The sequence below is a fragment of the Caulobacter sp. P4_E5 genome (assembly GCF_056401555.1).
Genome location: NZ_JBFUJD010000005.1, coordinates 1 through 57261, shown reverse-complemented (window position 1 = coordinate 57261; position 57261 = coordinate 1). Strand labels below are relative to the sequence as shown.

General features: G+C 67.0%; 54 protein-coding genes, 1 tRNA gene and 1 pseudogene (1 of these 56 only partly in view). 31 read left to right on the top strand and 25 right to left on the bottom strand.

Annotation, left to right across the window (positions count from 1 at the left end; translation table 11 throughout):
- Together AC1DSO_RS02715 and AC1DSO_RS02710 are read left to right on the top strand one after the other, a co-directional pair.
- On the top strand, nt 1–249 hold the 3' end of the coding sequence (locus tag AC1DSO_RS02715) for a universal stress protein (RefSeq protein ID WP_477067370.1). The gene continues 564 nt to the left of window position 1, outside the view; 249 of the gene's 813 nt are visible here — the last part of the coding sequence; its start codon lies beyond the left edge, outside the window; the stop codon is at nt 247–249.
- 33 nt (nt 250–282) lie between these two features.
- A complete protein-coding gene (locus tag AC1DSO_RS02710; protein WP_477067369.1) occupies nt 283–657 on the top strand; it encodes a hypothetical protein in 375 nt (124 codons plus the stop codon).
- Between the two features lie 115 nt (nt 658–772).
- On the opposite strand, the gene AC1DSO_RS02705 is transcribed toward AC1DSO_RS02710, so the two are convergent.
- The 5 genes from AC1DSO_RS02705 to AC1DSO_RS02685 form a co-directional block, all read right to left on the bottom strand.
- Complete coding sequence (locus tag AC1DSO_RS02705) at nt 773–1585, bottom strand: hypothetical protein (RefSeq protein ID WP_477067368.1); 813 nt, start codon at nt 1583–1585, stop codon at nt 773–775.
- Between the two features lie 96 nt (nt 1586–1681).
- Nucleotides 1682–2551: an AAA family ATPase gene (locus AC1DSO_RS02700; protein ID WP_477067367.1), complete on the bottom strand. Its 870-nt coding sequence runs from the start codon at nt 2549–2551 to the stop codon at nt 1682–1684.
- Nucleotides 2552–2647: 96 nt separating this feature from the next.
- A complete protein-coding gene (gene pseH / locus AC1DSO_RS02695; RefSeq protein ID WP_477067366.1) occupies nt 2648–3235 on the bottom strand; it encodes a UDP-4-amino-4,6-dideoxy-N-acetyl-beta-L-altrosamine N-acetyltransferase in 588 nt (195 codons plus the stop codon).
- The gene (locus tag AC1DSO_RS02690) at nt 3232–3951 is read right to left on the bottom strand and encodes a cytidylyltransferase domain-containing protein (protein ID WP_477067365.1); all 720 of its coding nucleotides are present in this window, start codon (nt 3949–3951) and stop codon (nt 3232–3234) included. The genes pseH (AC1DSO_RS02695) and AC1DSO_RS02690 overlap by 4 nt, the downstream gene beginning before the upstream one ends.
- A gap of 2 nt (nt 3952–3953) precedes the next feature.
- Nucleotides 3954–5744 carry a tetratricopeptide repeat protein gene (locus AC1DSO_RS02685; RefSeq protein ID WP_477067364.1) on the bottom strand — a complete coding sequence of 597 codons (1791 nt, stop codon included), beginning with the start codon at nt 5742–5744 and terminating at the stop codon, nt 3954–3956.
- 211 nt (nt 5745–5955) lie between these two features.
- Between AC1DSO_RS02685 and flbT the strand changes: the two genes are divergently transcribed.
- The 11 genes from flbT to ssb all read left to right on the top strand — a co-directional run bounded on the left by flbT (nt 5956) and on the right by ssb (nt 15788).
- Nucleotides 5956–6381: a flagellar biosynthesis repressor FlbT gene (gene flbT / locus AC1DSO_RS02680; RefSeq protein WP_477067363.1), complete on the top strand. Its 426-nt coding sequence runs from the start codon at nt 5956–5958 to the stop codon at nt 6379–6381.
- Nucleotides 6341–6703 carry a flagellar biosynthesis regulator FlaF gene (gene flaF / locus AC1DSO_RS02675; RefSeq protein WP_477067362.1) on the top strand — a complete coding sequence of 121 codons (363 nt, stop codon included), beginning with the start codon at nt 6341–6343 and terminating at the stop codon, nt 6701–6703. Before flbT ends, flaF begins: the two co-directional genes overlap by 41 nt.
- Before the next feature lie 285 nt (nt 6704–6988).
- A complete protein-coding gene (locus tag AC1DSO_RS02670) occupies nt 6989–7810 on the top strand; it encodes a flagellin (RefSeq protein WP_477067361.1) in 822 nt (273 codons plus the stop codon).
- Between the two features lie 276 nt (nt 7811–8086).
- Nucleotides 8087–8908, top strand: a complete 822-nt coding sequence (locus AC1DSO_RS02665; protein WP_477067360.1) for a flagellin — start codon at nt 8087–8089, stop codon at nt 8906–8908.
- Nucleotides 8909–9021: 113 nt separating this feature from the next.
- A complete protein-coding gene (locus AC1DSO_RS02660; RefSeq protein WP_477067359.1) occupies nt 9022–9348 on the top strand; it encodes a flagellar protein FlaG in 327 nt (108 codons plus the stop codon).
- Nucleotides 9349–9528: 180 nt separating this feature from the next.
- Complete coding sequence (locus AC1DSO_RS02655; RefSeq protein ID WP_477067358.1) at nt 9529–10365, top strand: flagellin N-terminal helical domain-containing protein; 837 nt, start codon at nt 9529–9531, stop codon at nt 10363–10365.
- An 83-nt stretch (nt 10366–10448) separates the two neighbouring features.
- Nucleotides 10449–11003: a UDP-4-amino-4,6-dideoxy-N-acetyl-beta-L-altrosamine N-acetyltransferase gene (gene pseH, locus AC1DSO_RS02650; protein ID WP_477067357.1), complete on the top strand. Its 555-nt coding sequence runs from the start codon at nt 10449–10451 to the stop codon at nt 11001–11003.
- Between the two features lie 79 nt (nt 11004–11082).
- Nucleotides 11083–13950 carry a hypothetical protein gene (locus AC1DSO_RS02645; RefSeq protein WP_477067356.1) on the top strand — a complete coding sequence of 956 codons (2868 nt, stop codon included), beginning with the start codon at nt 11083–11085 and terminating at the stop codon, nt 13948–13950.
- A 58-nt stretch (nt 13951–14008) separates the two neighbouring features.
- The gene (locus AC1DSO_RS02640; protein ID WP_477067355.1) at nt 14009–14698 is read left to right on the top strand and encodes a hypothetical protein; all 690 of its coding nucleotides are present in this window, start codon (nt 14009–14011) and stop codon (nt 14696–14698) included.
- A 17-nt stretch (nt 14699–14715) separates the two neighbouring features.
- Nucleotides 14716–15114, top strand: coding sequence for a hypothetical protein (locus AC1DSO_RS02635; RefSeq protein ID WP_477067354.1), 399 nt, complete (start codon nt 14716–14718; stop codon nt 15112–15114).
- A gap of 158 nt (nt 15115–15272) precedes the next feature.
- The gene (gene ssb / locus AC1DSO_RS02630; RefSeq protein ID WP_477067353.1) at nt 15273–15788 is read left to right on the top strand and encodes a single-stranded DNA-binding protein; all 516 of its coding nucleotides are present in this window, start codon (nt 15273–15275) and stop codon (nt 15786–15788) included.
- Nucleotides 15789–16021: 233 nt separating this feature from the next.
- On the opposite strand, the gene AC1DSO_RS02625 is transcribed toward ssb, so the two are convergent.
- Nucleotides 16022–16555, bottom strand: a complete 534-nt coding sequence (locus AC1DSO_RS02625) for a GNAT family N-acetyltransferase (protein ID WP_477067352.1) — start codon at nt 16553–16555, stop codon at nt 16022–16024.
- Nucleotides 16556–16878: 323 nt separating this feature from the next.
- On the opposite strand from AC1DSO_RS02625, the gene ppdK reads away from it, so the two are divergent.
- The 3 genes from ppdK (at nt 16879) to AC1DSO_RS02610 (ending at nt 21118) form a co-directional block, all read left to right on the top strand.
- Complete coding sequence (gene ppdK / locus AC1DSO_RS02620; RefSeq protein ID WP_477067351.1) at nt 16879–19566, top strand: pyruvate, phosphate dikinase; 2688 nt, start codon at nt 16879–16881, stop codon at nt 19564–19566.
- A 170-nt stretch (nt 19567–19736) separates the two neighbouring features.
- Nucleotides 19737–20189 carry a heme-binding protein gene (locus AC1DSO_RS02615; protein WP_477067350.1) on the top strand — a complete coding sequence of 151 codons (453 nt, stop codon included), beginning with the start codon at nt 19737–19739 and terminating at the stop codon, nt 20187–20189.
- Nucleotides 20190–20203: 14 nt separating this feature from the next.
- Nucleotides 20204–21118: a DUF4861 family protein gene (locus AC1DSO_RS02610; RefSeq protein ID WP_477067349.1), complete on the top strand. Its 915-nt coding sequence runs from the start codon at nt 20204–20206 to the stop codon at nt 21116–21118.
- 246 nt (nt 21119–21364) lie between these two features.
- On the opposite strand, the gene AC1DSO_RS02605 is transcribed toward AC1DSO_RS02610, so the two are convergent.
- Nucleotides 21365–22063, bottom strand: a complete 699-nt coding sequence (locus AC1DSO_RS02605; protein ID WP_477067348.1) for a pirin family protein — start codon at nt 22061–22063, stop codon at nt 21365–21367.
- A 143-nt stretch (nt 22064–22206) separates the two neighbouring features.
- On the opposite strand from AC1DSO_RS02605, the gene AC1DSO_RS02600 reads away from it, so the two are divergent.
- Nucleotides 22207–23106, top strand: a complete 900-nt coding sequence (locus tag AC1DSO_RS02600) for a LysR family transcriptional regulator (protein ID WP_477067347.1) — start codon at nt 22207–22209, stop codon at nt 23104–23106.
- A 175-nt stretch (nt 23107–23281) separates the two neighbouring features.
- On the opposite strand, the gene AC1DSO_RS02595 is transcribed toward AC1DSO_RS02600, so the two are convergent.
- From AC1DSO_RS02595 to AC1DSO_RS02585, 3 genes are all read right to left on the bottom strand, one after another.
- Nucleotides 23282–23773 carry a hypothetical protein gene (locus AC1DSO_RS02595; RefSeq protein ID WP_477067346.1) on the bottom strand — a complete coding sequence of 164 codons (492 nt, stop codon included), beginning with the start codon at nt 23771–23773 and terminating at the stop codon, nt 23282–23284.
- Nucleotides 23774–23841: 68 nt separating this feature from the next.
- Entirely contained in the window at nt 23842–25437 is a 1596-nt protein-coding gene (locus AC1DSO_RS02590) for an ice nucleation protein (RefSeq protein ID WP_477067345.1), read from the bottom strand.
- A gap of 169 nt (nt 25438–25606) precedes the next feature.
- Nucleotides 25607–26953: an Hsp70 family protein gene (locus AC1DSO_RS02585; RefSeq protein WP_477067344.1), complete on the bottom strand. Its 1347-nt coding sequence runs from the start codon at nt 26951–26953 to the stop codon at nt 25607–25609.
- 204 nt (nt 26954–27157) lie between these two features.
- Between AC1DSO_RS02585 and AC1DSO_RS02580 the strand changes: the two genes are divergently transcribed.
- Both AC1DSO_RS02580 and AC1DSO_RS02575 read left to right on the top strand, forming a co-directional pair.
- The gene (locus AC1DSO_RS02580) at nt 27158–29002 is read left to right on the top strand and encodes a methyl-accepting chemotaxis protein (protein ID WP_477067343.1); all 1845 of its coding nucleotides are present in this window, start codon (nt 27158–27160) and stop codon (nt 29000–29002) included.
- 53 nt (nt 29003–29055) lie between these two features.
- Nucleotides 29056–30237 (top strand): BaiN/RdsA family NAD(P)/FAD-dependent oxidoreductase, encoded by a 1182-nt coding sequence (locus AC1DSO_RS02575; RefSeq protein WP_477067342.1) that lies wholly within the window; start codon nt 29056–29058, stop codon nt 30235–30237.
- 126 nt (nt 30238–30363) lie between these two features.
- Here the strand turns inward: AC1DSO_RS02575 and AC1DSO_RS02570 are convergent, their stop codons facing one another.
- The 5 genes and pseudogenes from AC1DSO_RS02570 to AC1DSO_RS02550 all read right to left on the bottom strand — a co-directional run bounded on the left by AC1DSO_RS02570 (nt 30364) and on the right by AC1DSO_RS02550 (nt 36108).
- A complete protein-coding gene (locus AC1DSO_RS02570; protein WP_477067429.1) occupies nt 30364–32616 on the bottom strand; it encodes a DEAD/DEAH box helicase in 2253 nt (750 codons plus the stop codon).
- Nucleotides 32617–32851: 235 nt separating this feature from the next.
- On the bottom strand, nt 32852–33289 hold the full coding sequence (locus AC1DSO_RS02565; RefSeq protein ID WP_477067341.1) for a hypothetical protein: 438 nt from the start codon (nt 33287–33289) through the stop codon (nt 32852–32854).
- A 560-nt stretch (nt 33290–33849) separates the two neighbouring features.
- Nucleotides 33850–33983: pseudogene (locus AC1DSO_RS02560) on the bottom strand (hypothetical protein); the annotation flags it as partial.
- A 46-nt stretch (nt 33984–34029) separates the two neighbouring features.
- Nucleotides 34030–34686 (bottom strand): DsbA family oxidoreductase, encoded by a 657-nt coding sequence (locus AC1DSO_RS02555; protein ID WP_477067340.1) that lies wholly within the window; start codon nt 34684–34686, stop codon nt 34030–34032.
- 96 nt (nt 34687–34782) lie between these two features.
- Nucleotides 34783–36108 carry a diguanylate cyclase domain-containing protein gene (locus tag AC1DSO_RS02550; protein ID WP_477067339.1) on the bottom strand — a complete coding sequence of 442 codons (1326 nt, stop codon included), beginning with the start codon at nt 36106–36108 and terminating at the stop codon, nt 34783–34785.
- 240 nt (nt 36109–36348) lie between these two features.
- On the opposite strand from AC1DSO_RS02550, the gene AC1DSO_RS02545 reads away from it, so the two are divergent.
- Complete coding sequence (locus AC1DSO_RS02545) at nt 36349–37491, top strand: CaiB/BaiF CoA transferase family protein (RefSeq protein WP_477067428.1); 1143 nt, start codon at nt 36349–36351, stop codon at nt 37489–37491.
- Between the two features lie 225 nt (nt 37492–37716).
- The gene (locus tag AC1DSO_RS02540; RefSeq protein WP_477067427.1) at nt 37717–38682 is read left to right on the top strand and encodes a YihY/virulence factor BrkB family protein; all 966 of its coding nucleotides are present in this window, start codon (nt 37717–37719) and stop codon (nt 38680–38682) included.
- Here the strand turns inward: AC1DSO_RS02540 and AC1DSO_RS02535 are convergent.
- From AC1DSO_RS02535 to AC1DSO_RS02520, 4 genes are all read right to left on the bottom strand, one after another.
- A complete protein-coding gene (locus AC1DSO_RS02535) occupies nt 38651–38884 on the bottom strand; it encodes a sulfurtransferase TusA family protein (RefSeq protein ID WP_477067338.1) in 234 nt (77 codons plus the stop codon). The two genes, AC1DSO_RS02540 and AC1DSO_RS02535, sit on opposite strands and share 32 nt — an antisense overlap.
- On the bottom strand, nt 38877–39617 hold the full coding sequence (locus AC1DSO_RS02530; RefSeq protein WP_477067337.1) for a pseudouridine synthase: 741 nt from the start codon (nt 39615–39617) through the stop codon (nt 38877–38879). The genes AC1DSO_RS02535 and AC1DSO_RS02530 overlap by 8 nt, the downstream gene beginning before the upstream one ends.
- Nucleotides 39618–39627: 10 nt before the next feature.
- Complete coding sequence (locus AC1DSO_RS02525) at nt 39628–40536, bottom strand: class I SAM-dependent methyltransferase (RefSeq protein WP_477067336.1); 909 nt, start codon at nt 40534–40536, stop codon at nt 39628–39630.
- Between the two features lie 38 nt (nt 40537–40574).
- Nucleotides 40575–40664: transfer RNA gene (locus tag AC1DSO_RS02520), tRNA-Ser, on the bottom strand.
- Nucleotides 40665–40769: 105 nt separating this feature from the next.
- Between AC1DSO_RS02520 and AC1DSO_RS02515 the strand changes: the two genes are divergently transcribed.
- The 6 genes from AC1DSO_RS02515 to AC1DSO_RS02490 all read left to right on the top strand — a co-directional run bounded on the left by AC1DSO_RS02515 (nt 40770) and on the right by AC1DSO_RS02490 (nt 45485).
- Entirely contained in the window at nt 40770–41753 is a 984-nt protein-coding gene (locus tag AC1DSO_RS02515) for a septal ring lytic transglycosylase RlpA family protein (protein WP_477067335.1), read from the top strand.
- Between the two features lie 41 nt (nt 41754–41794).
- Nucleotides 41795–42421 carry a dTMP kinase gene (tmk, locus tag AC1DSO_RS02510; RefSeq protein ID WP_477067334.1) on the top strand — a complete coding sequence of 209 codons (627 nt, stop codon included), beginning with the start codon at nt 41795–41797 and terminating at the stop codon, nt 42419–42421.
- Nucleotides 42418–43428 carry a DNA polymerase III subunit delta' gene (locus AC1DSO_RS02505; protein ID WP_477067426.1) on the top strand — a complete coding sequence of 337 codons (1011 nt, stop codon included), beginning with the start codon at nt 42418–42420 and terminating at the stop codon, nt 43426–43428. Before tmk ends, AC1DSO_RS02505 begins: the two co-directional genes overlap by 4 nt.
- Entirely contained in the window at nt 43425–44213 is a 789-nt protein-coding gene (locus tag AC1DSO_RS02500; RefSeq protein WP_477067333.1) for a TatD family hydrolase, read from the top strand. Before AC1DSO_RS02505 ends, AC1DSO_RS02500 begins: the two co-directional genes overlap by 4 nt.
- Nucleotides 44210–45031, top strand: a complete 822-nt coding sequence (locus AC1DSO_RS02495; RefSeq protein WP_477067332.1) for an MBL fold metallo-hydrolase — start codon at nt 44210–44212, stop codon at nt 45029–45031. Before AC1DSO_RS02500 ends, AC1DSO_RS02495 begins: the two co-directional genes overlap by 4 nt.
- A gap of 247 nt (nt 45032–45278) precedes the next feature.
- Nucleotides 45279–45485 carry a hypothetical protein gene (locus tag AC1DSO_RS02490; RefSeq protein WP_047405400.1) on the top strand — a complete coding sequence of 69 codons (207 nt, stop codon included), beginning with the start codon at nt 45279–45281 and terminating at the stop codon, nt 45483–45485.
- A gap of 175 nt (nt 45486–45660) precedes the next feature.
- On the opposite strand, the gene AC1DSO_RS02485 is transcribed toward AC1DSO_RS02490, so the two are convergent.
- Both AC1DSO_RS02485 and AC1DSO_RS02480 read right to left on the bottom strand, forming a co-directional pair.
- Nucleotides 45661–46086 (bottom strand): hypothetical protein, encoded by a 426-nt coding sequence (locus tag AC1DSO_RS02485; protein WP_477067331.1) that lies wholly within the window; start codon nt 46084–46086, stop codon nt 45661–45663.
- 49 nt (nt 46087–46135) lie between these two features.
- On the bottom strand, nt 46136–46861 hold the full coding sequence (locus AC1DSO_RS02480) for an N-formylglutamate amidohydrolase (protein WP_477067330.1): 726 nt from the start codon (nt 46859–46861) through the stop codon (nt 46136–46138).
- Nucleotides 46862–46935: 74 nt separating this feature from the next.
- Between AC1DSO_RS02480 and AC1DSO_RS02475 the strand changes: the two genes are divergently transcribed.
- Together AC1DSO_RS02475 and AC1DSO_RS02470 are read left to right on the top strand one after the other, a co-directional pair.
- On the top strand, nt 46936–47865 hold the full coding sequence (locus AC1DSO_RS02475) for a transglutaminase family protein (RefSeq protein ID WP_477067329.1): 930 nt from the start codon (nt 46936–46938) through the stop codon (nt 47863–47865).
- Nucleotides 47866–47967: 102 nt separating this feature from the next.
- Nucleotides 47968–48846, top strand: coding sequence for a transglutaminase-like domain-containing protein (locus tag AC1DSO_RS02470; protein ID WP_477067328.1), 879 nt, complete (start codon nt 47968–47970; stop codon nt 48844–48846).
- 520 nt (nt 48847–49366) lie between these two features.
- On the opposite strand, the gene AC1DSO_RS02465 is transcribed toward AC1DSO_RS02470, so the two are convergent.
- Both AC1DSO_RS02465 and AC1DSO_RS02460 read right to left on the bottom strand, forming a co-directional pair.
- Entirely contained in the window at nt 49367–49582 is a 216-nt protein-coding gene (locus tag AC1DSO_RS02465; RefSeq protein ID WP_477067425.1) for a MerC family mercury resistance protein, read from the bottom strand.
- A 24-nt stretch (nt 49583–49606) separates the two neighbouring features.
- Nucleotides 49607–50500 (bottom strand): LysR family transcriptional regulator, encoded by an 894-nt coding sequence (locus tag AC1DSO_RS02460; protein ID WP_477067327.1) that lies wholly within the window; start codon nt 50498–50500, stop codon nt 49607–49609.
- 124 nt (nt 50501–50624) lie between these two features.
- Between AC1DSO_RS02460 and AC1DSO_RS02455 the strand changes: the two genes are divergently transcribed.
- Nucleotides 50625–51170 carry a hypothetical protein gene (locus AC1DSO_RS02455; RefSeq protein WP_477067326.1) on the top strand — a complete coding sequence of 182 codons (546 nt, stop codon included), beginning with the start codon at nt 50625–50627 and terminating at the stop codon, nt 51168–51170.
- Nucleotides 51167–52516 (top strand): MFS transporter, encoded by a 1350-nt coding sequence (locus AC1DSO_RS02450; protein ID WP_477067325.1) that lies wholly within the window; start codon nt 51167–51169, stop codon nt 52514–52516. Before AC1DSO_RS02455 ends, AC1DSO_RS02450 begins: the two co-directional genes overlap by 4 nt.
- Nucleotides 52517–52548: 32 nt before the next feature.
- Here the strand turns inward: AC1DSO_RS02450 and AC1DSO_RS02445 are convergent, their stop codons facing one another.
- Nucleotides 52549–55383, bottom strand: a complete 2835-nt coding sequence (locus tag AC1DSO_RS02445; protein ID WP_477067324.1) for a hypothetical protein — start codon at nt 55381–55383, stop codon at nt 52549–52551.
- 137 nt (nt 55384–55520) lie between these two features.
- Nucleotides 55521–57149 carry an ABC-F family ATP-binding cassette domain-containing protein gene (locus AC1DSO_RS02440; protein WP_477067323.1) on the bottom strand — a complete coding sequence of 543 codons (1629 nt, stop codon included), beginning with the start codon at nt 57147–57149 and terminating at the stop codon, nt 55521–55523.
- Nucleotides 57150–57261: the final 112 nt, after the last annotated feature.

Genomic DNA, 57261 nt, shown 5'->3' with positions numbered 1-57261 from the left:
TCGTCGCGAGCGTTCGAGCTGGAGCGTCTCGTGGAATTCCTGGCCGCGCGCGGCGTCCAGGCGACCGTGAAGGTCCTGGACGGCAATGGCGACGCCGCCGGCCTGCTGCTGGGCGCGGCCCGCGACACCAACGCGAACCTCCTGGTCGCCGGCGCGTTCGGTCATCCCAGGCTTCAGGAATTCATCTTCGGGGGCACCACCCGCACGCTGCTGAACAGCGACGGGCCTTCCCTGTTCCTGTCGCACTAAGGCACTGAAACTCTGCAAGAAAGGAGACCCTGAATGTCTCTGTCCCGCATCGTCATGCGCCTGGCGCGCAATCCCGGCACCGAGTTCGCCGGCGGCGACGACCATCGTGGCTACGYTCTGACCGCGCCCCTGACCGAGGACGGCCACATCGACGAGGGGGCCTACGCCAAGGTGAAGGGCGAGTGCAGCGTGCGCCGCTTCGCGCCCGACGAGGATGCGGTGGACGGTCGGCTGAACAAGCGCGGTGCGCGCTGGTTCTTCGACTACGACGACGAGGACGTCGCCGACGACGAGCCGCTGCATCGCTTGGGCGAGCATCGGTTCGCGCTGGGCGAATACGTCACGGTCACCGACGAGGACGGCCGGCCGCTGACCTACAAGGTGATGGAAGTCACGCCGGTACAGTAAAGACCTGTCATCCCGGCCAAGCGCGAAGCGCGCAGAGCCGGGACCGCCGGAAGCGCCGAGCCTATAGCGGTCCCGGGTCTTCGCTGCGCTTCGCCCGGGATGACAGTTTTTACAGTCAGCCGCCCACGTTGTGGCGGACCAGGGCCTTCATGTCCTTGAACAGGTCGTGGTCGTCGGTGTCGCGAGTCTTGGCCTTGACGACGGCGACGGCCAGCGGACCGCCCTTGGGGCCGCGCGCCTCGTAGCCGGCCAGACGATAGCCCTTGGGGGCCTTGTCGTTGGCCAGGATCAGGGTGGAGCGGACGGAGTCGCCGCCCTTCTTGGCGCGGATCTCGGCGGCGTGGTCGCTGGCCTTGATCGTCACGTCGCCCTCGTGCTCGTCGTTCGTGTGGACATTCACCGCGCCGTGGGTGTCGTCGCTCTTGAAGTTGACGTTCTTGTTGACCTTCACCTCGGCGGCCCCGCCGTCGCTGTTGATGGTCAGATGGCCGATGCGGATGTCGGCGCCGTCGTCGCTGGCGTCGATATTGACGCCGGGCAGGTGGATGCTGGTGCGGTTCTTGGCCGCCTTGCCGTCGTGGCGCTTCGGCTCGGACGGCGGCAAGGGCATGATTGTCTTCAGCTCGGTCTCGATCGGCGCCAGCGCGGCCTCGGCGTCGCCGCTGTTCAGCTTGACCAGCCGCAGGTCGACCGTGGCCTCGTCGGACGCATAGGCGCAGGACTGGCCGTCGGCGGCGACGCTGACCCGCTTCAGCTCGCCTTGGCGCTCCGGGCAATCGAGGCGGTCGATGACACGAAGGGGCTCGCGACGGCCCATTCGGCGCTCGGCGCGGTCGTGCTTTTCCGGTTCAACGCGATGGCAGGCGGTCAGGGCCGTCGCGCCGACCCCGATCGTCAGCGCCGCGGCCAGCCATTTCGAATGACGCATGGATTCCCCCGGGACCTCCCCGTATTTGCGCGGGAAAGTGGGCGCACGCCCCAGGCGCGTCCAGTGAAATCCAAGTAACGGCGCTTTCGCCGCGGCTTACTGGCCCGGCCGCGCGCCCGAACCCTCGCGCCGGGCCAGGAAGGCCAGGCGCTCGAACAGGTGGACGTCCTGTTCGTTCTTCAGCAGCGCGCCGTGCAGGGGCGGGATCAGCTTGGTCGGATCCTTCTCGCGCAGGACCTGATCGTCGATATCCTCGACCAGCAGCAGCTTCAGCCAGTCCAGCAGTTCGGACGTCGAGGGCTTCTTCTTCAGGCCCGGCACCTTGCGCATGTCGTAGAAGATGCGCAGCGCCTCGGCGACCAGCTTCTGCTTGATGCCGGGGAAGTGGACGTCGACGATGGCCTGCATCGTCGCCTCCTCGGGGAAGCGGATGTAGTGGAAGAAGCAGCGGCGCAGGAAGGCGTCCGRCAGCTCCTTTTCGTTGTTCGAGGTGATGATCATCACCGGCCGAACCTTGGCCTTGATGGTCTCACCGGTCTCGTAGACGAAGAATTCCATCCGATCGAGCTCCTGCAGGAGGTCGTTCGGGAACTCGATGTCGGCCTTGTCGATCTCGTCGATCAGCAGCACCGGGCGCTGCTCGCTCTCGAACGCCTCCCAGAGCTTGCCGCGTTTGATGTAGTTCTTGACGTCCTTGACCCGCTCGTCGCCCAACTGGCTGTCGCGCAGGCGGGTGACGGCATCGTACTCGTAGAGCCCCTGCTGGGCCTTGGTGGTCGACTTGATGTGCCAGGTGATCAGTGGCGCGTTCAGGGCCTTGGCCACTTCGTAGGCCAGAACCGTCTTGCCGGTGCCAGGCTCGCCCTTGATCAGCAGGGGGCGTTCCAGGGCCACGGCGGCGTTGACCGCGACCTTCAGGTCGTCGGTCGCCACATAGTCGGAAGTGCCTTCGAAGCGCTGGCTCATGCCCATCTCCGCCGGAATCAGGTCCGGTTCGAACAGTTGTTCAAAACAAGCTGATCAAACTACCGGCGCGAACGCGGTTGGCAAGAGCGCATCGCCTCAGACTAGGGGCGCGTCTAGGGCCTCGGCGGAGAAGCCCTTGTCGAGGAGCCGTGTCCGCGCCGCTGTCCGGCGGTCAGCCCATTCCTCGACCAGCAGGCCCAGGCCGATCACGTCGCGGGGCGCGCCGTCCTTGACGACATGGGCGCGAAGGAGCGCCTCGCGCTGGAAGCCGTGGGTCATGTGCAGCGTCCAGGCGACCTCGTTGGAGGCCAGGACTTCGGACCACAGCTTGCGCAGGCCCATGGGGCCGAAGGCATAGTCGATCATCTTGAATTCGGCGAAGCCGCCCAGGCCGGCCCCGCGCGGCGCGTTGGGGGCCAGATACCGCGCGACGGTCGCGCGGCCTTGCTCGCGATCGATGTCGACCAGGCTGTTGAGGCCGGCCGGCCGGCCATCGGCCTCGACGATCCAGTCGCGGCGGCGAGTATTGGCGGGCAGGGCGTCGAACCAGCGATCGTGCTCGGCGCGACCGATCAGATGGTCGGAATACATGAAGGCGGCGACGGTCGGGTCGTTGCGCCAGGCCAGCAGGCGCTCGCGGTCGGTCTCGTCGACAGGGCGCAGGGCCGCTTGGATCATCATCATACCCGCCGGTCGCCGCCCAGCGTCGCTAGATCTGGCCGGCCGCGCACGAAAGCGCGGACGTCGGCCGAGCTGAACGCGGGATTGGCGGCATGGAGGGCGTCGTAGACGGCGCGGACGAAAACCAGGTCGTCGGGTCGGTCGACGGTCCAGCGCACCTCGCCCTCGTCGACCGCCTGGGCGTTGGCCGTCAGCCGAAAGCGCTCTGGATGGCGGTAGAGATAGGGGGTCACATGTTCGCGGTCGTAGGGATCGGCCGTCTCGGACGCGGCGCGACGCAGGGCGCTCGCCTTCATGACCTCAACGTCAAGGCCCTTGGGAAAAGTGCGCGGCTCGGCCACGTTGGAGGCGTAGTCCGCGCCGGTCTCGTGGAAGCGGTCGATGGTGGCGTCGATCACTTCAGGATCGGCCAGCGGACAGTCGGCGGTCAGGCGCACCACGGTCTCGACCGGCCCGAACGCGTCCAGCGCGCCGATGAAGCGGCCTAGTACGTCGTCGAGGTCGCCCCGATGAACGGGGACACCGGCCGCCRTCACCGCTTGCGCCAGCGGATCGTCGTCGGTCCGGACCGAGGTCGCGACCACGATCCGCTGCAGCCGTTGCGCGCGACGCAGGCGCTCGATCTGACGCAGGATCATCGGCGCGCCGGCCAAGGGCGCCAGCACCTTGCCGGGAAGCCGGCTGGACGACATCCGGGCCTGCAGAACCGCCAGGGCCATGTTCAGCCGGCGACCTTTTCCGCCAGCGCGTCGGCGATCGCGCGCATGGCCGGCTCCCATTCGCTGAAGTTCGGCGGCGAGAAGACGCGGGCTTGCGGATACCAGGGGTAGTGATCGGTGCCCAGGCGGGTCCAGACGACGGGGGAGGTGATCATCCAGATCGGCGCGCCGCAGGCGCCGGCCAGGTTGATGGTGGCGTTCGAGAAGCCAATCGTCAGATCGACGGCGCAACACAGGGCCGCGACGTCGTCGAGGTCCTGCTTCAGGTCAAGGCCCGGCGGCTGCCAGATGTCGACGCCGAACTCCGCCTTGGCGAAGGCGATCTCGTCCTCGCAATCGCCGTACTGCAAGTTGACGAAGGTGACCCCGGGGGTCTCCAGCACGGGACGCCAGGCTTCGAACGGCGAGAACTGGCGCGCGCGCTCGGCGTTCAGCTTCAGGCTCTTCCACAGCAGACCGACCTTGGGCGTGGACCCCAGCTTGTCCAGCTCACCTTTCCAGTAAGCCACCCGTTCGGGGTCGGCGACGAGGTAGCGGTCGCGCTGGGGGAAGGCCGCGACGGAAGGTCGCAGGCTGAGCAGGAAGTCGCCGATGGCGGCCCAATAGTCGAAACGGTCCCAGTTCTCGAGTTCGGGCGCAGAGCGATAGACGCGCCCCTCCAGCGCCACCGTGCGGTGGAGGGTGACCTCGACCGTCGGAAACGAGCGCTGGAAAAGCGGGATGAGACGCCGCTCCACCGCAATAGCCAGCGAACCGTCGGGTCCCAGGGCCTCGAGGATGTCGGGGATCATGTTCGCGAACATGACCTCGTCGCCCAGGCCCTGTTCCGTGCTGATCATCAGCGACTTGCCCTTCAGATCCTGGCCCGACCAGCGGGTCCCGGGGATCCGGAAGCGCGGGGCGTCGCTTATGGACGGCGAGAAGCGCGCCTCGTAGGCCTCCCAGCCCTCGGAAACGCGGCCCAGCCCTAACAGAATGGAGGCGCGGGCGAATTGCATCATCGCCAGATCCTCGGTGGATTCGGGGCGCTTGATCGCTTCGTCGCAGTCGGCCAGGGACGCTTCGATCTCGCCCAAGTCCAGCTTGGCGAAAGCGCGGTTGTGGTAAGCCTTGCCGAATTCCGGTTGCAGTCGCAGAGCCTCGTCGAAGAACACGATCGAGCCGCCGGCGTCGCCGAGATTGCAGAGCACCGTGCCCAGAGTGTTCCAGAGCAGGGCGGTCTCGGGATGGGCGGCGAGCGCGGTCTTCAGGACCTCGATCGCGTCGTCTTCGCGGTTCAGATCGCGCAGGGCGCAGGCCAGGTTGTTGGCGCCTTCGACATCGCCGGGACGGGCCAGACAAAAGTGGGCGAAAAACTTGGCGGCGATCTCCGGCATGTTCATGCGGAAGGCCAGCCGGCCCAGGTCGCCCGCCACCGGCCCGTGATCGGCCAGCAACTGCAGTGCGGCCTCGTAGGCGCGTAGCGACGACGCGAAGTCGCCAGTCTTCTCGCGGGCGATGGCCAGGACGTGCCAGGCCACGCCCAGGCGCTCGTCCTTCTCCAGCAGCTTCATGGCCAGCTTGTCGGCCTTGGCGTAATCTYGCAGACGCACGGCCTGGATGGCGCGGGCCAGGGCCTTACCGTTCTCGGCGTTCTTGCTCTCCTGGGCGGCGCGGTTCAGGCGGTCCAGGGCCTCGGCCGAGGCCGAGTCGCCGACGGCGCTGGCGATGACGCCACTATGCACAGGCGCGGCCCCGATATCGGCCTGGGCGAGGGTGCTCGCGGAGCTTTCCAGGGCGTTCTTACGGGACATGGGGCGGGCCTTAGACTCTGCTGTTAACCATGTTTTGAGGCGCTATGCTTAATTGAGTCCTAAGCTGCGGCTCAGGGTCGCAAGGACGGTCGCATCGGGCGGTCGGCTGGATGCGGCAAGACAGCGTTAATACGTCTCGCCTAGCGTGCCGCTCAAGCCGTCGTCATCGACGGGATCGGGCTAAGCGGCGTCAACCAAGGAGCGGCCTTAAGTGCCTTTGAAGCTGTCGCTGAAGCCCGGCGAAAAATTCGTCCTCAACGGCGCCGTGGTCCAGAATGGAGACCGGCGCGGTGTTCTGGTGCTCCAGAACAAGGCCTCCGTCCTTCGCGAGAAGGACATCATGCAGCCGGATCAGGTCACGACGCCCGCGCGTCGGATCTATTTCCCGGTGATGATGATGTACCTAGAAGAGAACGCGGCGGAAAAGTTTTATGAGGAATTCGCGACCCGCCTTAACGATTTCATGGGGGTCGTACGTAATCCTGGGATTCTCCAGGACTGCATCGCGATCTCGAAGCACGTGATGGCGCGAGAATACTACAAGGCTCTGATGTTGAGCCGTAAGTTGATTGAATACGAAGACGAGAGGTTGGGGCATGTCTCTTCGGGCGTATCAGCAGGCGGCGACGCGGGCTGAGAATCCCCGTGAAATGGAGTACCGCCTGTTCGGGCAGGTGACGCGCGCCCTCATGGACGCGTCACAGGCCCCAGCGGACGACTTCATCGCGCGGATCGACGCATTGGACTGGAACCGCAAGGTCTGGTCGGCGCTGGCGACCGACTGCGCCTTGCCGGAAAACCAGTTGCCGATGGAAATGCGGGCCAGCATCATTTCGCTGAGCCTGTGGGTCGGTCGTCACTCCAGCGCCGTGATGCGTAAGGAGGAGGACTTCGAACCTCTGATCGAGATCAACCGCATGATCATGCAGGGCCTGGCCGGCCGCCCCGAGGCGGCCTGACTTTACCTCGCGGCGGCGTCTCGCAGGCCGCGTGATTCTCTGGTTTCCGCAAGACTGAACGTCTTGCCTATCACCTCCGGAAAAACCTGCCGCCCGGCGAATCTTGCATTCGCCGGGCGGTGTCGTTTTCGGCGCTGGTGATTCCGCAAATCTAATAAAATCAGCAACTTACTGGATGGCGCCGAACGCGGTTCGGTTGGCCCGTCCTTTGCGATGGTTCGCGTGGGGCAAAACGCCCGAACCGGCACTACGCCGGGCAAATCCGACCAAAACGGTAGGTATCCCATGCTGAACTCTATCAACACCAATGCTGGTGCGCTTCTGGCGCTCCAAAACCTGAACGCCACCAACACGGAGCTCAACACCACTCAAGGCCGGATCAACACCGGTAAGAAGGTCGGTAACRCCAAGGACAACGGCGCGATCTGGTCGATGGCGAAGATGCAAAGCGCGAGCTCGAGCTCGTTGAATGCCGTGAAGGACTCGCTCCAACGCGGTCAATCGACGATCGACGTTGCTCTCGCCGCGGGCGACACCATCACCGATCTGCTCGGCAAGATGAAGGAAAAGGCCCTGGCCGCTTCCGACACCTCGCTGAACACCGCCTCGTTCAACGCCCTTCAGGCGGACTTTGTGTCCCTCCGCGACCAAATCCAAAAGGCCGCGGATAATGCGAAGTTCAACGGCGTCAGCCTCGCCGACGGCACTACCGCGAAGCTGAGCTTCCTGGCCAACTCGGACGGGGACAGCTTCACGGTGAATGCCCAAGCCCTGAATCTGGTGGGCCTGGGTCTGACGCTCGGTGAAACCTTCACCGACGCGGCCGACGCGAAGCTGAAGATCGACCTTCTGACGAAGGCCTTGCAAACGGCGACGAACAAGCTGTCGTCCCTCGGTACGTCCTCGACGGGTCTGGATACGCACCTGACCTTCGTGGGCAAGCTGCAGGACAGCCTGGACACCGGCGTCGGCAACCTGGTCGATGCGGACCTGGCGAAGGAAAGCGCCAAGCTCCAGTCGCTGCAAACCAAGCAGCAACTGGGTGTGCAGGCTCTCTCGATCGCCAATCAAAGCCCGCAGTCGATCCTGTCGCTGTTCAAGGGGTGAGCCCGATACGCCGGACGGCTGTCAAAAGCCGTCCGGCGCCTCTTTTCTGCTGGGTGCGCAACATGTGCCCGGCAACAATTGCCTATGTCGAAAGCCTCCCGGCAGTTTCTGCCGGGGGGCTTCGTCGTTAACGGACCTATAACGCCGTAATTTCAGTGATTTAGCGAGGCGTTGCCAGCCGGCAGAATTGGCCCGGCAATTGCTACAGACCTTTTCGAGCAAAATGCTCCCGGCAGCCAAAATGGCGTCGGACACCTTGAAAAGGAAACTATTCGTATGCCGCTGAATAGCATCAATACGAACGCCGGCGCCCTGATCGCCCTGCAGAACCTCAACAGCACGAACACCGAGCTGGGTATCGTTCAGCAGCGCATCAACACCGGCAAGAAGGTCGGTAACGCCAAGGACAACGGCGCCATCTGGGCGATGTCCAAGAACCAGACCGCCACCGCCAACAGCCTCAACGCCGTGAAGGACTCGCTGCAACGCGGTCAGTCCACCATCGACGTCGCGCTGGCCGCCGGCGACACCATCACCGATCTGCTGGGCAAGATGAAGGAAAAGGCTCTGGCCGCTTCCGACACCTCGCTGAACACCGCTTCGTTCAACGCRYTGSWGKCSGACTTCACCTCGCTGCGCGACCAGATCGAAAAGGCCGCCACCAACGCGAAGTTCAACGGCATCAGCATCGCCGACGGCASCACCAACAAGCTGGTCTTCCTGGCCAACACGGACGGTTCGGGCTTCACGGTYAMCGCTCAAGCCCTGAACCTGACGGGCCTGGGTCTGACGGCCGCTGAAACCTTCACCGACGCCGCCACCGCCAAGRCCGAGATCGCCAAGATCGATAMGGCCATSGGCACCGCCACCAACAAGCTGGCGTCGCTGGGCACCAGCTCGACCGGCCTCGACACCCACCTGACCTTCGTCGGCAAGCTGCAAGACAGCCTGGAAGCCGGCGTCGGCAACCTGGTGGACGCCGACCTCGCGAAGGAAAGCGCCAAGCTGCAGTCGCTGCAAACCAAGCAGCAGCTGGGCGTGCAGGCGCTGTCGATCGCGAACCAGTCTTCGTCGTCGATCCTGAGCCTGTTCCGCTAAGGAATGGAGTGGGGCGGGCCCTTGTGGCTCGCCCCCCGCTTTTCAAGGACCGAAGGACGAGGAGAACCAAAAGGAAAGAGAGGAGGTCGGCAGCAGACGCCGGCGATCAGAAAATGGAACCCAAAGCCGCTCTGTCGGCCCTTCAGACCGAATTTGCCGCTCCCACCGCGCTCCCTTCGCACGCCCCGGACCAGTCCGAGGGCGCGAACGTCGTTGTGGCTGAAGCTAAGCGCCGACCGGAGGCGCCCGTCGAGGATGGTCCGCAACCGTTCGACCTGCGCCTGGTGATCGAGCAGAACGAGGATACCGGCGAGTATATCTACAAGACCGTCGACCGCCGCACCGGCGAGACGCTCCAGCAGTTTCCTCGCGAGCAAGTTCTGAAGCTGCGCGAAGAGGCCAGCTACGCGTCCGGCGCCGTTTTCGACGGTCAGGCCTGAGCGCCAGGTCCTAGAGACGAAAGGCGAGGGTGCGACCGCGGGTCGCGGCCCTTAACGGATATGGTTTATATCCGTTAACCATAATCTTACCTTCTGACCCCAAATTCGACAGCGACCAGATCGCACGTCGAATCGCGCGCGATCGCAACCAACGGCAAAATAGCCGACCGGAGGCCGCGCATGACGCTGAGCGTCAACACGAACCAGCCCGCGCTGATCGCGCTGCAGAACCTGAACCGCACCAACGACGACATGCAGTCGGTGCAGACCCGCATCAATACGGGTCAGTCGATCTCGACCGCCAAGGATAACGCGGCCGTCTGGTCGATCGCCCAGGAGCAGCGCGCGGACATGAGCGCCCTCGGGGCGGTCAAGATGAGCCTGGACCGCGCGACCTCGATCGCCGACGTGGCCCTGGCCGCCGGCGAGTCGGCCTCCGACCTGCTGAAGCTGATGCGCGAGAAGGTGGTGGCCGCCAAGGACACCTCGCTGACCACGACCTCGCTGATTTCGCTGAACGCCGACTTCCAGGGGCTGCTGAAGAACCTCTCGCAGGTGATTTCCAGCGCGGTGTTCGACGGCGCCAACCTGCTGGACGGCAGCCAGCCCGCCGACATGAGCTTCCTGGCCGACGCCGACGCGGCTCAGGCCATCACGCTCAGCCTGCAGAACCTGTCGCTGGGCGGGACCATCAACACCCTGACCGCCACCGACGACATCCTGACGACGGCCAACGCCGCTGCGGTTCTGACCCGCCTCGACGCGTCGATGAGCGCCGTCAACCAGGCCGTTGGCAATATCGGCACTCAGGCCAAGCAGATCGACGCGCACAGCAGCTTCGTTTCGCGGCTGAGCGACGTTCTGGAAACTGGCGTGGGCAATCTGGTGGACGCCGACCTGGCCAAGGAAAGCGCGCGCCTGCAGGCCCTGCAGGTCAAGCAGCAGCTAGGCGCCCAGGCCTTGTCGATCGCCAACAGCGCTCCGCAGATCATCCTGTCGCTGTTCAAGGGCTCGTAAGTCTCGAACCCTGAGTAGGTCTAGGTCCCGACGCCCTGCCGGGCTAAGCTCCTGTCGGGCTTACAGGGGATTCGGCGGCGAGCATGATCGAGCTGCGCGACTTGCGGGACGAAGACGAGGCGGTCCTTTTTCGGTGGCGTTCCGAGCCCGAGGTCGACCGGTGGATGTCGGACGCCGACCTGCCTAGCCGCGAGGCTCACGCCGCCTGGTTCCAGGCGTTGCGAACCGATCCCGATATGCGCGGCTGGATGATCACCCGCAGCGAGGTCCCCATGGGTCTGCTGACCCTGACCGGGCTCAACAGCCATCACCGCCGCGCCAGCTGGAACTGGTTCCTGGGCTCGGCCGAGGCGCGGGGCAGGGGTGTCGGTCGCGCCGCCCAGGTGCTGGGCCTCGATCGCGCGTTCGGCGAGCTGGGCCTGCACAAGGTGTTCGCCGAGGTGATGGCTGACAACGACGCGGCGCTGAAAGCTCAATCTTCCGCCGGCTTCCGCCGCGAAGGCTATCTGCGCGGCCATGTGCTGAAGGACGGTCGCCCACGTGACGTGGTGCTGCTGGGGATCTTAGCCTCGGAGTGGCAATCGTTGCGCACCGCGGCGCGCAAGGCCCTGTCGGACGCCAACCTTATCGCGGCCTAAATCCAAACGTTAACGAGTCGTCAGCGATCCTCGGGCAAAGGTACGAGCGGGGGATTTCGCGTCCCGCTCAGGACAAGCCGTGATCAGTTTCGATTCCAGCATTCTGCTCAGCTACTATCAGGCCCGCGCGGGCGTGACGGGCGCTGGCGCGTCTGGAACCGCCCCCACGAGCTCGTCGAGATCGAAGGCCGTGGTGCCGACCGCGCCGTGGCTGAGCGGTTCCGCGCCGGAGCCCAGCGAACTGGTCCGCTCCGCCCTGAGCGGCCGCAAGTTCGTCGATGAGGGCGCCAGCGCCTCCGCCCTCAAGGGCGTCAGCCCCGACTATAAGAAGCTGTTCGCGACCTACCAGGCGCTGAACACCTTGTCGGCCCTGGCCGCGCGGGCCGGCGAGAAGAACGTCACCGACGGCGAGATCTCGCACCTGCAGACCGCCATGGCCAAGGGCCTCGGCGAGATCAGCAACTACGTCCAGAACCTGTCGCTGGACCAGATGCGCCTGACGACCGGCACTGTCATGACCAGCGACAAGAGCACCGTGGGCGTGCCCAAGGCCACCTACAGCTACACGACCGACAAGCTCTATAGCGGCCAGGTCGATGATGAGGTCCCCCAGTTTCAGGGCGCGGTCTCGTTCGACGTCGCCATCAAGAGCTTCGGCGCCACCAGCAACGTGACCATGGACCTGTCCGAGATGGGCTCGACGCCCCGGACCATGTCCAACGTCGTCAGCTACATGAACGGCAAGCTGAAGACGGCGGGGTTCAACACCAGCTTCTCGGTGCAGCGCACGACGGGTGAGGAGCGCACTGTCCAGGTCAATGGCAAGCCCGTGAAGCTGCCGGCCACCGGCGACGACTTCGCGCTCAAGGTCAACGGCGACTCCGTAGAGCAGCTGACCTTCAGCGCGCCCACCACGGCGCCGGCCGTCTACGTGACCACCAAGGCCGGCGACCCGGATCCCGACAAAGATACGACGACCGACGACGGCGTCTTCGAGACCACCCTCTCCAAGTACAGCGCCGCCGGGACGGGCGCCGGACCCGGGGCGGGCGCGCCGGGCGGCAAGGTCTTCAGCGAGACCCTGCAGGGCACGATCTCCAGCGTCCGCAAGTCGGTGACCGGCGCGGACGGCTCGATCTACATGCTGGCCGACGTCGATACGGCGGTGGAGGGCAAGACCGATATCAACGGCCAGGCCATCAAGGGCGAAAGCGATGTCGCGCTGCTGAAGTACGATAGCGCCGGCCACTTGCTGTACGCCCGCACCCTGGGCGCGACAGACCAGGCCAACGGCCTGTCCCTGGCCGTCGCCGACGACGGCAGCGTGGCCGTGGCCGGTTCGGTCAGCGGCCGCTTGGCGGGCGCGGTCAACGGCCCGATCAACAATGGCGACAGTTCGACGGTCAGCGACAGCTTCGTGACCCGCTACGACGCCAAGGGCGACGAGCAGTGGACGGTCCGCCGCGGCGGCTTGCAAGAGGACGAGGCCACCGCCCTGGCCTTCGGCTCGGACGGCGTCCTCTATGTCGGCGGGCGCAGCAAGTCGGACCTGCCGGGCGCGACAGGCGCGGACCCGTCTGGCGGCTGGGACGCCTATCTCTCGGCCTTCGCCACGGACGTCAACGGTCAGCCCAAGGCGCTGTTCACCCAGAAGTTCGGCACCGCCGAGAACGATTCCGTCTCCGGCATCGTCGTCAACGGTTCGCAGGTCATCGTCGGCTCCAAGGAGAATGGCGAAGCGATGCTGCGCAGCTTCGACGTCACGCCGTCGGTGGTGACCGAGAACGTCAACAAGCTGGATCAGTACGGCGCTTATCAGAGCGTGCCGGTCACCTACACCAAGACCGCTACCGTCACCGCCGGCGCGACGCGCGACCTCGGCTCGCTGAAGGGCGGCGAGATGATCGGCCTGAAGATCGACGGCGGTCAGCTCTATGTCGGCGGCTATACGGCCAACAACCTGATGTCGATCAATGGCGCGACGACCGCGCCATCGGGCGGCATGGACGCCTTCGTCGGCCGCATGTCGCTAGACATCAGCGACAACAATGCCGACACCCTGACCTATTACGGCGGCACCGGCGACGACACGGTCACCGGTTTCGACGTCTCGAACGGCACGGCTTGGCTGGTCGGCTCGGCCGGCGCGAACCTGGACGGCCAGACGACGGTCGGGACCAAGGACGGCTATGTCGCCCAGGTCAATGTGGGCACCGGCAATGTCGACTGGAGTCAACGCCTGACCGGCAAGGACGGCGTCGCCACCCCGACGTCGGTGGCGGTCTCCTCGTCCGGCGCGTCCAGCCTGGACGCCTTTGGCCTGCCCAGCGGCAAGATGGATTTCACCCAGTCCGATCGTATCGTCTCGGCCACCGCGGCGCGGGCTGGCGACACCTTCCAGATCCGCACGCGCGAGCGCGGGACGCTGACCACGATCAAGATCGACGCCAATGACACCCTCGAGACCCTGGCCGACAAGATCAAGCGGGCCTCGGGCTCCCGCGCCAAGGTCGAAGTCGCCAGCAACGGCAACAGCCGGGTGCTGAAGATCAGCCCGGCCTCGAACACCTCGACGATCGAGATCGTGGCGGGCAAGGGCGGCTCCGACGTCTTGACCTCGCTGGGCCTGGCCGGCGGCGTGGTGCGCGCCACCAAGACCGACGACGGCAAAACTGTTTCGGCCGATGGCAGCGGCCCGGTCTATGGCCTGAGCCTGCCGCCTGAACTGGACCTGACCACCGACGCGGGGCGCAAGAACGCCAGCATGGTCATCCAGCGCGCCATGTCCGCGGTTCGCACCGGCTATCGCGAGATCGCCGACACGGCGATGGGGATCAAGAGCGACAGCTCGACCGCCGGCAAGACCGGCGGCACGGTGCCGGCCTATCTGACGGCCCAGATTTCGAACTACCAGGCGGCGCTAAACCGTCTCACGGGCGGCGGATAACGGCTTTCTCCACCCCGTTGTGCTTGAAAGCGTCATCGACGCGTCGTAGCCAGGGGTCATGGACTTTCTGAAAGATCGACGGATCATCCTGGCTGGCGGCGGCGCGCTCGCCCTGCTGGCGGGCCTGGGCATCGCCGTGGCGCTGATGACGGGCCATGACAAGAAGCCGGATGAGGCCCCGCCCGCTTCGCGCGCCGGGCTGATTGTCGAGACCGGTCGCGACGACGACAGCAAGCTCGACCCCGCGCGGCCGCTGCGCTGCTTCGTAGGCGGAACCTTCGTCGGCGAGATCACCCTGGCCGAGTGCGCCAAGAAGAACGGCGTCGCCACCGGCGCGCTGGACGTGGGTGTCGACGAAACCGGGGCCCTGGCCGCGGCCGACCAGGCCGGCACGGTCCTGACGCCTTTGCCGCCGACCCCCACCGTGAGCGCGCCCGCCGCGACCACGCCGTCGAATCCGAGCGCGCCGTCGACGCCGGCCAGCGCCTCGGCCAACGCTCCGCTCGGCGCCTGCTGGCGCTACGCCGGCAACGAGTGGCGCCGCCTGCCGGGCGAGATCACGCTGAACGCCTGCGCCCAGCAGCTGTTCAATGGCCGCTGCGAGCGGACCGGCGGGGCGACCTATGGCCGTTGGGGCGAAGAGACGCTGCGCCTGGTGCCGGGTCGTGTCGAGATTTCGTCGGACAACCGCAGCTTCCACACCGCGTTCGATCAGGGGCCCAACTGCTCTGTTCCGAACGCCGGATAGGTTTATAAGTGTAATCCATGAAGAAGACCGTCCTCGCCGCCGCCGCTCTCGTCGCCTCGGGCCTCGCGCTCACGGCTTGCGAGAAGCAGATCAAGCCGCCGTTCGAGACGGGCGTCTGCTTCCACGTGGTGACCAACAAGGACGGCTCGCTGCGCTACAACCCGGTGGCGCGCAACGTGCCGCAGATGGAAGAGTGCGCGGCCACGCTGGAAGGCATGCGCATCCGCTTCGTCCGCATGGGGCAGTCCAACAACCGCAGCATGGTCGGCGCCTATCAGGGGTCCTTCATCTTCATCGAGAAGGAAGGCATCTATCTGGGCCAGACCTATGACGGGGCGCGCTTCATGTCACTGGTCCGCACGGGCGACGGCCGCCTCGCGGTGCCGGGCGCCATTCGCCAGGTTCCAGCCCAGTAGAGCTCGGGAAAGTGGGGTGGACGGAGGCTCCGTCCACAGCCGTCTTCGTCGTCCACAAGAACGTATTGAGAACAAAACTTGCGCCCGCTCGGCGCCTTCGTTAACGTCTCGCTCCAGATTCCGGCGCGAGGGTCGCCGGGCGAGAGCAAGGTCAAGCGATGGCGGGAAGCGTCAATAAGGTCATTCTGGTGGGCAATCTCGGGGCCGATCCCGAGATCCGCAGCCTGGGTTCGGGCGACCGAGTCGCCAATCTCCGCATCGCCACGTCCGAATCCTGGCGCGACCGCACCAGCGGCGAGCGCAAGGAGAAGACCGAATGGCACCGCGTGGTCATCTTCAACGACAACCTGGTGAAGGTGGCCGAGYAGTATCTGCGCAAGGGCTCGACGGTCTATATCGAGGGCGCGATCCAGACCCGCAAATGGACCGACAACACCGGCGTCGAGAAGTATTCGACCGAGATCGTGCTGCAGAAGTTCCGCGGCGAACTGACCATGCTGGGCGGCCGCGGCGATAGCGCCGGCGCGTCGGCCGGCGGCGGCGACGAATACGGCGGCGGCTATTCGGGCGGCGGTGGCGGTTCCAGCTTCGGCGGCGGCGGGGCTCAACGCAGCCAGCCTAGCGGTCCGCGCGAGAGCTTCTCGGCCGACCTGGACGACGAGATCCCGTTCTAGAGACCACGGAAAGTGGAAAGCCTTTGGCGGTCGTAGAGCCGACGGCGGCGCTCCACGGGGGCGAGCGGCGGGCGCACCGGAAACGGTCGCCCGCCGCTTTCGTTTAGGATTGTCGTCCCGGCCAACCCCTGGGCTTGACCCCCGGSGGGGAAGCGCGCAGAGCCGGGATCGCCGGAAGCACTGAGCTTGTTGCGGTCCCGGGTCTTCGCTGTGCTTCGCCCGGGACGACACGCCTAGAGCAGTGTCTTCGGCCACGCCCACCGATACCGCACCACCTCGACCTCGCGCCCGCCGGGAACCCGTTCGATGTAGCGCCCCACCTCGACGCCGCCCTTGCGCTGATAGAATCCCAGAGCCGCCGCGTTCGGCGCGTAGACCTCCAGGTTCAGCGGCGCGCCGTCGTGGTTCTCGACCAGCCATAGCGCGACGCCCGCCAGCAGGGCTGAGCCCAGGCCGCCACCCTTGCGCTCGGGCGCCACGTGCAGATTGTCGAGCAGGGCGTCGACTTCGGGCTTGAGGCGGAACGAGGCGTAGGCAAGACCAACCGGCGCGGCGGCGTCCATCGCCGCCAGAATCAGGTCGCTTGCGGGATCAAAGCGCTCGAACCGCTCGCGCCAGACGGTGCGCGAGGCGTCGAATAATTCGTCATCTAGGTAGGCGTCGCCGTAGAGGCCGCGATAGGCGACCTGGCGGCTGCGGGTGTGCAGGTCGGCGATCGCGTCCGCATCGTTTCGGGACGCGCCGAGTCGGACGAAAACGGGCTCCATGTTCGTCAGAGGAAGCGTTTCGCGCCGCGAAGACAAGTCGTCCCGATCGTCCGGTCGCGGCTCAAGTCGCGGCTTTCGCGCGCCCCTGGTCGAAACTTGGCCAAGCCTGCGGGGCGGACAACGTTGTCATTGGAATTATTTGCCGAATTCTCTTGTTATCGCTCGGAACGCGAACCGCCTGTGGACGCGTTCTTGGACGAAGTGCTAGTGAAACGCCCGGATATTGCACTGCGGGATCACGACAAAGCAGCGCTGTTCCAAGGCGAGACGACCCCCATCAGAGGGGCGCGGCCTTTTTCACTTATCGCAGGGTGAACACAAAGATGCCGGTTGATACGCTGACGAAGGCCCGCTGGGTTTATGCTTTCGGCGGAGGCGGCGCGGATGGCGACGCCTCTATGAAAAACCTCCTCGGAGGCAAGGGGGCCAATCTCGCGGAGATGTCGTCCCTGGGCCTGCCAGTGCCGCCAGGCTTTACAATCACCACCGAAGCCTGCGTCCACTACTACGCCAACGRCCGACAATACCCGGCCGAGCTGGCCGAGCAGGTGAAGGTCGGCCTGACCAAGGTCGAGGAGATCACCGGCAAGACGTTCGGTGACGTGGCCAACCCGCTGCTGGTTTCGGTGCGCTCGGGCGCCCGGGCCTCGATGCCGGGCATGATGGACACGGTGCTGAACCTGGGCCTCAACGACGAGACCGTCGAGGGCCTGGCCAAGCTGTCGGGCGACCGTCGCTTCGCCTATGACAGCTACCGCCGCTTCATCCAGATGTACTCGAACGTCGTGCTGAACCTCGAGCACCACATGTTCGAGGAGATCCTGGATGACCACAAGGATCGCCTGGACGTCCACGTCGACACCGGCCTCACGGCCGATGACTGGGCCGAGGTGATCAAGGACTACAAGGCCGCCGTGCGCGACCAGCTGGGCAAGCCCTTCCCGCAGGACGCCCAGGAGCAGCTGTGGGGCGCCGTCGGCGCCGTGTTCGCCAGCTGGATGAACGATCGGGCCAAGTTCTATCGCCGCATGCACGACATCCCCGAGAGCTGGGGCACGGCCGTGAACATCCAGTCGATGGTGTTCGGCAATATGGGCGAGACCTCGGCCACCGGCGTGGCCTTCACGCGCAACCCGTCGAACGGCGACAACCGCCTGTACGGCGAGTTCCTGATCAACGCCCAGGGCGAGGACGTGGTGGCGGGCATCCGCACGCCGCAGTCCCTGACCAAGGCCGCCCGCGAGGAGATGGGTGACGTCGCCCCCTCGATGGAAGAGGCGATGCCGGAAGTGTTCGCCCAGTTCAAATCCGTGGTCGAGACGCTGGAGCGTCACTACCGCGACATGCAGGACATCGAGTTCACGGTGGAGCAGGGCACGCTCTACATGCTGCAGACCCGCAACGGTAAGCGCACGGCCAAGGCGGCGCTGAAGATCGCGGTCGACATGGCGGCCGAGGGCGTGATCGACAAGGAAGAGGCCATCGGCCGTGTCGAGCCGGCCTCGCTGGACCAGCTGCTGCACCCGACCATCGATCCGACCGCCCATCGCGACGTGATCACCACGGGCCTGCCGGCCTCGCCCGGCGCGGCGACCGGCAAGATCGTCTTCGACAGCGACGCCGCCGAAAAGGCCGCCGCCAACGGCGAGGCCGTGATCCTGGTGCGCGAGGAGACGAGCCCCGAGGACATCCACGGCATGCACGCCGCTCGCGGCATCATCACCGCCCGCGGCGGCATGACCAGCCACGCCGCCGTGGTGGCGCGCGGCATGGGCCGAGCCTGCGTCTCGGGCGCCGGCGACGTGTCGATCTTCCCCAAGGAAGGCCTGTTCCGGGTCCGAGGCCGTGAGTTCAAGGCCGGCGAGATCATCACGATCGACGGCTCGACCGGCGAGATCCTGGCCGGCTCGCCCAAGATGATCGAGCCCGAGCTGACCGGCGACTTCGCCACCCTGATGGGCTGGGCCGACCAGGTCCGCCGCCTGAAGGTGCGGGCCAATGCCGAGACGCCGCTGGACGCCAAGACCGCCCGCCAGTTCGGCGCGGAAGGCATCGGTCTCTGCCGCACCGAGCACATGTTCTTCGACGACACCCGGATCGCCGCCGTGCGCGAGATGATCCTGGCCGACGACGAGCAAGGCCGCCGCGTCGCCCTGGCCAAGATCGCGCCGTTCCAGAAGGCCGACTTCGTCGAGCTGTTCACGATTATGGAAGGCCTGCCGGTCACGATCCGCCTGCTGGATCCGCCGCTGCACGAGTTCTTGCCGCACACCGAGGAAGACGTCGAAGCCGTGGCCCAGGCCACCGGCCTGGACGCCGCCAAGCTGCTGCGCCGGGCCAAGGAGCTGCACGAGACCAACCCGATGCTGGGCCATCGCGGCTGCCGCCTGGGCGTCTCATATCCCGAGATCTACGAGATGCAGGTTCGCGCCATCCTCGAGGCGGCGTGCGAGATCGCCAAGTCGGGCAAGGCCGCGCCGGTGCCGGAAATCATGCACCCGCTCGTCGCCAAGGGCGAGGAGATGAAGTACCTGCGCGACCTGACCGACCGCGTCGCCAAGGCGGTGCTGGAAGAGCAGGGCGTCGCGCTGACCTACACCGTCGGCACGATGATCGAGCTGCCCCGCGCGGCCTTGCGCGCCGCCGACCTGGCCGTCAACGCCGAGTTCTTCAGCTTCGGCACCAACGACCTGACCCAGACGACGTTCGGCATCAGCCGCGACGACGCCGGCAAGTTCCTGGGCGCCTATATCGAGAAGGGCATCTTCGAGAAGGACCCGTTCGTCAGCCTCGACCAGGAAGGCGTCGGCGACCTGATCCGCATCGCCGCCGAGCGTGGCCGCGCGGCGCGTCCGGACGTCAAGCTGGGCATCTGCGGCGAACACGGCGGCGACCCGGCCTCGATCAGCTTCTGCGAGAAGGTCGGCCTCGACTACGTGTCGTGCTCGCCCTACCGGGTGCCGATCGCCCGACTGGCGGCGGCGCAGGCGGCGCTTGCCAACAAAGGATAAGAGCCGAGCGATAGGCTTAGATCCAGTTCAAGGGCTCCAGGCTGGACAGTCTGGGGCCCTTTTCCTGTTCAAGCCTTCCTGACGCGCTGGTTTATCCAATTCCAAATTCTGGCTAGACCAATTTTCCGCGCGCGCTATATCCGGAAGCAGGACTTCTGGGAGGAAGCACGATGCTGGCGACTCTGGCCCTGATGGCGGGTTTGGCGGTCACGCCTGAACCGCTGACGCTTCCGACCGCGATCGACTTGGCCAAGGCCGCGATCGACGCCTGCGCGGCCCAAGGCGCGCACGTATCCGCCGCCGTGGTCGACGCCAAGGGTAATGCGCTGGTGGTGCTGCGCGACGAGCAAAGCCCCAAGCCGCCGATCGCCGCGCCGCGCAAGGCCAACGCCGCCGTGGTCTTTGACCAGCCTGGCAGCGTGATGGAGCCGCGCGAGAAGGCCGATCCGGCGTTCGCGGCCAAGATCGCCGCCGATCCCGACCACCTGAACGCCCATGGCGGGTCGCTGCCGCTGCACGTCGGCGCGACGCTGATCGGCGGTCTGGCGATCGCCGACACCAGCCACGAGACCGCCGACCAGTGCGCCCGCGCCGCCTTGGCCAAGTTCCCTCAATTTCACTGAGAAGAGCGTCCCCGATGATGAAGCGTCTCTGCCTCGCCGCCGTCTTGGCCCTTTCGCTAGGTGGCGCGCACGCCCAGGAGCATGGCCCCGCCAAGCCGTTGGATAAGCCCGACGCCGAGGGCCTGAAGCCGCGCGCGACCGTGGTGCTGGCTCCATACCGCTTCAACGACATCCTCTGGGAAAACGACCGCACAGCGCACCGGATCTACAGCCGCGACCTCGAGAAGGCCGAGCCGCCGTCGACCTCGGGCATCGACGCCTGGGGCAAGAGCGAACGCTGGCCCTATATGGATCGCCAGCTGAAGACCGGCGACCAGCACGCCAACCACGGCGAGGGCCTGGACTTCTACGACGTCGGCACGGGCCGTGGCGCGGGCGGGCTGGGCGTCTGGCACGACAACAAGCTGTGGACGTCGCGCAACTGGTCCAGCTGGAAGGTGATCAAGAATGGGCCGGATGTGGCCTCGTTCAGCGTCGACTACGCCCCCTGGCCGGTCGACGTGGATCGCAAGGTCTGGGAGACGCGAACCTTCACCCTGCCGCTGGGCACTAACTTCACGCGGATGGTCTCGACGATCAGCTCCGACAAGCCGGGCCCGCTAGTGGTCGGCATCGGCATCACCAAGCGCAAGCGGGCCAGCGGCTCGGGCGCGTTCAAGAAGGACCTGGCCCCCGGCCGGGTGACCTTCTGGGAACCGGCCGACCCGGAGAAGGGCTCGATGGCCATCGCCCTGATGGTCGATCCCAAGTCGGTCGTCGAGGTGCGCCAGGACTTCGACAACTACCTCGTTTTGATCAAGGTCGAGGCGGGCAAGCCGTTCGTCTATTACATGGGCGCGGCCTGGGATAAGGGCCTCGACTTCCACACGCCGGCCGAGTGGGACGCGTATGTGACGGGCGCCAAGGCGGATTTTGATCCGGCGCACTGAGGCTCCACCACAAACAGGTGTCATCCCGGAAGCCTCGCAGAGGCTGTCCGGGACCCAGGGGCCAAGCGCGGTGCGGCGGCCCCTGGGTCCCGGCTCTCCGCTTCGCTGCGGCCGGGATGACACACTGTTGTTGATCAACAATCGAAAAGCCGCCCCAAGGCCTGGAGGGAGGGCCTCGGGGCGGCTCGTGATCGTCCGCCTTGGGGGAGGGCGCGGACGGTCTTTTCTTGAACAAACCGGTGACGCCTAGGCGGCGTCGACCAGGACCAGCTCGGCGTCTTCCAGGGCGGTGACGGTGATGACGTCCTCATCCTTGATGGCCGCGCCGTCGCGGGTGTTCAGCGTCACGCCATTGACCTCGACCGAACCGGCGGCGGGGACCAGATAACCGCTACGGTCCTTGCCCAGAGCGTAGGTGGTCGTCTCGCCAGCCTTCAGCGTCGCGCCCAGAACCCGGGCGTCGGTGCGGATCGGCAGGGCGTCTGCGTCGTCGGAAAAGCCCGAAGCCAAGGTCACGAACTTCCCCGAGCGGTCGCCCTTGGGGAACGGCTTGGCGCCCCACGACGGCGCGCCGCCGAACGACTTGGGCTCGATCCAGATCTGGAAGATCCGGGTCGTTTCGGCCTCGAGGTTGTACTCGGCGTGCCGGATGCCCGAGCCCGCGCTCATCACCTGGACGTCGCCGGCCTCGGTGCGGCCCTTGTTGCCCAGGTTGTCCTGGTGGGTGATCGCGCCGTCGCGGACATAGGTGATGATCTCCATGTCGCTGTGCGGATGCGGCGGAAAGCCGGTGTTCGGGGCGATCTCGTCGTCGTTCCAGACCCGCAACGCCCCCCAGTTCATGTTGCTGGGGTCGTAGTAGCTGGCGAACGAGAAATGGTGCTTGGCCTTCAGCCAACCGTGGTCGGCGCCGCCAAGGCTATCGAACGGTCTGCGGTCGATCATGGCTCTAACCTTTCCAATCTCTCTGGGCCTTGGCCCGCTGGAGCGCCGCGTCGGCGCGTCCTGTTGAGGAGAAGATAGGGGATCCCTGGCGATCTGAAATGGAAACTGTTGAAACTCATCGTTTCCAAAACTACCATTTGCGAATGTCCAAACTGCCCGATCTCGAAGGCCTCGCCGTATTCGCCAAGGTGGTGGAGCTGCGCTCGTTCGCCGCCGCCGCCGATGAGCTGGCCATGTCCAAGGCCACCGTCTCCAAGGCCGTCACCCGGCTGGAGGCGCGGCTGGGCGCGCGGCTGTTCAACCGCACCTCGCGTCGCCTGGCCCTGACCGACGCCGGCCAGTCCCTGGTCGAGCGCGCCACCCGCGTCCTCGCCGAGGCCCAGGCCGCCGAGGAGGAGGCGTCCAGCCAGTCCTCGGCCCCGCGCGGCCTGGTGCGGATGGCCGTGCCGATGTCGCTGGGCATCGCCAGCCTGGCGCCGGTGCTGCCCGGCTTCTTCGAGGCCTATCCGGAGGTCTCCGTCGACTTGCACCTGTCGGACGCCACGATCGACCTGGTCGGCATGGGCTTCGACCTGGCCCTGCGCGTGGCGGCCCTGCCGGACAGCTCGCTGGTGGCCCGCCGCCTGCGGGCGGTGAAGCGCCACGTCGTGGCCTCGCCCGGCTATTGGGACCAGCAAGGACGGCCGACCCATCCGGCGGGCCTGGCCGAGCATCGCGGCCTGACCTATGGCCACCAATCGGCCCCCGAGACCTGGCGGTTTCAGAAGGGCGGCGAGGAGGCCTCCGTTCGACCCCGCTCGGTGATCCGCGCCAACAATGGCGACGTGCTCGTGCCCTCGCTGACCGCCGGGGTCGGGGTGGCGGTGCTGCCGGACTTCATCGTCGGCGCGGCCCTGGCCGACGGCCGGTTGGAGGAGATCCTGAGCGACTGGACCGCCGCGCCCATCGCCCTGCACCTGGTCATGCCGCCCGGCGGCCCGAGGCCGGCGCGGGTCGAGGCTCTGGCAGCCTATTTGGGAAAGGTGCTGGGAAGGCCGTCGTGACCACGCGGATACCCCATAGCCGTGTCATCCCGGCAGCCTCGTAGAGGCTGTCCGGGACCCAGGGGGTGCGTGAACGCCGTGCGCGCCGCCCCTGGGTCCCGGCTCTACGCTACGCTTCGGCCGGGATGACAAGAGGTTTGCGGTTTAATCGTGCGAACCTCGGAGAGGCGTCTGTTCAGGGCCTCGCCCGGCGGAACGTCAGGCTCTGGTCCGGGGGACCCGGCACGCCATCGACGTCCTGTTCGACGCGCAGCGTGTCGGGATCGGCCAGCCAGACCTTCATCGACTGCTTGCGGCCGGTCTTGTTGCTGGTCACGGCGGTGACGCCGTTCTGGCCGTCGCGTTTGACGCTGATCATCACGACCTGGGTGTTGACCACGGCCTTGGTTGGAGTTCCGTCCAGCGGCGCATCGGCGAACTGGATGGCGGCCAAGCCTTCGTCGTCCTCCTCGATCAAGGTCCAGGCCAGGCTCTTGCCGTCGTCCTTGGTGACGTCGATCTCGGCGGTCAGGGGCGCGGGACCGGTCAGAGCTTCGTTGAAGGTCGAAGCCTTGAGATCGATCGTCCAGCGTCCGGCCGCGCCCAAGGGGGCGTTCTGGGCCAGGGCAGGACTGGCGGCGGCCAGCAGGCCGGCCGCGATCAGGGCAAAAAGGGCGGTTCGGGTCATGGAGCGCCTCCTGGAAGCTCCGCGATAGAACGCCCGCGCGACCGCCGCCGTCTAGAAGGTTTCGGTGACTACAGGCTTTCGACCTGGGTGGGCGTGAAGGCGCCGACTTGCATCGGCGTCATCGCCGCAAGATTGGTCGTCGACAGCCAGTCCAGCTGGTTGACGGTCAGGCCTGGGATCTGGGCCGGCAGGATATAGCCGACCTGGGTCGTGGTCAGTCCGGCAATCACCGTGGTCGACAGCGAGCCGAGCTGGGTGGCGGTCAAGCCCTGGACCTGGGTGGCGCTGAGCTGACCGAACGCGGTCGACGACAGGCTGCGAACCTGGAACGCCGAAAGCCCCTTCAAGGCGGTAGACGCCAGCGAGGTCATCTGGGTCGTCGACAACGCGGCGAGGTTGGTCACCGAGAGCGCGCCCAGCTGCGACGCCGAGAGTGTGGCGACCTGGGTCGTCGAGACCTCGCCGATGTCCGTGGAGGTGAGGCCGCCCAGCTGAGTGGCGGTCAGGCCGGCGAACTGGGTGGTCGTCAGGCCTTGGAAGGCAGTGGTGTCCAGCCCGCTCAGATTGGCCGTGGACAGGCCGCCCATCTGGGTCGCGGTCAGGCCCTGGAACTGCGTGGCCGACAGCTCCGCGAAGTCCGTTGTCGACAGGCCGCCGATCTGCGTCGCCGTCAGGGCGGCGAATTGGGTGGTGGTCAGGGCCGCGACCTGAGTCTGGCTGAGGGCGCTGATATTGGTCGACGACAGCGCGGCCATCTGGGTGGAGGTGAAGCCGGCCACCTGGGTGGTGGTCAATTCGGAAAAGTCGGTGGCGCTCAGCGAGCGGATCTGGGTGACGGTCAGGCCCGCCACCTGAGTCGAGCTCAGATTGGCGACCTGGGTGGCCGAGAGGCCGCCGACGCCGCCCCCGCTGAGGCCCGCTAGCTGCGTGGCCGACAGGGCCGCCACCTGGGTGTTCGACAAGGCCGCCGTCTGGGTGACCGACAGGCCGCCCAGCTGCGCCGCCGACAGCTGATTCAAGTTGGTGGCGAGGTCCGTCAGCTGCGTCGTGGACAACGAACCGACCTGGGTGGCGGTCAGGCCCTTGAGCTGGGTGGTGCTGAGCGCGGCGAACTGCTGGCTGTCCATGGCCGGGATCAGGGTGGCGGGCACGGCGGCGACCTGGGCGGCGGAGAGCGCCTGCAGCTGGTCGGGCGCCATCTCGCCAAGATCTTCAAGCCGCATGGCGCCGATCTGGGTCGTGGTCAGGTTCTTCAGCTGGCTGGCGTCCAGAGCGCTGATCTGGGTGGCGTCCAAGCCGATGAAGTGGGTCGCGTCCAGCGCGCCGACCTGGGTGGCGCTCAGCACCTCCATCCGGCTGGTGTCCAGCTTGGCCAGCTGCGTCGAGGTCAGGGCGTTCAGCTGGTTGCCGCTGAAGGCGGCCAGTTGGTCGGTGTCGAAGATCAGGTTCGGGGAGAAGGCCGGGATCTGGGTGGTCGTCAGCCCCTTCACCTGGGTCGCGGACAGGGCCGAGACCTGGGTGGCGCTGAGCCCGGCCAGCGCCGTGTTCGACAGCGCGCCGACCTGGGTGCTGGCCAGGGTCTCCAGCTTGGTCGTCGAGAGATTGGTGATCGTCGTCGCCGACAGGTTGGAGATCTGCGCGGCGGAGAGGTACGAAATCGGCACTGGACTCGTTGCTCCCGAAGGTCGCCTCGCGAATCTTACGCGTTAACCATAGACGATGGCGGAGAGCGCGGCCATGCGACCGAAAGGTCCGTGGCGGAGCTCTCCAGGCTCACTGCATCATGGCGATGAGTCCGATAAGGACTCCGCAACAGACGCGGTAAACCTAGGGCTAAGCTTGTGGGGCGCGCATGGTCCACAGATCAAGGTCGCTCTCGCGTCCGATCAGCGCCAGGCCCGAGGCGATGGACTCGAACTCGCCGCCGCTCTCGATCTTTTCCGCCCCGAACCGGCGCAGGAAGATGTCGCGCACCGCCGGCACGAACGAACTGCCGCCGGTCAGGAATACACGGTCGACGCCGGCTTCGGTGAGGTTGGCGCGGTCCAGGGCCTCGCCGACGGCGGTCTCGATGGCGGCCAGTTCCGGGGCGATCCAGCCCTCGAAGTCCGAGCGCGCGACGTGCTTTTCGATCTCGACCGAGCCGGCCTCGAACCGGAACGTCGCCTCGGTCTGGCTGGACAGCGCCTCCTTCAGCGCCGAGACGGACTTGTAGAGGGCGTAGCCGTGGTTGCCGTCCAGCACCTCGATCAGGGCCGCGATCTTGTCCGGCTCGACGGCCGTGCGCTCCAGGGCCCGGATGTCGCGCATGTCCTTGGACGCGCGCAGCAGGGCCAGCTGGTCCCAGCGGGCGAAGGCGGCGTAGTAGCGCTGGGGGATCGGCAGATTGTTGGAGAACGACCGGTAGTCCGAGCCCTTGCCCAGCTCCGGCGAGACCAGCTGGTCGATGATCCGGTAGTCGAACGCGTCCCCGGCCACCCCGACACCCGAACGCGACAGCGGCGTCGAGCGCAGTGTCCCGTCGGCGGCGCGCTCGAACCGGACCAGCGAGAAGTCGCTGGTGCCGCCGCCGAAGTCGGCGACCAGCACGGTAGCGTCCTGTTTCAGCTGGCGGGCGAAGAAAAAGGCCGCGCCCACGGGCTCGTAGGCGTAGCGGATGTCCGAAAAGCCCAAGCGCTTGAAGGCTTCCTCGTAACGGGCCAGAGCCAGGGCCTCGTTCGGCGAGGACCCGGCGAAGGTCACTGGCCGGCCGACCACGACGCGCGGGGGCAGGGCGGAGAGCTGCTCGCCGGCGTGATCGCGCAGCCGCAGCAGGAAGGCGGCCAGCAGGTCCTCGAACAGGTAGCGCTTATCGAGGATGCGGGTTTCGGTGAAGGCCGCCGAGGCCGCGAAGGTCTTGAACGACTGGATGAACCGCGTTTCCAGCGGCTCTTCCAGATAGGCCTCGATCGCCCACGGGCCGGCCTCGACCACCCGTTCCTGCGCCTGGCCCGGCGCGCCTTGGATGGCGTGAAAGCTGAGCGCCGAGCGGAACGCGAACAGGTCACGGTTGTCGATCGAGAAGCGCACCAGATGCGCGTGGTCGTCGCCCCGCGTCAGGGAGATGACGGTGTTGGTGGTGCCGAAGTCGACGCCAATGGTCGGCGCGCCAAAAACCGGCGGGGAAGAGGCGGCCGTCATGAGATGGCTCGATGATCTGTCGGGCGGGAGGGGCGTGCGTCGTAACGTCTCCCTGAAGAACGTCAAGCGACATGACCAGTTTAAGCCGTCATTTACGGTCGGCGCCGGAATCCTTCCGCGCAATGAGCCGAGTTGGACGCGATTCGTCTGACACCGGTTCCCTTGCGCTCGAGTAGTGGCGTGTTGAGGACTTGGGGAAACGCAGTGAAGCTCGACGATCTGAAGATTTCTTCGAAGGTTCTGCTGCCCGCCGTCGTCCTGGCCGTCGCCACGGTGGCCTGCGCGGGCCTTGGCGTCTGGCAACAGAAACGCGCCGACGCCGCGACCGAGCAGCTGGTGGCCCACCGATCGCCCGCCGAGGTTCAATCCGCCCGCTTCCTGCGCCGCATCAGCATGATGGGCTACGCCGCCCACCGCACCGTGACCTATGACGGCGCCTCGGAGCAGGCCGCCGCCGCGTCCAAGGAACTCGACAAGGTCTATGGCGAGGGCAAGCAAAGCCTCGACAAGATCGCCGCCGCCGACCCGGCCACCGCCGATTACACCGCCCAGATGAAGGGCAAGCTGGACTCGGCCTATGCCGAGGCGCGTTCGGCCGCCGATCTGGCTCTAAGCAACGACGACGCCGGCGCCATGGTCGTGCTGGCTCGCGTCGATCCGGCCATCGACGGCATGGCCAAACAGGGCAAGGCCTGGGGCGACGGCTACAACAAGCAGACGGCGGCCATGGTCGCCAGCGCCAGCAAGTCGGCTGCGTCCGGCTCGTGGCTGACCCTGCTGTTCGGGCTGGGCGCGGCCGCCTGCGGCATGGGCTTCGCGCTCTATATCGGCTCGTACAAGATCTCGCGCCCGGTGCGCGCCCTCTCCAGGAGCATGACCAGCCTGGTCGACGGCCAGCTGGATGTCGAGGTGGTCGGCGCGGCCCGCAAGGACGAGGTCGGGCTGATGGCCCGCGCCGTCCAGGTGTTCAAGGACAACGCCGTGGCCCTGCGCGCCTCCGAGGCCGAGCAGGCGCGCGTCAGCGCCGCCAGCGACAGCGAACGCGCCCGCAACGAGGCCGTCTCGTCGGCCGCCGCCCGCGATCAGGCCTTCGTCATGGAGCGCCTGGCTGACGCCCTGTCGCGGCTGTCGAACGGCGATCTGACCGTCAGGATCAGCGACACCTTCCCCAAGGGCTATGAGGCCATCCGCGACGACTTCAACGGCGCCATCGCCCAATTGGATGAGGCCATGAGCGGCATCGTGGGCGTGGTCGGGACCGTAGGCTCCAGCGCCGACGAGATCGCCGCCGCCGCCGACAACACCGCCCGCCGCAGCGAGCAGCAGGCCGCCAGCCTGGAAGAAACCGCCGCGGCCCTCGACGAGATCACCGCCACCGTCCGCCGCGCCTCGCAGGGCGCCGGCGAGGCCAGCCGCGTCGTCACCTCCACCCGCGCGGACGCCGAGCGTTCCGGCCAGGTGGTGCGCGGCGCCGTCGCGGCCATGAACGGCATCGAGAAATCCTCGGCCCAGATCGGCAATATCGTCGGCGTGATCGACGAGATCGCCTTCCAGACCAACTTGTTGGCCCTGAACGCCGGCGTCGAGGCCGCCCGCGCGGGCGATAGCGGCCGCGGCTTCGCGGTCGTCGCCCAGGAAGTGCGGGCCCTGGCCCAGCGCTCGGCCGACGCGGCCAAGGAGATCAAGAGCCTGATCCACGCCTCCACCGCCCAGGTCGACGAAGGCGTGCGCCTGGTCGGCCAGACCGGCGAGGCCCTGGACGGCATCGTGCTGAAGGTCGGCGAGATCGACGCCCTGGTGTCGGAGCTGGCGGCCTCGGCCAAGGAGCAGGCCACGGGCCTCAACGAGGTCAACGCCGCCGTCAACCAGATGGACCAGGGCGTGCAGCAGAACGCCGCCATGGTCGAGCAGGCCACGGCCGTCAGCCACGCCCTGAAGAACGACATCGGCGGCCTGGTCCGCATGATCGGCCGCTTCGAGGTCAGCCAGAAGGCGGCTCCTCAGCGCCAGCAGGTCGCCTCGCGGCCGGGCTATCGGCGCGCGGGCTGATTGACTTGCCGCCTCGCCTCCGGTCGAAGGGACCGAGGTTGAGGTAGGTGGTCTTGGAAACTTTCGATGTCCTGGTGATCGGCGCGGGCGCGGCCGGCATGATGTGCGCCATCGAGGCCGGCAAGCGCGGCCGCTCGGTCTTGATCATCGACCACGCCAAGGCGCCGGGCGAGAAGATCCGCATCAGCGGCGGCGGCCGCTGCAACTTCACCAACACCGGCGCGACGATCCATAATTTCCTGTCGGCGAACCCGAAGTTCGCCCTGTCGGCCCTGCGCCGCTACCGGCCTCGGGACTTCATCGCCTTGGTTGAGCGGTACGGCATCGCCTACCATGAAAAAACCCTGGGCCAGCTGTTCTGCGACGGCTCGGCCAAGCAGATCATCGACATGCTGCTGACCGAGATGAAGGCCGCCCGCGCGGTCCTGCGTCTCGAGACGAGCTTCCAGGACGTGACCAAGACCGAGTCCGGCTTCGAGGTGACGCTGTCGTCCGGCAAGGTCGCCTGCGCCTCGCTGGTGGTGGCCTGCGGCGGCAAGTCGATCCCGAAGATGGGCGCGACGGGGCTGGGCTACGAGATCGCCAAGGAGTTCGGGATCGGTCTTGTCGAGACCCGGCCGGCGCTCGTGCCCCTGACCTTCGAGGCCGGCATGCTGGCGCGGCTGACGCCGCTGTCGGGCGTGGCGCTGGACGCCGTGGTCGTCCACGGCAAGACCAAGTTCCGCGAAGGGATGCTGTTCACCCACCGGGGCCTGTCGGGGCCCTCGATCCTGCAGATCTCGTCCTACTGGCGCGAAGGCGACGAGATCCGGGTCGACATGGCCCCCGGCGTCGACGCCCTGGCGGCGCTGAAGGCGGCCCGCACGGCCTCGCCGCGCCAGGCGGTCGCGACCGTGCTTTCGACCCTGCTGCCCAAGCGCGTGGCCCAGCTGATCGCCGACGACGAAGAGGGGGCGAAAGGCAATATCGCCGACTGTTCGGACAAGGTGCTGGGCCGGCTGGCGGCGGCGGTCAACGCCTGGACCTTCAAGCCGGTGGGCTCGGAAGGCTATCGCACGGCGGAAGTGACGCTGGGCGGCGTCGATACGGATGAGCTCGACTCGCGCACCCTGGAGACCAAGTCCGTGCCAGGGCTCTATTTCATCGGCGAGGTCGTCGACGTCACCGGCTGGCTGGGCGGCTATAACTTCCAGTGGGCCTGGGCGTCGGGCTGGAGCGCGGGCCAGGCGGTCTAGGTTTACTTGCCCCCTCCGGGCCTTCGGCCCTCCTCCCCCAGAGGGGGAAGAAGGACGCGCACCTTCCGCCCCCTCCCGGGGGCGGACGACCGCGAAGCGGTCAGGTGGGGGCAAGTGATCGCCTAGCTACTTCTTCTTGAACGGCTTGCCGGCCGGCTTGGCGTCAAAGCTCTTGGCTTTGAAGGGCTTGGGGCCCTTGAACGGCTTGGCCGCGCCGCCGTCGTCGCGCTTGCCCGCATAGGGCTTCGAGTAAGGCTTCGGGCCTGCGGCGTTGTCGCTGAAAGCCTTCTTGAAGGGCTTCTTCGGACCGTCGCCGTCGGTGCGCGGGGCGCGCGGCTTGAACTCACGCGGAGCCTCGGCGCCGGCTTCCGCGCGCGGCTTGTAGGCGCGCTTGGGGCTGTCGGAATCCTGCGGCGAGTACGGACGCGGGGCCTCGTCAYGCGGGGCGCGCGGCTTGAAGTCACGCGGCGCGGCGTTGTCGCGCGGCTTGAACTCGCGGGGCTTGTAGTCGCCCTTGGGCTCTTCGCCACGGCCATACGGTTTGGCGTTGCTGACGCCGTCGTCGCCATAGCTGGACGGGCGCGGCGTGTGATCGCGCGAGCCCGGAGCGTTGGCGCGCGGGCCGCGCGGCGCTTCATCACGCGGCGGCCGCGGCTTGAACTCGCGCGGCGCATCATTATCGCGCGGCGGACGCGGCGCATATTCGCGGCGCGGACCCGCCTCGCGCGCGGCCGGAGCCGCCGTCGGCGTGATCGTGACGTCCTCGCGCACCGTCTGCTGGACCGCCGCGCCGAACTTCACGGCCGCCTCGGCCGAGATTTCGAACTTGGTGTCGTAGTCGAAGATCCGGATCGACCCGATGTCCTTCTTGGTGACGTGGCCCAGGCGGCAGATCAGCGGGATCAGCCACTTGGGGTCGGCGTTGTTGCGGCGGCCGGTATTGAGGCGGAACCACTCCGAGCCATCCATGCTGACGCGCTCGGGGCGGTCACCGAAATCGCGCTCGCCGCCGAACTCGCGGGGCTCGCGGGGTTCACGCGAGCGCGGGCCGGGATCGGCGCCGTGGCGCGGGTCGTCATAGATCTCTTCCGGGGCCGGCAGCTTGGCGCGGCGGGTGCGGATCAGGGCGGCGGCAATTTCCAGCGGCGTGCGCTTGGCCAACATCGCCTCGGCCAGGGCGGTGTCTTCTTCGAGCGCGGGCTCGTTGAAGATCGGATCGTCCAGCAGCCGCTCGGTGTCCTTGAGTCGGATTTCGTCGGCGGTCGGGGCGCCGCCCCACTGGCCTTCGACACCGGCGGCCATCAGCAGCTGCTCGGCCTTGCGGCGACGGGTGTAGGGGACGACCAGGGCCGAGACACCCTTCTTGCCGGCCCGGCCGGTGCGGCCCGAACGGTGCAGCAGGGTCGCCTTGTTGACCGGCAGTTCAGCGTGGATGACCAGGCCCAGGTCGGGCAGGTCGAGGCCGCGCGCGGCGACGTCGGTGGCGACGCAGACGCGGGCGTGGCCGTCGCGCAGCGCCTGCAGGGCGTCGGCGCGTTCGCGTTGCGAGAGCTCGCCCGACAGGCCGACGACGTCGAAGCCGCGCTCGCGCAGCTTGCTGTGCATGGCGCGGACGCTTTCGCGGGTGTTGCAGAACACCAGGGCGCCGGGGCTTTCGAAATAACGCAACAGGTTGACGATCGCGTGCTCGATCTCGTTCGGCGCGACGCGCACGGCGCGGTACTCGATGTCGCGGTGCGGCTCGTTGCGGCCGATCGTGTCGATGCGGATGGCGTCGTTCTGATAGCTCTTGGCCAGCTGCACGATGTCGCGCGCCAGGGTGGCCGAGAACAGCAGGGTGCGACGTTCGGCCGGGGCGGCGTCGAGAATGAACTCCAGGTCCTCGCGGAAGCCCATGTCGAGCATCTCGTCGGCCTCGTCGAGGACGGCGACCTTCAACTCGGACAGGTCCAGGTGGCCGCGCTCGATGTGGTCGCGCAGGCGGCCCGGGGTGCCGACGACGATGTGGGCGCCGTAGTTCAGAGCGCGCTGCTCACGACGAGCATCCATGCCGCCGACGCAGTTGACGACCACGGCCATGGCCTGGGCGTACAGCCAGGTCAGCTCGCGATTGACCTGGATGGCCAGTTCGCGGGTCGGGGCGATAACCAGGCACAGCGGCGCGGCGGCGCGGCCGAAGATCTCTTCGTCACCCAGCAGGGTGGTGGCGGCGGCCAGGCCGAAAGCCACGGTCTTGCCCGAGCCGGTCTGGGCGCTGACCAGCAGGTCGCGGCCTTCGGCGTCGGCTTCCAGCACGGCGGCCTGGACGGGGGTGGGCTCGAGGTAGCCTTGAGCGGCGAGAGCCCGCTCGAGAGCGGGGTGGGAGGCGGGGAAGGGCATCTGGGTCCAGTTCATTTGCGGCCGCACACACAAACGCGCGGCTCGCGCCAATGACCAAATCGGGCCCCCAGAGCCTGTGATGCTCTCTTCGGACCGCTTCTTGGTCTAATCCAACGAAAATAGCCCCCTTTCGCGGCCGGGACGATGCGCCGACGACGAAAAGGGGGCTTGATGAGCGGCCTTATGAGGCCATTCGACGGCGAAAGGCAAGCTTCGCCGAAGGATATGTCGCGGATTAGACAAGGCCCGTGTCTTCTCGGCGACGCTGGCTCAGCTCACCCGCCAGGCGCGCGACGCCGGCCGTCAGCAGGCCCAGCATGGCCATCATCAAGGCCTCGGCCAGGCCCGGCGCCAGGATCGGCAGGCTGGGCGTGGCGCCGAGATTGGCGATGCCGACGGCGCCGGCCAGCAAGGTGTAGGCCGCCGCCGCGAAGCCCAGGGGCAGGGCGCTCTTGGCGATGGCGGCGATCCATTTGGTGTTCAGGCGGGCGACGGCGATCACCGGCCCGGCGACCAGGCCGGCCAACAGCACAAGCGCGATCAGCTTCACCGGGATGGCGGCGTTGGCGAAGACCGAGATGAAGGTCAGCGGCTGCTTGCCGGTCGAGGCCAGGGCCGGGGTGGCTAGCAGTATGCCGGCGGCGACGATGAGGGTGAGGTGGCGTAGGCGCATGGGGCGGGCTCCGCGTGTGATTACGTGTGTAAAATCATTCCAGAGAGTTACGCGTGTAATTTTCGGAGTCAATCCCCGTCGGGATGCGGGTGTTGAACCCCTCTCTCATAGAGAGAGGGAGGGGCCCTCGCCGCAGGCGTGGGAGGGTGAGAGGTTAGGCGAAGCCGGTTGGGGATTTCGCGTATCTCGCTGAGTTTTCAGGATTTATCGGTGAACGGTGTAACCACTCACCCTCCCATGCTGCGCATGGGCCCCTCCCTCTCTCAAAGAGAGAGGGATGAGGTGAAGCACGAGCGTTCGGGCCTTTTCGTCCTCCCCTCCAAAACCTCGCTTATTCTCTCTTCACCTCGTCGCGAGGAAAGGGCGCATGGCCAGCGACCGATTGCGGCGGCGGGGGGCGATCGAGCGGTGAAGGTCCGAGGGGGATACTCGGACGGTCCGGGGACCTGGTTTCGCTGCCAGGCCCGCCCGCCGCTGGCGTGGTCGAGGATCAAGGGGCGCGTCTGGCCTTTCGGCCCGTCTCCCTCGATCTCTGGGATCTTCCGGAAACGGAGGAACCCGGGTCCCGGTAAGGCCTGAACAGGGCCACCCGGCGGGACGCTGGCGAATAACGGTCGCGCGGAGCGTCTGGCTTCGTCGAAACGGTATCAAACTACACACACTCCGGACGGCGTCCGGCGCTCCGCGTCCCTTTCCACCAACTCGCAGCTTGGGGCGCGAGGGCGATGAAGCGCGTCTTTTCAGTTCACCGTCGCCAGAGCCTGGTCAATCGCCGCGACGATGCGTTCCGGAGTCTCGGCCCCGACCACGGCCACCTTGCCGGCGAAGATGACGAACGGCACGCCGGTCACCCCGCCCTGGACGGCCATGGCGTGCTCGCGGGCCACGGCCTCCTTGTCGGCCCCTTCCGACAGCAGTTGCAGCACCACCAGGCGCTCCATGCCGGCTGCTTCGGCGACGTCGGCCAGCACCATCGGGTCGCCGATGTCGAGGCCTTGAGTGAAATAGGCCCTGAACAGCGCCTCGACGACCTGGTCCTGGACCCCAGCCGTCAGGGCCCATCGGATCAGCCGGTGGGCGGCGTTGGTGTTGGGCGAGATCTCGATGGCTTCGAAGTCAAAGGCGATGCCTTCCTCTGCGCCACCCTCGACCAGGGCGGCATGAACCGCCGTGAGCTTGGCCGGATCCTTGAACTTCTGGGCCATGTAGGCCTTGCGGTCGACGCCCTTCTCGGGAAGCGTCGGATCCAGCTGATAGGGCCGCCAGACCAGCTGCGTCTCGAGATCCGGGCGCAACGCCAGGGCCGACTTCAGCCGTCTCCAGCCGAGATAGCACCAGGGGCAGACCACGTCGGCCACCACGTCGATGACCATCGGGGCGGTTTGGGGCTGGCTCACGACGCGCACCTTTCGAAACACAGTCCGCTACAGGACGTGTTCCATATAGGGCGCGAAACCTGGACGCCCAAGCGTCCAGGCCTTCAATGTCGAGCTTCAGCTGGCGTCGCGCTTGAGGGCGTTGGCGGCGGCGCGTTCCAACGTCTTGACCGCCCCTTCGCCGGGCTGGACCTCGGCGACGCCGATGTCGAACTCGCAGACGAACGGCGCGCGGTCATCGCCGGCGTCGAAGGCGGTGCAGCCGATCACGGCGGCGATCCGCTCGGCCGCGGCCTGAGCGGCGTTGAGGCCGGTGGCCGGCAGAGCCAGGGCGAAGACCTCGGTGGCCAGGCGGGCCGGGGTGTCCTCGACGCGGACCAGGCGGCCGACCATCGAGCCGATCTGCGGGATGGCGCGGTCCAGCCAGCCGTTCTTGCGCGCCCAGACGGTCTCGGGCTTGTCGGCGACGCGCAGCACGCAGATCGACAGCGGCCGAGCCCGTTCGCGGGCGGCGGCGGCCAGGCGGGCCAGGTGGGCGGCGAACAGGTCGCGGGTGAAGAGGCCGGTCGCTGCGTCCATCAGGCCCGAGCTGCGGGCCTTTTCCAAGGCGCCGCGGATCGACTCGCCCCGGCGGAAGCTGCGGGCCAGCTCCATGACCCGCATCGCGGTCTCGATCTCGGGCGTCTCGGGCGAGGCCACGTCGGAGACGCCGCGATGGAACGCCTCGGACATCGTCACATAGCTTTCGGCCTTCAGATAGAGCAGGGCCGGGATGTGAAAGAGGCGGGTGTTGCGGCGCATGCCGGCCGCGATCGACAGGGCTTCCTGCTGGCTGTCGCCGGCCCACAGGACCACGGAGTCGAAGGCCCGCTCGTGCAGATAGTCGAAGGCCGTATAGGCGGTGAAGGCGCCGACCACCTCGGCCCCGCTGGCCTGCAGGGCGTTGGCCAGGGCCAGGAACTGCGGCGCCGGTTCGCCGACGGCCAGAATGCGATAGGGGGCCTCGGCCGCCTCCGGCAGGTCCAGGCGCCGGCCGCGTTCGCCGAAGGTGTCGAGGCGCAGCTCGAACTCTTCCTCGGCGATGGCGGTGCGGACCAGGGTCTCCAGGCGCAGGGCGGCCTGGGACGGGTGCAGGGGCGGCGACAGGGTCAGGTCGAAGGCCTGGTTGCGATAGTCGCCGTCCGGCTCGCCGATAGCGATGACCGGCAGGCGGCGCGGGGCGACCGCGGCCTTCAGGCGGCGCGCCAGGGTCTGGGTCTCGGGACCGGCGCTGGCCAGGTCGACGATCACCGCCTCGATCGGCAGGTCGCCCAGGGCGGCGAGGGCGGCATAGGGGCCGCGCGCGGTGATCGTGCGCCAGCCCAACCGGTCCAGCCCTTCGGCCAGCGGTCCGGCGCGAACATCGTCGCGCGCCACGATCAGGATCCGGGCGTCAACCGCCAAACCAACCTCCGCCCGAACGCTCGTCCTTGCGGCCCAACCGGAGCCGCCGAGATTCGACGCCGCAACATAGCAGAGGCTTTGCGTGGTCAAAGGTACGGAACGCCGCAGGGCGGCAGTGAATCAAAGAACGCTTCGATACGCTCCGCTAAGGCTTGCATGACCGAACGTCAGGGCCGCTCTAGTGATCGCCGTCGGCCGCCGGGAAAGAGCCGCCACGCCACGCGTTTGGGAGACTACGCCATGGGCCAGGGACCGCTTTCGGGGCTGAGGATCGTCGAGTTCGCCGGCATCGGCCCGGGACCGTTCTGCGGCATGCTGCTGTCGGACCTCGGGGCCGACGTGGTGCGGATCGATCGCAAGGGCCCAGGACAGCAAGGGGGCGGACGCGGCTCGCCGGCCGACGTTACGGCGCGCGGGCGGCGCTCGGTGGCGCTGGACTTGAAGAACCCGGAGGCGATCGAGACCTGCCTGAAGCTGCTGGAACAGGCCGACGGCCTGATCGAGGGATTCCGGCCCGGGGTGATGGAGCGGCTGGGCCTGGGGCCCGACGTCGCCCTGGCCCGCAATCCCAAGCTGGTCTACGGCCGCATGACCGGTTGGGGGCAGACGGGCCCCTACGCCAAGGCCGCCGGCCACGACATGAACTACATCGCCATCACCGGCGCGCTGGCCGCGATCGGCACGACCGACAAGCCCGTGCCGCCGCTGAACCTGGTCGGCGACTTCGGGGGCGGGGCGCTCTATCTGGCGTTTGGCCTGCTGGCCGGGGTGATCCATGCCCGGGCGACCGGCCAGGGCCAGGTGATCGACTGCGCGATGAGCGACGGCGCGGCCTCGCTGATGGCGATGTTCTACGGCTTCAAGGCCGGCGGGATGTGGACGGAGGGACGGCGAAGCAACCTGCTCGACGGCGGGGCGCACTTCTACGACACTTATGAATGCGCCGATGGCAAGTGGATCTCGATCGGCTCGATCGAGCCGCAGTTCTACCTGTTACTCTTGGAAAAGACTGGAATTTCTGACCCGCAGTTCCAGCACCAGATGAGCCGCGAGGAATGGCCGGAATTGCGCGAGAAGTTGGCCGTGGTGATCAGGACCAAGAGCCGCGACGACTGGTGCGCGATCATGGACGCCACCGACGTCTGCTTCGCCCCGGTCCTGACCATGGACGAGGCGCCCAGCCACGCCCACAACGCCGCCCGCGAGACCTTCGTCGAGGTGGCCGGCGTCATCCAGCCGGCGCCCGCGCCGCGCTTCTCGGCCACGCCGGGCGCGATCCAGGGACCGCCGCCGAGGATCGGCGCCGACAACGATCAGGCCCTGGCCGACTGGGGTTTCCCCGCCGAATCTATTGCCGCGCTGAAGGCTTCCGGAGCCCTCTGAAACATGATGGACGCGTTCAGGTCCGGTTCAGGCGGCGGATCCTAACTTGCGATGGTCGATCGGTCGTCGCGCCATCCGTCCCTCGAAGCGGCGATCGGTTCACAGGCAAGTCCTGCGGAGACGCGTCATCTTCCCCAAGGTGGCGCGTCTTTGACTCTGGCCCTTCTTTGACTCCGGCCCGTCTTTGACTCCGGCCCTTCTTTGACTCTGGGCGCCCACATCGCCATGGTCCGCCGGATGCAAGATCCGCTGCACCGCATCCGCTGGCGCGACCTCGACCTTGATCCGATCCACTGGGTTCGCGAAATCCTTCGCGTGCTAGGCTTGGCCCTGTCGCGGCTGTGGGGCCGCGACGTCATGCTTTATGTCGGCGGCGTCTCGTTTTTCGCTCTGTTGGCCGTGTTTCCGGGMCTGGCGATTCTGATCGGCCTCTACAGCTTTTTCCTGACGCCCGAGAGCRCCGCACATCAAGCGACCAAGCTGGCCGAGCTGATTCCCTCGGCCGCTCGCTCGATGTTTCAGGACGAGTTCGGCCATCTGGCCCATGCGCCGGGTCAGACCGTGTCGCTGCAGAGCGCCATCGTGCTGATCGTCGGCGCCTATGCCGCCCATCGCGGCTTCAAGGCGCTTTTGGCCGGGCTCTCATTCATCCATGACGAGGAGAATCAGCGAGGGTTCTTCGGCTTCAACCTGATGGCTCTGCTGGTGCTGATCGCCGCGTTCGGCCTGCTCTTCGTGATGTCGGGCGTCTTCCTGGTGCTGCGCCTGCTGGGCGCGGCTCTGAACCTGCGGCCGCTGGCCGGCGTCTCCTGGATCCAGAGCGAGTGGACCTGGGCCAGCCTCGGCATCGTCTTCGGGATGACCCTGGTCTATCGCTACGCCATGTCCCGCGAGCCCGTCGGCTGGCGCGCCTCGATCGCCGGCGGCGCGGCCGCGGCGGCGCTGTGCGTCTTCATGTCCTCGGCCAGCGCCTTCTACGTCGAGAAGGTCGTCCACCTGGGGGCGACCTACGGCTCGATCTCGGCCGTGATCGTCTTTCTGATTTGGCTGTCCTGGAGCGTCAACGCGATCTTCTTCGGCGGCGCCTTGGCGACCGAGGTCGAGATCGCGCTGGACGAACGGCCCCGGGCCCTGCTGGAAGGCCCCAAAGCGATCCCGCTCAAGGCGCCTTCAGAATACGAAAACGGATAACGCCGCCGTCTTGGTCGGCGATCTCCAGCACCGTGGCGCCGATCTGGCCCGCGAAGTGGGGCACGTCGATCCGGGCCATTGGATCGGTAGCCAGCAAAACGAGCTCGGCCCCCGGCGCCGCAGCCTCGTGGGCCTTGCGCAAGCGCAGAGTCGGGACAGGACAATGATGCCCACGGGCGTCGATGACGACAGGCTCAGTCATCGGCGAACACCCCTTCGGCCTCATCAGCCGGCAGGATCCGATACTGGCCCGGCTCGAGGTCGCCGGGCAGGGTGAGGCCGCCGATCCGTTCGCGGTGCAGCTCGGCCACGTGGTTGCCGACGGCGGCAAACATGCGCCGCACCTGGTGATAGCGACCCTCGGTGATCGTCAGCCGCGCCGTCTTTTCGTCCACGACGTCCAGCCTCGCCGGCAGCAGCGGCTTTTCCTCACCGTCCAACATCAACGTTCCGGCGGCGAAGACCTCGCCCTCGGAGCCGCTCAGCGGACGGTCCAGCCGGGCCAGATAGGTCTTGGGCACGTGGCGCTTGGGCGAGATCACCCGGTGCAGGAAGTCGCCGTCGTCGGTGATCAGGATCAGGCCGCTCGTATCCTTGTCGAGCCGTCCGACGGTCGACAGCGCCGGGTCACGCAGACGCCAGCGGCGCGGCAACAGATCGTAGATCTTCTCGCCGTCCTCCTTATGCGAACAGGTCACGCCCAGCGGCTTGTGCATGACCAGCACCAGCGGGGCGGGCGGATCGATCGGCAGGCCGCGAATGGTCATGCGAGCGGGCAGGGTGGCGTCGACGGCGATGCGGGCGCCGGAGTCCTTCACCGTCTGGCCGTCCAGCGAGACCTTGCCGCCGACGACCAGGGCCTGGACCTCTTTCCGGCTGCCGTAGCCCAGATTGGCCAACAGCCGGTCCAAGCGGGCCATCAGCGCCTTGCTCATCTCGCCGCGCTCACTTCTTGGCCTCGAAGACCTTGTACCCGCCGTTCTCCTCGACCAGCCGGACCTTGGCGAAGCTCTCGGCCAGGATCGCCTCGTAGGGCAGGTGGCGGTTGGCCACGATCCACAGCGCTCCGCCCTTGCGCAGCGCCGTGGCGGCCGAGGCGATGAAGGCCTGGCCCAGCGTCTTGTCCTCGCCGCCGCCGTCGTGGAAGGGCGGATTGCTGACGATGAAATCGAGGTCCTTGAGGCCCGCCTGCCGGACATCGCCCCAGACGAACTCGGCGCGCGGGTCGGCGACATTGCGCTTGGCGGCGTCGAAGGCGCGGCGGTCCAGCTCGACCAGGGTCAGCTTGGTGACCTTGGGCGAGGCCAGGACGTTCAGCGCCAGCAGGCCGATACCGCCGCCGAAGTCGGCCCCGGCCCCGGAGAATTCCGGTAGGACCTGGAGAAGCGCATTGGTGCCGGCGTCCAGGCGGTCCCAGCTGAACACGCCCGGCTGAGTCCAAAGACCGTTTTCCGCGACCTGCCGTGGCGCGCCGGCCGCGATGGCTTCATCGAGGCCGGTGATCGCCGCCGGTCGGACGACCAGGCAGATGCGATTGTGCCGTCGAGCGCTCTCGCCGACCTCGCAGCCCAAGGCCTGGAATTCCTTCTTCAACCGCAAGCCGCCACGGTCCTTCGGCGCGAAGGCGGTCAGGCGGCCGTCCGGCGCCAGAATGCGCAACGCATGGGCGAGGACAAATCGTCGCTCCACCGCGCCGGCGGGGGCGCGAACGGTCACAGCGATAAAGGATTCGTCCGGAATCGAGGCGATATCGGTCGAGCCTGGAACCGATGGCGACAGCTGAACGGCGTCCGGCGCGGCCGGCGCCAGGTCGTGATCGGCCTGGCCATAGATCGCGGTGCGGAGAGCCGACATGCTTGTCCTGAAAGGGTATTTTTGGAGCGCCGAGACTGTGGCGGACAGGGTGGGATTCGAACCCACGGTAGGCTTTCACCTACGGCGGTTTTCAAGACCGCTGCCTTAAACCACTCGGCCACCTGTCCGGAGCAGGCGGCTATATCAGCGCGTCCGCGCCTTAACCAGACTTCAAAACAAACAGGCGACGATGTCCGCTCGGAAAGGGGTGCGCCCCTCTGGACGACGAGCGGATGAACCAGCGTATCGATCAGGTTTGGCGAACCTTGCGCGGCTTCGGTCTCATGGCCTTAGCGGCCGTGAGCCTCACCGCCTGCGCCACGCCCAAGTACGACACGGGACGCCCGGTAGCCATGACCGGCGGTTCGGCGCCACGCTCGGGTTCGACGGTCGGCCGCGACGGCAAACCGCTGCGCGGCACCGAGAAGCCCTACCAGATCAAAGGGATCTGGTACTATCCGCACGAGGACAAGAACTACAACGTCACCGGGACGGGCTCCTGGTACGGCGAACAGTTCCACAATCGGCGCACGGCCAATGGCGAAGTGTTCGACATGGACATCCCGTCAGCCGCGCATAAGACCCTGCCGCTGCCCAGCCTGGTCGAGGTGACCAACCTCGACAACGGCAGGAAGATGATCGTCCGGGTCAATGATCGAGGGCCCTTCATCGGCGATCGGATCATCGATCTGTCGAAGGCCGCCGCCGACCAACTGGGTTATCGCCGTCAGGGCGTGGCTCGCGTTCGGGTCAAGTATGTCGGGCCCGCCTCCAAGACCGCGTTCGATGCGCCGCGGCAGTACGCTCGCGCCGAGACCGCCCCGCGCAGCTTCGACGACATCAAGGAACCACCGCAGCGCGTTCAGGTCCTGCCCCAGCGCCGCGAGCCGGAATGGACGCCGCCGGCCGCGCCGATCCAATCCCCCATCCCGGACGAGATGTCCGCCCCGCCGATCAACCCGCCGGACCCGGTCTTCGCCGCCGCCAAACCGGCCTATAGAATCCAGGCCGGCTCGTTCTCCAGCCGCGAGAATGCCGAGAAGGCCGTGCGTCAGTTGGCCAGCGCCGGCCGCGCCCAGATCGAGTCGTTCGAGCGCGCCAGCGGCACGCTCTACCGCGTCACGGTCGCGGCGGGGCCGGACGAGGGCGAGGCTTGGAGCCTGCGCGAACGGGTCGAGTCGCTGGGCTATTCCGGCGCCACGGTGCTTCGGCCCTAGACCCTCTGGACAAGGCTCGCGATCCGGTCGAATGGAGGCCGGTGAGCCAGGGTTCTTTCATCAGTTTCGAAGGCGGGGAAGGGGCTGGAAAGTCCACCCAGATCCGCCGCCTGGCCGAGCGGCTGCAAGCCGCCGGCTACGACGTCGTCGTCACCCGCGAACCGGGCGGCAGCCCGGGCGCCGAGGCCATCCGCGAGCTGCTGGTCAACGGCGAGGCTGACCGCTGGTCGCCGGTCACCGAGACCTTGCTGATGTACGCCGCCCGCCGCGACCACGTGGAGCGGGTGATCCGGCCGGGCCTGGCCGACGGCAAGATCGTGCTGTGCGACCGCTTCGCCGATTCCACCCGGGCCTATCAGGGCGCGGGCGGCGACGCGCCGGCCACCCTGATCGCCTCGCTGGAGGACCACGTGCTGGGCGGCACGGTCCCGAGCCTGACCCTGATCCTGGACCTGCCGGCCGAAATCGGCCTGAGCCGGGCCGAGGCGCGCGGCGGCGCGGCGCGCTTCGAATCCAAGGGCCTGGAGTTCCATAAGCGGCTACGCGCCGGCTATCTGGAGATCGCCCGCCGCGAGCCCGAGCGCTGCGTCGTCATCGGGGCCGACGCCGAACTGGACGCGGTGACCGCCGCAATCTGGGACGCCGTCGCCCAGCGACTGGACCTCTGATGCACGCCCCGGCCCATCCTCGCGACGTCTATCGGCTGGACGGCCAGTCCGCCGCCGAGGCCGCGTTCATCGACGCCTTCGAGCGTGGCCGGCTGCACCATGCCTGGCTACTGACGGGGCCTGAAGGCGTCGGCAAGGCCACCCTGGCCTACCGAATGGCCCGCCGTCTGCTGGGCGCCCGACCCGATCCGTCGCAAGGCCTGCTGGGCGCCGCGCCGTCGGACGTGGTCAGCCGACAGGTCGCCGCCCGCTCGCACCCCGACCTGATGGTGCTGGAGCGCCTGACCGATGATGGCAAGGCCCGCAAGTCGATCCCGGTCGACGAGGCGCGCCGCCTGCCGGAGTTCTTCGCCAACTCACCAGCCGTTTCGCCGTATCGGGTGGCGATTATCGACGCCGCCGACGACCTCAACGTCAACGCCGCCAACGCCGTTCTCAAAACCCTGGAGGAGCCGCCGGCGCGCGGCGTGATCCTGCTGATCAGCCACGCGCCGGGCAAACTGCTGCCGACCATCCGCTCGCGCTGCCGGCGGCTGGCCGTGCCGGCGCCGGGCGTCGCGGCGGCGGCCGAGATGGTCGAACGGATGGCGGACCTCCAGCCGCGCGACGCCGAGCGCCTGGCCCGCATGGCGCACGGCGCGCCGGGACGCGCCCTGCAACTGGCCGCCGCCGGGGCGATCGCCATGGATGACGCGGCCAACGAGATCCTCCGGGGCCTGCCCAAGTTGGACGAGGGCGCATTGCTGGCCATGGCCGACACCTTTCGGGGCGCGGACGGCGCGGCGCGGTTCGAGCTGCTGATGGACCGCCTAGCCGACCAGGTGCGGATCTTCGTCACCCAGGTGGCCGCCGACGGCAAGAACTCGCCGGGCCTGGATCGCTGGGCGGTCGCCTGGGAGCGGCTCTCCAACTGGCCGGGTGAAGCCGAGGCGGTGAACCTGGACCGGGCCGACGTGTTCTGGAGCGTCATCTCGGACTTGCGCGCGGCGGCCAAGGCGGCGATGTGAGCCGCATGCTCATCGACAGCCACGTGAATCTCCACGCACCCCAGTTCGCCGACGACAAGGACGCCGTCATCGCCCGGGCTCGCGAGGCCGGGATCGGCCTGATGGTCACCATCTGCGACAAGGTTTCGTCGTTCGAGGCGGTGCACGCGATCGCCATGGCTGAGCCCGACATCTGGTGCACGGTCGGGACGCACCCGCACGAAGCCAAGGAAGATCCGGGCCTGACCGCCGGACGTCTGGTCGAGCTGGCCGACCGGCCGCGCGTCATCGGCATCGGCGAGTGCGGGCTCGACTTCCACTACGACCTGTCGCCGCGCGAGGTTCAGGCCGAGGTGTTCCGCCAGCACTGCATCGCCGCGCGCGAAAGCGGTTTGCCGCTGGTCGTCCATACCCGCGAGGCCGACGAGATCATGGCGGAGGTCCTCGAAACCGAGCATGCCGCCGGCCCGTTCAAGATCCTGATGCACTGCTACACCAGCGGTCCGGAACTGGCGGCCCGGGTCGCGGCCCTGGGCGCCTGGTTCTCGGTGTCCGGCATCGCGACCTTCAAGGCGGCGGAAGAGGTGAGGGCGGTGATCCGCGACATGCCGGCCGACAAGATCATCGTCGAGACCGACTGCCCCTACCTGGCGCCCGTGCCGATGCGGGGCCGCCGCAACGAGCCGGCCTACCTGCCGCATATCTACGACAAACTGGCCGAGGTTCGCGGCTGGAGCCGGGCTGACACCGAGCAACGGACCGAGGACGCCTTCTTCGACCTGTTCGACCGGATCCCCAGGTCATGACCGGACCGCTGGAGTTCACGATCCTGGGCTCCGGTTCGTCGGGCGGCGTTCCGCGCGCGGACGGCAACTGGGGCGACTGCGATCCGGCGGAGCCCAAGAACCACCGTTCCCGCTGTTCGCTGCTGGTGCGCCGCCCTCAGCGGGAAGGGCAAGGGCAGGGCGCTTCGTTGGTCCAGACCACGGTCGTCGTCGACACCGCACCCGACTTTCGCCTGCAGGCCGTGGCGGCCGGCGTCCGGCGCGTGGACGCGGCGCTGTTCACCCACGACCACGCCGACCAGGCCCATGGCATCGACGACCTGCGGCCGTTCTTCCTGAATCAGCGGGTCCAGATCCCGGCCTATATGGACGTGCCGACCCACGAGGGCCTGCTAACCCGGTTCGACTACATCTTCCACAGCAAGGGCGGCTATCCGGCGATCTGCGCCCCGCGTCTGATCCCACCGCTGGGCGAGGACTTCGCGATCGAGGGACCGAGCGGCGCGATTCCAGTCCATACGTTCGACGTCGACCATGGCGAGATCCGCGCGGTCGGCTATCGCTTCGGCGGCGTGGCCTATACGCCCGACGTCCGCGCCATCCCGGACGGCAGCTGGGCCGATTTGGTCGATCTCGACGTGTGGATCGTCGACGCCCTGCGGTGGACGCCCCATCCGACCCACGCCCATGTCGAACTGGCGCTGGAATGGATCGCTCGGGCGAAGCCGCGCCGCGCCATCCTGACCAATCTCCATATCGATCTGGACTTTAACGCCCTGGCGGCGCGGCTGCCACCCGGCGTCGAGCCAGCCTATGACGGTCTGCGCTTCACGGTTTGAGGCTCTGTTCAGCGCGATACGCTAGATCGCAAGGTTGCCTTTGGCAGCGCTCTCGAAACAGAAATTGCGGGATCGGGTTGCGCCCGATCAGCCTAGGTTCAGGGCGCGATGGAGCCTTTGTCGCTTTCCCGGCCAATTTCGACGAAAACTTGGCCGTACGTAACAGCGTTGAAATAAGCTCGTCCAACAACACCGTCATACGGGCGCGGTAAAGTAACCTTTCCCGTGCGTCACCGACCAGACCTCCATGGCTGAAACCGTCACCGCCTCTCGAGAAGTCTTCCAGCGCCTTCGCTCGCGTTTGCCCGCGGTCACGCGCGAGCACCTTTTCGATTGCTATGCGATTAGCGAGACCACCTGGACCAAGCTGCGCGACGGTAAGCCGATAAAGCGCTCGACGCTCGATCGCGTGCTGGCCAGGTTGGAAGCCCTCGACGCTCGTGTGGCCGCTTAGCAGCACACTTCCGTGATCTGCATATTCTTCTGATAATATATCTTAGACGACAACACGTCGTTCCGCGTTTTCGCGATTTTCTGACTCCAACCCTGCGACTGGCCGACTCCAATTGCGCGACTGGCGAACGGCGTCCGAGCGACAGGCTCGAGTTCGGATTTTGGTGTCCCGAAACTCAGAAGACGCATCCACTGAACGCGCCGACCGCCGCAGCGTAAGTCCAGCGCCGCCGGAGATCTGCCGGCCAGGCTCGCGATCGCTCGCCCAGCACCAGCACCAGCACCATCGCTCTCGGCAATTCGGTCGCGACCAAAAACAAAGGATCGCGGATTGCGTGCGAAAACACACTTTGCCAGCCTTTTATCCTGCTGTGGCGGTACCAGGCCTCAGGCCAATCTGCGATTGGGAATTTCTTCTGGTCCTCGCGCGGATCGACAAGTTCAGCAAGAATGCGAAGAGCCATGCGGGTGCAGATAAGCCGCGTGTCGGCGTCGAGTTCTTCCCACAAGCAGGACGGGATGTAGCGGGCGCCTCGAAGCACCCTGCCCTTGAACCTCTCATCGAAGATCGAAATCGAAGCCTCGGTCCGCGGTAGGCGCATCCTAGTGGCTAGCGCGTCGATTAAACGGCGGAGATGGCGAGGTCGTCGCTTATTCGGACAGGCCGGTCGCGTCCAAGGCGGCCTGCAGGTGCGGCGCGAGCCATTGGGCCATTGCCGCCTGAGCGGCTTCGTCGGCCAGCAGGTCCTGGCGCACCTCCAGCTCCAGATAGTCCAGCCCGCGCGGGTCGGCATGGAGGGGAATGGTATTGTCGGTCTCGTCCATGGCGTAGGGCGCGTTGTCGCCGATAGACGCCTCGCCCAGATCGGCCCGCAATCGCGCCAGCATCGCTGAGGAGAACGCGGAATCGCGCCGATGGAGAACACCCAACCGCCAGGGCCGGTCCCTCCCCGCCATCGAGGGGGTAAAACTGTGAAGGGCCACCAGCACCGTCCGCCGCCCCGTCCGACCGTCGAGCGCCGCGGCGATGGCGTCCTGGTAGGGTTGGTAGATCTCGGCGAGGCGCGCCGCGATCGCCAGCGGCGAAAGGTCACGATTGCCGGGGATCGGCGTGCCGTCGCTCTCCTTGGGGATGGCGTCATTGGCCTCCGGGCGGCGATTGCAATCGACGACAAGGCGCGAATAAGCCTGCCGGATGAAGAGGGCGTTCAGCAGGGCCGAAAGCCGCGCTCCAAGGCCCGCAATGCCGATATCCCAAGCGATATGGCGCTCAAGGTCCGCGGCGGCGAGACCCAGGCTGTCTAGGCGCGCGGGTATCTCGCGGCCCGCGTGGTCTCCAAGAAGCAGAAGCGCCGACGGGGCGCCCGCGTTGAGCACAATGACCGGGTCCGGATCACCTGCGACAAGAAGGCGGCTCGACCCCGCGCCAGAATCCCCGCCACTTCTGGTCAATGCCTGTGCTTTCGGTCCGCCATCTGACGCGCTACCGGTATCGCAATCCCGTGGCGTTCGGCGACCATCGCATGATGCTGCGTCCGCGCGAAGGTTGCGATCAGCGCCTGCTGTCGTCCGAGCTGATCATCACACCCCACCCCGCGCAGCTGCGCTACGTGCAGGACGTGCTGGGCAACTGGGTGGGCGTGGCGAGCTTCCGGGGCCGGGCCAGCGAGCTGACCTTCGAGAGCCGCTTTACCCTCGACCACATGCCGCTGCCCGCCTTCGGAGATCAGCCCGGCCACCTCGACGTCTTCGAGCCGGGCCAGCCGTTCGCCTATCCCGCCGAGGATCTGCCGGACCTGGTCCAGTCGATCACTCCTCAGCACGACGATCCCGACGGCGCGCTCAAGCGCTGGGCGTTGCGTTTCGTCAAGCCGGCGGGCGCCACGAGCCTGCAGCATCTGCTCGCCGAGATGACGCAGGCGATCTATGCCGACTTTCGTTATGGCAAGCGTTTCGAACACGGGGTTCAGGCTCCGCTCGCCACGCTTGAAAATCGGGGCGGCACTTGCCGCGATTTCGCGGTGTTGATGATCGAAGCCGTGCGGAGCCTGGGTCTCGCGGCCCAATTCATCTCGGGCTATATCCACAGCCCCTCGCGCAAGCAGGGTCAGGCCGAGCGAACGGGCGGCGGCCACACCCACGCCTGGCTGCGGGTATATCTGCCGTCGTGCGGCTGGGTGGAGTTCGACCCGACCAACGGCATCGTCGGCAATACCGACCTGATCCGCGTGGCCGTGGTGCGCGATCCGCTCCAGGCGCCGCCGGTGCACGGGACCTGGTCCGGCTTTTCCGCCGACTATCTGGGCATGGATGTCGAGGTCGACGTCACCGATCTGGAAGGCGAGGCCTATCCGGCGGCGTCCTTCAGCGCCTTCGGCTGAAGACACCGCACCTTTCACCCGCCCCGCGCGTTCGCATCAGGCCTGCCCGCTTCAATCCCGGATTCGCCTGCTCGGCGCGCCGGCTCGTACCGTGAGACGACCATGCTTATCCGCTACGGCTACGAGATCAGCGTTTCCTGCCAGCAGCCGACCGCGATGGTGACGTTGCTGGGCCTGCGGGATGGACGCGAGCGGCAGCTGCGGATCGCGGAATCGTTCTTCACCTCGCCCCAGATCGACACCTCGACCTATCGCGACCTGTTCGACAACGTCTGCCGACGTTTCGTGGCCCCGGCCGGCGTCCTGACCTTGTGGAGCGACAGCGTCATCGAGGACAGCGGCGCGGTCGATCCGGTCGCGCCCGACGCCGCGCTGCACGAGGTGGCCGACCTGCCGGACGCTTGCCTCGTTTATCTGATGGGCAGCCGCTATTGCGAAACCGATCGCCTGAGCCAGATCGCCTGGGACCGGTTTGGCCACATCCCGCAGGGCTGGGCGCGGGTCCAGGCCGTCTGCGATTTCGTGCACCGGCACATCGCCTTCGACTACCAGACCGCCAGCTCCACCCGCACCGCCTACGAGGTCTATGAAGGTCGCGTCGGCGTGTGCCGAGACTATGCCCATCTCGCCGTCGCCCTGTGCCGCTGCCTGAACATTCCGGCCCGCTATGTGAACGGCTATCTGGGCGACATCGGCGTGCCGCGCGTCGACCCGATGGACTTCAGCGCCTGGATGGAGGTCTATCTCGGCGACAGGTGGTGGGCGTTCGACCCGCGTAACAACATCCCGCGCATCGGCCGGATCGTTATTGCGCACGGCCGTGACGCCGCCGACGTCGCCATGCTGACCTCATTCGGGCCGCACCAKCTGAATGGCTTTCGGGTCTGGGCCTATGAGACCGAGGCTGGCGGCCTACCGGGCGCGATCGTTGACACCACCGGCGCGGCCGGCCGCCAGGTTCGTGCACGCTCGCCACTTTAGGTTCGATCGACTTGACGCCGCCGGCGGCGGCTGCGCAAAAAAACTGCCCTAGGCCTAACTTCAGAAACGCGACCTTCGCTGGTGCGCGCGCCCGCTATCGCACGCTGTTGGAGCGGCAAGCAGAACTTGGCGCAATTCCGGAAGGCAGGCATTCAGGCCGTCTCCCCTTCCCTACCTTAATTTAGCGTGGCTTCAGAACCGCTTCGCTGCGCCAATCCGTCCCGACGCCGAGACCAGGGCTCCAGCCTTCTCGCCGCCAAGATCCAGGTCCAGCGCCCAACCGGAAAGGCGCGCTTGGTTAAGAGCGGGGATGGGACTCTACTATGACGGGGGCATTGGATCGTCACACCACCACTGCCTGTACCTTCGAGGGTCTATAATCCTTGACGAGCTTTGCTCTGATCACCCTGCGGCCTCGCCGACAAGAGCCGCGCGCCGTCCTTGATGGATGACCACAACGCTGACCGCTCAGTTCGGGTGTCGCGCATGACCCCTCCGGCGCCAGTTCGCGATATGCGCGCTAGGTAGGAGGAGCCCGTCGAGAACGGTCAGGGGGCGCCAGGATCGCGATCGGCGCGGCGGCGGCGATGAAGGCGACATGGACCCGCTCGGCCTGGGCCCACAGGCCCAAAACCGGCAGCAGCAGCGATAGCGCGGGCAACGCCAGACAGTGGATCAAGCACAGCGCCGACAGTCCCGCCGCGGAAACATCGAGCGGGCGTGGACGGGGCGACAGCGCGCCCGATCTGGTCGAGTTGCTCTAGCGAACGGCGCAGACTTCGCGGACGCAGCCGCGCAGCCAACGGTGCGCCGCGTCGCCATCCATCCGCGGGTGCCAGAGCAGCGACACCRTGAACTCGGGCAATGGAACCGGCAGCGGAAACCAGAACATGCCGACCCGCAGCGCACGGGTATGGCGTTCGGGGACCGTGGCGATCAGGTCGGATCCGCGTGCTAGGGCCAGCGCCGCGGCGAAGCCGCCGACCTCGGCGGCGACGTCCCTCACCACGCCGGACGCTGCCAGCCGGTCATCGATAGGCGGCTTCTCGGAGCCCTGCAGCACGACGTCGACGTGACGCCAGGCGCCAAAGCCCGCCGAACTCACCGGTCCTGGGCTCAGCGGGTGCCCGAGCCGCGCGACGCCCACATAGCGATCGTCGAACAGCCCTTGGGCTCGGACCTCCGGCCCGATCGTTTTTTCGACGACGCCGGTCTCCAGATCGACGCCGCCATCGCGCAACGGCGTGCTGTCTTTGTCGAGCTTGGCGATAAAACGGAGCCGCACGTTCGGAGCCTGTTCGGACACCCGTGACACCAGCTCGGCCCCAAAATTCTCCACGAAGCCTTCGCGCGCGCGCAGGGTGAAGGTGCGCGCCAGGCGGGTTAGGTCGAGCCGCTCCGCTGGGCGCAGCGCCGCCGCGGCCTGATCGACCAGCTGACCGACGCTCTGGCGCAGCGCCAGTGCTCGAGGCGTTGGCGCCAGGCCGCGGCCGGCCCGGACGAGCAGTTGATCGCCCGTTGTCTCGCGCAATCGGGCAAGGGTCCGGCTCATCGCCGAAGGACTGAGCTGCAGGCGCTTGGCCGCCCGCGCGACGCTGCCTTCCGCAAGCAGAACATCCAGGGCCACGAGCAAGTTGAGGTCGGGCGTGGACATGGGGCGAACCTAGCACGATCTCGAGCGAGACATGGCGGTAAACGCACGAATGAAGTGCAAATGGTGCGCGTTCCGCCCCATCCGGGGCGCGGCTATCTCTCGGATAGAGGCGAAGGAGACAGCCGTGACCAAGACCACCCTGGAAACATTCATCGACAACGTCCGGTCCGATTGGGGGCCGTTGACCAGCGAAGTCGTCGCCGCGTGCGGCCGCCATTTGGCGGCGCTGCTCCAGGCGCCGGTGACCGAAGCGTGGTTGGCGGATCTGCATGCGAAGCCGCCGCTCAGCAAGACGCTCTATCGCGACCCTGACCACGGCTTCGTGCTGCTGGCCCACGCCGAGCCAGCCGGTCTCTACCGGCCGCCCCACGACCACGGCCGCAGCTGGGTGATCTATGGCGTCCAGTGTGGTGAGAGCGAGATGGGGACGTATGGTCGCCTGGACGACGCCGACGGGACGCCGCGCCTGGTCAAGCGCAACGCCACCCTGGTCCAACCCGGGCAGGTGCAAGTCTATCTGCCAGGAGACATCCACGACACGCGCTGCACGAGCGATCCGGCCCTGCTGTTCCGTTTCACCGAGCGCGACCTAAAGATCGAGGACGCCGAGGCGCACAGGATTACGCGCTATGTGGAACGAAACGGCGCGTGGACGCTGGGCGCACCATGACCGCGCGCTCTGTCCAGGCAATCGCCGCCGTGCTGGCGGCTACGACGCTGGTGGTTCTGGATGTGGCGATCGTCAACCTGGCGCTACCGACGATCGCTCACGCTTTGCGGGTGTCGCCCGCGATGTCGATCCTGGTGATGACCGCCTACCAACTGGCGCTGGTGATGGCGCTGCTCCCTTGCGCCGCGCTGGGGGAGAGCCTTGGCTTTCGGCGGGTCTTCACCGCGGGCGTGGCGCTCTTCACGGCCGCTTCGGTGCTTTGCGCGGTCGCGCCGTCCCTGCCCTGGCTGGTGGCGGCGCGATTTCTTCAGGGGCTCGGCGGCGCGGCGGTGATGGCGTTGGGCGTCGCCCTGCTGCGCCAAGTCGTGCCGCCCAACCGACTAGGCGCCGCCATCGGCTGGAACGCGCTAACCGTCGCGCTCGCCACGGCGATCGGGCCGTCCTTGAGCGCGGTGATCCTCTCGGCGACAAGCTGGCCCTGGCTATTCGCCCTCAACTTGCCGATCGGCGCCGCCACGCTCTTGGCCAGCCGCGCCCTGCCCCGCTCGCCGGGCTCTTCGCGAGCGCTGGATCCCGTCAGCATCGCCCTGAACGGCGGCGTCTTCGCCGCCCTCGTCGTCGGCGCGGATCTGCTGCCGACCCGGCAGCCCCTTTCCATGGTCCTGTTGCTCGTCGCCGGGGCGGCGCTGGCCCTACTGGTGCGTCGCGAGGCGCCCAAGGCGTTGCCTCTCGTCCCGCTGGACCTGTTGCGCGTGAGGTCCGTGAGCATTTCGGCCGCCGCCTCGGCGTGCCTGTTCACTGGCCAGACTGCGGCCTTGGTGGCGCTGCCCTTCTACCTGCAGCACGGTCTGGGCCTCAACGCCTTGCAGACGGCGCTTTACATCACGCCCTGGCCGCTGATGGTGGCGATCGCCGCCCCAGTCGCCGGCCACCTGTCCGACCGTGTCCCGACCGCCTGGCTCTGCGCCCTGGGCGGYGGCGTCCTCGCCCTAGGCCTTTCGGCGATGGCGATGTGGGCTCCGAGCGCGCCTCGAATCCTGGTTCCCTGCGTCATGCTGTGCGGCCTGGGCTTTGGCCTGTTTCAGGCGCCCAACAACCGCAACCTGTTCCTCGGCGCGCCTCCGGAGCGTAGCGGAGCGGCCGGCGGTTTGCAGGGAACGGCCCGCCTGACCGGCCAAACCGCCGGCGCGGTGCTGATGACGGCGCTCTTTACCGCCACCTCCGTCGACCTGGCGCCGAGACTCGGGTTGGGGATCGGGGCCGCGCTCGCCTTGACGGCTGGGGCGGTTAGCACTCTGCACGCCAGCCGCGGGGGCTTGCTCGCCGTCCGGCCCGCGCCGCGCTGATCGTCTCCATCGCGCCATGAGCGGCCGTGGCGTCAGCTGCCCCCAAACACGAAATCGGCCTTCCAGTAGCCTTTGGACGGATCCAAGAGGTCGATCGCGTAAGGCGCCGAGCCGTCGGCCAGGTCCGTCAGCCAGGCGTCGTTGGATCGCACCATGACGCCCAGGTCGGCCTTCTGCGCCTCGGCCAGCAGCCAGCCGACCATCGCCGCCTTGGTCCCGATCCCGCTCGTCCCGTCGCCTCCGTACGCCGCGAAATAGTCGGCGCGGCTGTCGATCATGGCGTGGATCTTGGCGTCCGTTGGCGCGGCGCCGAAGATCCACTTGTAGGCCTCGCGCGTGGCGTCGAAGAGGGTCAGCGACCCGTACTTGGCCGCGAACGCGTCCTTGCCCTCGCCCACCTTGCCCAGATTCACCGCGAAGTTGATGTAGCGGTTCTCCAGATTGAAGCTCTGGTAGTAGGCGCTGTTCAGGTCGTTGTAGTTCCCGCCGTCCTTGACCAGGTAGTCCAGACCCGCCGAAGTCGGGATCTTGCCCGTGAAGAACTGGTAGCTCATTGTCGCGACGGAGGTCGTGCTGCCCGCCGCCCGGACGATCTCGGTCACGGCCTGGGTCTCGGTGAAGGCTCCGGCGAACACCTTGTTGGCCAACTCCACCTGCATGAAGCCCGTCTTGTCGCGCAGGATGCTGGGGACGCCGGTGGAAATCAGGTTCGGGATCGCGCCCCCGGCCAGGATCAGGTCGGAGCCCTTGTAGAACGAGCTGACACGCAGGTTGATGACCGCGCCCGCGCTGTCGGTCACATTGAGCGTGATGAAGCCGGACTCCTGGTACATGAAGTAGCTGCGGGCATCGATTTTCGAAAGATCGATGCGGTCCACGCCGCTTTGGAAATCCTTGATGATGCCCCACGAGCCCGGCATGAAGCGGAAGGTGTCCGCGCCCGCGCCGCCGAAGGCCTGGTCGAAGTCATTCCCGTCGATGACGATCAGATCATCGCCGTCGCCGCCATCGAGGATGTCCTGACCGGCGCCGCCCGTCAGGGTGTCGGCGCCAGCGCCGCCGCTCAGCTGATCGTGGCCCGCGCTGCCCGCCAGGACGTCGTCGCCCGCGCCCCCCAACAACAGGTCGTTGGTCGCCAGCCCCTCAAGCCGGTCATCGCCGTCGCCGCCCTGCAGCCTTCCACCGATCATCACGTCGTTGAAGGTCGAGCCGATCACACCCTCGATGCTGACGAAGGTGTCGCCGCCCATCGCGGTGTTCTGGATCGCCTGACGTAGGTCGATCGTGACCCCGGCCGTGGCCTTCGAATAGTCGGCGACGTCGATGCCCGCGCCGCCGTCCAGCCGGTCATCGCCCAGACCGCCGTCAAGGACATCATCGTTGTCCATGCCGAAGAGCCTGTCGTTTCCGTCGCCGCCCCAGATGAAATTGCCATAGGCGTCGCCGGTCAGGTCGTCGGCGAAGCGAGAACCGCTCAAGTTCTCGATCGAGATCAGCTCGTCCAGTCCCGCGCCGGTTTGCTGGGCGTCGGCTATCAGGGCGACCGTTACGCCGTTCGCGGCGTCCGCGTATGAGACCGTGTCCCAGCCGGCGCCGCCGATGATCAGGTCGTTGACGGCCGAGCCGGCGATGGTTTCGCTGGCGCTGGTTCCCAGGCTGATCGAGGCCAGCTTGTCGGTCCATTGCGCCAGGCTCAGCCCGATCACGCCCGCGATCCGAACGGAACCGCCGTCATAGGTCAGGATCGTATCGCCGCCCTCGACGGTCGCGGCCAACAACGGCTTGCCGTTTAGCGAAAGCCGATCCGAGGCCGCGTCGAAGTCCGTGATCCGGTCTGCGCCGGCGCCGAGCACGAAGACATCGCCGCCGGCGCCCCCGGTCAGGATGTCGTCCCCGCCGCCGCCGTTCAGAACGTCGCGGCCCTCGCCGCCCAGCAAGGTCTCTCCGCCCGCGCCGCCGAACAGAATGTCGTCACCCGCGCCGCCGTCGATGGCGCCCGTGATCGAGCCAAGCCGGCCGTCATAATAGTCCTCGCCTTCGCCCATCAGGGCCGCGCCCTTGAGCACACCGCTGTTGGTGAAGAGGTCCCAGCCGCCGTTCAGTTCGATCCGGCCCTCGATGGTTCCGGTGTTGATCAAGGTGATGTCGACATTGGCGCCGTCCAGTTCCCAGACGGCGAGATCAGCCTTGATCGTTCCTTCGTTGCGGATCACCGAACCACTGTAGGGACCGTTGAGGCCGATGTTGGCGATCGCGACGCCAATCGCGTCGATCGAGGACGTTGTGTCGGTGATCTCGATGACGCCCCTGTTGAGGATGTCGGCCTTGGCGGTGACGATCGCCGCTCCGCTGCGATCGCCGGCCACGACTCGGATCGAACCGGTATTGGTCACGTTGCCCGCGAGCAGGTAGACGCCGAGCCCATGGTTGGCCGTGACCAGCAGTTCGCCGGAGTTCTCGAACAGGAAGGAGGTGTTCCCCCAGTTGTACCCGAAAATCCCCATGCCTTCGTCCTTGGGCGCCTCAACGGTGATCTTACCGGCGTTGAGGATGTTAGGCGCGGTATCAGGGAAACGCAGGCCGGCGGCTTCCCCATTCAACGACGAGATCGTGATCTGGCCGTAGTTCTCGATCTTGAAGCGTGGAAAGCCCGCGGGGCTTCCTCCGAACACGCCCATGAGCCCGAAGGTCTGGCCAAAGGGCTTGGTGTCGGTCCCCCGGATTTCGCCGTGATTGATCAGCGCCGCCCAGGAGCCGCTATCGAAGTTCATCCCGTAGACATAGTTGTCCGTGATGACCGAAGAGACGTAGTTCACCACCTCGCCGGGCGCGATGGTGAGCGTTCCGACGATCGTCGTTCCGGGCATGGGCTCTGAACCTAGCGAGGCGAGATTGCCTTTGGTCGAGGCCTAGCATCGGGGACTTTTCAATTTCAAGTTTATCAACGTCGCCGCGAGCCCTTTAGCAACCGAGCGCCCGAGACCATCGCGGCGCGGGTTCGGAGCTACCCTCCCGGGTGCAGCCCCGGCGCTTCCTGGCCCGTACGGGCGACATATTCCGTATAACCGCCGCCGTACTGATGAACGCCCTCGGGCGTCAGCTCCAGCACGCGGTTCGACAGTGCCCCCAGGAAATGGCGGTCGTGCGAGACGAAGAGCATGGTGCCCTCGAAGTCCGCCAGGGCCGTGACCAGCATCTCCTTGGTCGCCATGTCGAGGTGGTTGGTCGGCTCGTCGAGCACCAGCAGGTTCGGCGGATCGAACAACATCTTGGCCATGACGAGGCGCGCCTTCTCGCCGCCGGACAGGACGCGGCAGGGTTTTTCGACATCGTCGCCGGAGAAACCGAAGCACCCCGCCAGGGTGCGCAGCGCGCCCTGGCCGGCCTGCGGGAACGAGCGCTCCAGGGACTCGAAGATCGTCTCTTCGCCTTCCAGCAGGTCCATGGAGTGCTGGGCGAAATAGCCCATCTTGACGCTGGCGCCGATGCTGACCAGGCCCTGATCGGGCTTGGTGTCGCCGGCCACTAGCTTCAACAGCGTCGACTTGCCAGCGCCGTTGGCGCCGAGGACGCACCAACGCTCCTTGCGACGCACCAGGAAATCCAGGCCCTCATAGATCGGCTGGGCGCCATAGCCCTTATGGACATTGCGCAGGTTGATCACGTCTTCGCCCGACCGCGGCGGGCTCTGGAAGTCGAACTGGACCGACTGGCGACGGCGCGGCGCCTCGACGCGTTCGATCTTGTCGAGTTTCTTGACCCGGCTCTGGACCTGGGCGGCGTGCGAAGCGCGCGCCTTGAACTTCTCGATGAACTTGATTTCCTTGGCCAGCATGGCCTGCTGGCGCTCGTACTGCGCCTGCCGCTGCTGTTCGCCCAGCGCGCGCTGCTGGTCGTAGAAGTCGAGATCGCCCGAATAGGTGATCAGGGAGCCGCCATCGATCTCCACCACCTTGCCGATGATGCGGTTCATGAACGCGCGGTCGTGCGAGGTCATCAACAGAGCGCCGTCGTAGTTCTTGAGGAAGGCCTCGAGCCAGATCAGGCTTTCCAGGTCCAGGTGGTTGGAGGGTTCGTCCAGCAGCATGCCGTCGGGCCGCATCAGCAGGATGCGGGCCAGCGCCACGCGCATCTTCCAGCCGCCGGACAGCATTCCGACATCACCATCCATGCGGTCCTGGCTGAAGCTCAGGCCGGCCAGCACTTCGCGCGCCCGCGCTTCCAGCGCATAGCCGTCCAGTTCCTGGAAACGCTCCAGCACCTCGCCGTAGCGCTCCATGATGGCGTCCAGCTTCTCGGCCTGATCGGGATCGACCATGGCCGCCTCGAGGCTGGCCATTTCGGCGGCCAGCGCGCTGACGGGACCGACGCCATCCATCACCGCCGCGACCGCGCTCTGGCCCGACATCTCGCCGACGTCCTGGCTGAAATAGCCGATCCGCATTCCGGGATCGATTACGACCAGTCCGTCGTCCGGTTGCTCCTGACCGGTGATCATACGGAACAGCGTCGTCTTGCCGGCGCCGTTCGGGCCGACAAGCCCGACCTTTTCCCCCTTCTGAATGCCCATCGAGGCTTCGATGAACAGGATCTGGTGGCCGTTTTGCTTGGAGATGTTGTCGAGGCGGATCATGGGGCGGTCTGCTAACGCGGGCGGAACGAGAACGCCAGCCTTAGAGCCACCAATTCTAAGCACGGGGATCGCGCCGCCACCCCCAAACACTTCGATCCATGCCGCGTAGGTG

Coding starts and splice junctions, on each gene's coding strand:
- AC1DSO_RS02600 (WP_477067347.1), top strand. CDS start 22,207: ATGTCCAAACTGCCCGATCTCGAAGGCCTCGCCGTATTCGCCAAGGTG.
- AC1DSO_RS02655 (WP_477067358.1), top strand. CDS start 9,529: ATGACGCTGAGCGTCAACACGAACCAGCCCGCGCTGATCGCGCTGCAG.
- AC1DSO_RS02565 (WP_477067341.1), bottom strand. CDS start 33,289: ATGCGCCTACGCCACCTCACCCTCATCGTCGCCGCCGGCATACTGCTA.
- AC1DSO_RS02635 (WP_477067354.1), top strand. CDS start 14,716: ATGAAGAAGACCGTCCTCGCCGCCGCCGCTCTCGTCGCCTCGGGCCTC.
- AC1DSO_RS02615 (WP_477067350.1), top strand. CDS start 19,737: ATGCTGGCGACTCTGGCCCTGATGGCGGGTTTGGCGGTCACGCCTGAA.
- AC1DSO_RS02530 (WP_477067337.1), bottom strand. CDS start 39,617: ATGAGCAAGGCGCTGATGGCCCGCTTGGACCGGCTGTTGGCCAATCTG.
- AC1DSO_RS02475 (WP_477067329.1), top strand. CDS start 46,936: ATGCCTGTGCTTTCGGTCCGCCATCTGACGCGCTACCGGTATCGCAAT.
- pseH (WP_477067366.1), bottom strand. CDS start 3,235: ATGATGATGATCCAAGCGGCCCTGCGCCCTGTCGACGAGACCGACCGC.
- AC1DSO_RS02640 (WP_477067355.1), top strand. CDS start 14,009: ATGGACTTTCTGAAAGATCGACGGATCATCCTGGCTGGCGGCGGCGCG.
- AC1DSO_RS02515 (WP_477067335.1), top strand. CDS start 40,770: ATGAACCAGCGTATCGATCAGGTTTGGCGAACCTTGCGCGGCTTCGGT.
- AC1DSO_RS02585 (WP_477067344.1), bottom strand. CDS start 26,953: ATGACGGCCGCCTCTTCCCCGCCGGTTTTTGGCGCGCCGACCATTGGC.
- AC1DSO_RS02535 (WP_477067338.1), bottom strand. CDS start 38,884: ATGACTGAGCCTGTCGTCATCGACGCCCGTGGGCATCATTGTCCTGTC.
- AC1DSO_RS02440 (WP_477067323.1), bottom strand. CDS start 57,149: ATGATCCGCCTCGACAACATCTCCAAGCAAAACGGCCACCAGATCCTG.
- AC1DSO_RS02705 (WP_477067368.1), bottom strand. CDS start 1,585: ATGCGTCATTCGAAATGGCTGGCCGCGGCGCTGACGATCGGGGTCGGC.
- AC1DSO_RS02545 (WP_477067428.1), top strand. CDS start 36,349: ATGGGCCAGGGACCGCTTTCGGGGCTGAGGATCGTCGAGTTCGCCGGC.
- AC1DSO_RS02445 (WP_477067324.1), bottom strand. CDS start 55,383: ATGCCCGGAACGACGATCGTCGGAACGCTCACCATCGCGCCCGGCGAG.
- AC1DSO_RS02490 (WP_047405400.1), top strand. CDS start 45,279: ATGGCTGAAACCGTCACCGCCTCTCGAGAAGTCTTCCAGCGCCTTCGC.
- AC1DSO_RS02605 (WP_477067348.1), bottom strand. CDS start 22,063: ATGATCGACCGCAGACCGTTCGATAGCCTTGGCGGCGCCGACCACGGT.
- AC1DSO_RS02485 (WP_477067331.1), bottom strand. CDS start 46,086: ATGCGCCTACCGCGGACCGAGGCTTCGATTTCGATCTTCGATGAGAGG.
- AC1DSO_RS02595 (WP_477067346.1), bottom strand. CDS start 23,773: ATGACCCGAACCGCCCTTTTTGCCCTGATCGCGGCCGGCCTGCTGGCC.
- AC1DSO_RS02610 (WP_477067349.1), top strand. CDS start 20,204: ATGATGAAGCGTCTCTGCCTCGCCGCCGTCTTGGCCCTTTCGCTAGGT.
- AC1DSO_RS02625 (WP_477067352.1), bottom strand. CDS start 16,555: ATGGAGCCCGTTTTCGTCCGACTCGGCGCGTCCCGAAACGATGCGGAC.
- AC1DSO_RS02495 (WP_477067332.1), top strand. CDS start 44,210: ATGACCGGACCGCTGGAGTTCACGATCCTGGGCTCCGGTTCGTCGGGC.
- AC1DSO_RS02525 (WP_477067336.1), bottom strand. CDS start 40,536: ATGTCGGCTCTCCGCACCGCGATCTATGGCCAGGCCGATCACGACCTG.
- AC1DSO_RS02660 (WP_477067359.1), top strand. CDS start 9,022: ATGGAACCCAAAGCCGCTCTGTCGGCCCTTCAGACCGAATTTGCCGCT.
- pseH (WP_477067357.1), top strand. CDS start 10,449: ATGATCGAGCTGCGCGACTTGCGGGACGAAGACGAGGCGGTCCTTTTT.
- flaF (WP_477067362.1), top strand. CDS start 6,341: ATGTCTCTTCGGGCGTATCAGCAGGCGGCGACGCGGGCTGAGAATCCC.